Source organism: Paenibacillus sp. FSL W7-1279, from assembly GCF_037969845.1.
In the GTDB taxonomy this organism is placed as follows: domain Bacteria; phylum Bacillota; class Bacilli; order Paenibacillales; family Paenibacillaceae; genus Paenibacillus_AQ.
In genome coordinates, this window is the sequence record NZ_CP150215.1 from 5,476,054 (window position 1) to 5,533,724 (window position 57,671).

Below are 57,671 nucleotides of genomic sequence, written 5' to 3' on the forward strand. Positions count from 1 at the left end.
CCGAATTTATGGTAATAGTAGTCACACAACAGCTCGCCGGAGACCTTGCTGACACCATACATCGTTAACGGGCGCTGCAGCGTATCTTGCGGCGTTGCTCTTTTCGGGGTGTCCGCCCCGAATGCTGCGATAGAGCTCGGCGTAAAGAACTGGCAGGATAATGCCCGTGCCGTCTCGAGCCCGCTTAACAAACCGCCCATGTTCAGGTTCCACGCCAGTGCGGGATTGGATTCCGCCTTGGCGGACAACAGGGCTGCAAGATGGATAATCGTATCCGCGCGGTGTTCTTTAGCTGCTTCATGGAAAGCTTGGGGGTCGGTTACATCCAGTATTCGGAACGGTCCTGATTGCACCGTCTCATGATGGATTTGGCGAATGTCCGTTGCGAGAACAGCTTCTTCGCCGTAAACTTGCCGCAATTTCGCCACCAGGTCCGAACCAATCTGCCCGAGCGCACCGGTTACCATAATTCGTTTCATCACTTGTGCCCCCTTATTTAGATCAGACCCAGTTCGCGTCCGATGGTTTCATATGCGGAAAGTGCGCGATCCAGCATCTCCTTCGTATGCATGGCGGTAGGCATGTTCCGAACTCTTCCCGTGCCTTTTGGCACGGTAGGGAATACGATCGATTTGGCATACACGCCTTCTTCGTACAATCTGGTGCTGAATTTCTGGGTGGTTGCTTCATCTCCAATAATGCAAGGCGTAATCGGCGTTTCCGTACGGCCGACGGAATAGCCAAGATGCTTAAGTCCTTCCTGCAGATAACGGGTGTTCTCCCACAGCTTCATTTGCAGGTCTTTGCTGTTCTGCAGGATGTCGATAGCGGTAATGCAAGCGGCTACGGTACCTGGAGGCAGCGCCGTGGAGAACAGGAACGGCCGGCTGCGGACCTTAAGCCAATCGACCAGATCCCGTGATCCGGCAACATACCCGCCGACAACGCCAACCGCTTTGGACAGCGTGCCGATCTGGATATCCACTCGCTCCGACAATCCGAAATGCTTCACGGTACCTGCTCCTCCGCCAAGAACACCTGAGCCATGCGCATCGTCCACATAAGTGATCAGATCATAGGTCTCGGCGATCTCCACGATTTCGGGGAGCTTCGCAATATCGCCGTCCATCGAGAACACGCCGTCAGTAATGACCATAATTTTGTTATATAAACCGGATTCTCTCGCTTCTTGCGCTTTCGAACGCAAATCGTCCATGTCCGAATGGTTAAAACGGATAACCTTCGCCTTGGTCAATCGGCAGCCGTCAATAATGGACGCATGGTTCAGCTCATCCGACAAAATCGCATCCCCGGCACCCATCACCGCCGAGATCGCCGCCATATTGCAATTGAAACCGGACTGATACGTCAGCACCGCTTCGGTTCCCTTGAACTGCGCAAGCTTTTCCTCAAGCTCAACATGAAGCATGAGCGTTCCGTTAATGGAGCGAACGGCGCCGCTTCCGGTTCCGAAATCGGTCGTAGCCCGGATGGCCGCTTCTTTCAATCGCTCATCATTCGCCAGTCCCAGATAGTTGTTGGAAGATAAATTCACGAATTCACGACCCTGAATGGTAATAAGCGGACCATTCGGACTTTCAAGAGGCTGGATCGTATTATAGAGTCCTTGCTGCTTGAGTTCTGTTAGATTATCCTGTAAGAAAGCGCTTAACGTTTGACTGGACATATGAAATTCCTCCCGTGGATCCGAAGTATCTTAACGTACATATCATTTACTCATTTCATTGTATGCAAAAAGTCACTTGTATGCAATATCATGTACAAAAATATGTTATATTGCATAACAGATATAAAGAAGCCAGCCTTCCTCAACCGGAGGAAACCTGGCTTTTTCATGTTTACTCTCTTAACGTCCATATTTCGGTTTGCGGCTCAGGCAAATTCAATGAGGCAATCCTTCCTTTTCCGTCTTCCGTCAGACCTATTGCCCATTTGTCGAAAAATTCAGTCAGGTCCTCCCCCGCCGTTTGAGAAGCTATGACGGCAAAAGTATCCACCGTACCTAGTATTTCGTCTCGGGATAATTCGCGGTAGCTCTCGAATATTCGGGTATAGAATTCCCAGCCGTAAGCAAGCTGAAGCTGCTTGAACATCACCAGTCTTTCATAATTGCCGATTTGGCCGTATTTTTTGGCCGGGTCATTGTTCTCTACGAATGCGATCCCCCGATCATAGTAATCCTTGCCGTCATTTCCGACTTTCAGCAGTTCGGAGGTATTGCCGTACTTCTCTTGGGTGTATAGAGAGAACAGGTTTACGGTGACTTCCCCGACATCGCCCCACGTCCATGTCCGCTGCTGGTATTCGTGCCCAAGTTCATGCCAGAAGCCCCAAGCACTTGTTTTAATATAATCGACATCCAGCAGGTTGGCCGCATAACTGAACGGCATCATGATGGGATATCCCGCATGCATCGCCCCGGAAGAGATCTGTCCGTCAGCGACGTAACGGCGGTTCAATTGATGGGCAGTATGAGGCATCGCCCTGTCCGGATCAAGTCCGACCAGTTTATCATAACTGTCGTAGATTTCATCCCAGGTCCGCATCAATTCTTCCGGGTCGGTCACTTGGCGGATCAAATCCGAGGGAACCGTCAGGATAATACGTTCTCCCTGAAACTCGGCAAAAGGAACGGCAACCGGTCCCGTTCGAATCCTCTCCCACTCCTCGAGCGTAGTCTTGCCGAGTACATAATACGGGGCTTCCGCCGCTCCGCTGATTTTGACGGTTGCCCGGAAATTCTCCTTCGCCTTTAGCGGAATGAGATATATCAAGCCTCCGTAAGGACTATTGACTTGATGGATGCCCGGGGTCAGTTTCTGGTGGTTTACGATAAGCGGAACTCGTCCCCACTTGCCGGATCCCCTCAAATCGTCGTCATGCGAACCGATTTGAACCGTTAAATGCTCAACGCCTTCCGGCACTTCAAGCGTAATGACTTTACCGGGGGGCGCATACAATCCGGTGCTTATCCAGTTTTTTGATGGAAGCGCATGCGTGTACATCGTATTTGGAAAATCAAAGTCGACCTCGATTTCCCGGTCATTGACGATGGTCGCTTCCTCTCCAACCATTCCCGGAAATGCGTCGGCATAAGGAGATTTCTCGTTGGCGGGATCCAAGGTAAAATGACTAAAGCGGAAGTTATGCAGCGCATTCGTATAGGGCTGCTGGAATTTTTGAATCGGGAACACGGCAGGCGACAGACTTTCGGCCTCCGATTCTGCCCAAGCATACAACGGGGATTCGCTGGTTAACGTTTCGATTGTCTCGTTTAGTATATTGTAGAGCCGCTCCTGCTTTTTGTTCGCTGGTGTACCCGGCGGACCAATCTCGATTTGATCATAAGTGAGCGTCCCTTTTTCCACTTCCTTACCTTGCGTGAGCCGTGCCCTGATATGATGATCGTCGGCTTGGTCATAGGTCAATGCCGATTCGCCGACACTTGACTCAGAGCCTCTGTTCATCAACGTCAACCCTGCCCGATTAAGCAGCTTTTGAATCGCAAAATCGCGGCTGAGTCTAGCTCCCCTCAAATTGCCGACCTGAAGCACGGTTTCCTCGGGAGTATCGCGCGTTATTCCCTCAATACCGCTCAGGTTATCCGCCACGATGATGCCGCCCCCTAACCGTAAATATTGACCCAGCGCTTCGAGATCCTTATCCTTCATCGTCTGGTCTACATGGGCTACCGCATATTTTTGCGGATTCAGGTTTACGGAATCCCAGCTGTCGATTTTCACAAGCTCAATAGGCAAATCCGGATTAACCGTGAGCTCGTCGGAGGTCGTTATCAGTCTAATCTTCTTTCCCGGCTGCTCTAATGCATCTTCATAGCGATTCGTACGGTCATTGCCTTGGCCTTGATTTGTGGAGGCATCGTCCGTCAGCCAACATAAAATATTCCGGGCCAGCTTACCCGCAGCATCACCCGCCGACTCGGACAGATTGAAATACTCCTTGCTCCCGGCGACAACGATGCGCCCTTTGCCATAACGGGCTGCCGAGATGGCTGGAATATAATAATCGGGCACATTGATACTGAATGCAGCATCCCCTATTGCAGCAACGCCGCCGCCAGCGAAATATGGAATCGCTTGCAAATCCTTATAAAATATGCTGAAATCGTTCTTAAGCACGTCCAACGGCGTTCCGGCCGACCAGGGAGCATCAGCCAATGCGGATGATTGAAGTTCGGTCGGTCCGGTAGCATTTGCCATTGCAGGATCTTTTGCCGTCCGTTTACTGATCTCCGCAGGTTCGGCAGCTGCAATGGATGCGGTCATTAATAATACCGCTGACCCGATTACTGCGAAATTATTAATCCGTTTCATCATCTTCATTCCTTAACGATTCCTCCTCGATTTCCTTTGATATCCTGATGGAATGGCAGATCAGTCCTAAGCTTTGATGTCATTACCTCCCCCTTGATATGTCATTGAATGGGATTTCTCATTTAGCTTAATGAATACCACTCGGATTTGAAATGCATAAAAAACACATCAATGTATCCAAAATACACAACCGGTAGGGGGTAGCCAATGGATATAAACCACCTGAAATTGATTCAAAATTACCTGGCTAACGCGAATCTTCGCTTATCCATTGCCAAGGTTGATAAAGTGTCCCAGAACTGGCGCTTTTTTAATATGAGACCGTCCTATAACGCTCTATATTTTATACGGGAAGGGGAGGGCTGGATTAAGATCGACGAACAAGAATATCATCCCTCCCCCGGGCAAATCGTTCTCATGCCAGCTGGATCGCTTCATTCCATCTCTGTCGTGGGCGATAACACCTACAGGAAGTTCTGGTGCCATTTTACCGCCAAGGTGGACACGCTGAACTTGTTTCAGCTAATTCATCTTCCCCACGTGCTGGATGTGCCGGACGAGTCATATATGGAGCAGTTATTCAAGGAATTGATCGATGCATATGGGAGCAGCGCTTGGACCGCCCCGCTGCAAAGGAACGAAATATTGATGAAGCTTGTCCGACATTATCTTGACATCGTTCCCGATCGTCAACTCTCGCTGTCCATGCTGCCCGATATGCAGAAACTGAACACGGTATTCCAGTATATTGAGGAGCATATCAACGATAACGTCAGCGTGGAACAGCTGGCGGGACTTATCCATTATAATCCCAACTATTTCATCCGCTTCTTCAAATCCAAAATGAAGATGACACCTGTGCAGTATATTATTAAGGTCAGGATCGAGAAAACAAAGGGTCTATTGATGACCACCGATTTGACCCTGGAGGAAATCGGGAGAAAGGTCGGAATGGAAGTCCATTATTTATGCCGGGTATTCAGGCAATTCACCAACATGTCGCCGGGGGAATTCCGTAACCAGATCATGTCCAACCGCTAATAAAAATCCCCTGGGAGGTATCGGAATCCTTTTCCGATACCTCCCAGGGGATATATGAAGAGCGATTATTTGATTACGAATTCCAAATCGTCCGCATCCGCCGGATGATGCCCATGTCGAATGATAGTTGCAAGTGGCGTACGTGAGTCGTAATAATGAGATCCTCCGGGAATCCCTTCACCGTTTTCCCATCAAAATCAAGTGGATATCGCCTCATGCAGCGCTTCGACATAAGCTGCCGCAAGCTTGGACAGAGTCGCATTCTTATGACTGATCCATCCGACATTAATCGTCTCATCGCATGCGAGTGGAACCGGAATAATCTCATTCCCGTTCAGGTCAGCGCTCAGCACCCCGGTCGAAATGGTATAGCCATTCAAGCCGATGAGCAGATTGAACAGGGTCGCGCGATCATTGACCCGGATGCTTTTTTTATGGGATAACGTGCTGAGGATTTCCTCCGAGAAGTGGAATGAATTGTATTCCCCTTGCTCGAATGACAAATACGGATAATTCTGAAGCTCGTCAATGGTCACGATCGACTGCTTGGCCAGCGGATTTTTGATGCTGATAAAAATATGCGGCCTCGCCGTAAACAAGCTGGTAAACTGAAGCCCTGCATCCTTCAGCAGCTTGTTGATCACCTTGGCATTGAATTCGTTCAGGTATAGAATGCCGATCTCGCTGCGCAAGGTTTTGACGTCCTGGATGATTTCGTAGGTTTTCGTCTCTCTCAGCGCCAATTCGTATTCATCCTGCCCGTATTCCTGAACCAGCTTCACGAAGGCATTGACCGCAAAGGCGTAGTGCTGCGTGGATACCGAAAAATGCTGCGGGGAAGGCTTTGCGTTCAGATAACGCCCCTCCAGAAGCTCAGCCTGCTCGACCACCTGCCGTGCATATCCTAGAAACTCCGCGCCTTCTTTGGACAAGGAAATTCCTTTGTTGGTTCGTTCGAATATCGTAATGCGAAGCTCTTCCTCCAGATCCTTGATCGCATTGGACAGACTGGGCTGGGAAATAAATAACCGTTTGGCCGCCTCATTCATGGAACCACGGTTGGCTACTTCGATGGCGTACTTTAATTGTTGTAAGGTCAAAGTGATTCCCCCTTTTTATATCTACAAGAATAACATTCGCACGTTAATTTTTACCGCTATCATGGCTCCAGGGAAGGATTACCGTAAATTCCGTCCCCTTGCCAAGCTCGCTTTCTACTTGGATGTAGCCACCGTGAGCCGCTGCAATCTGCTTCGCAATCGAAAGCCCCAGACCGGTGCCTCCTGTCGACCTGCCTCTTCCGCTATCCACCCGGTAGAAACGGTCGAATACATGAGGAAGCGCATCAGCAGGTATGCCCGTGCCCGTGTCCGTTATGCTAATCGCAACCTGTCCGGACAGGTCCCTAGCATCGATTCGAACCGAAATGCTGCCCCCTTCCGGCGTATGCCGCAGCGCATTGGTTAACAAGTTAAGTAATACCTGCTTCAGCCGTTTCGGATCGACCCGGGCCCATGCTGAATCCCGATATTCAGGCCCCTTTAACGTAACCCCGCAAGCATCCGCCTCCGGCTCTATGAGCTCCATGAGATTGCCCAATAGCAAGTTCAGATCGGTCTTCTCTTTATGTAAGACTAACTGCCCCGCTTCCGCCGTATTCAGAAGATGAAGCTCATCCACCAAATGCACCAGGCGCAGCACCTCGTCGTGAAGGGGAAGCAAAACTTCCGGCTTCACATTGGTTGGGGACTGCTGAATCAACTCCAGCTTGGATTGAACGATGGATAACGGCGTCCTTAATTCATGCGCTATATCTTCGACAAGTCTTTTTCGGAGGTCCATGGCCTCTCGTAATTGGTGCGTCATGGAATTGAACGCCTCCCCAACCTGACCATACTCGTCCTTTCGCTTGATCGGCACTTCCGTTGTCAAATCTCCATCGGCTACTTTTCGCATGACCGCGATCAGTTTATGGAGCGGATGAATGATTAGACCTGAAAGCCAATAACCCAAAATGACCACAGCGCATGCAACAAACAACGTCACCATAAGAGCTTTCATCTTCATTTCGCCAAGCACATAGTTGCTTAACTCCTCGAGACGGTCCCCTCCCAGGCCACCCCCGCTTCCCTCGGGAACATACCGGGCAAACAGGCTTCCCAAGTAGCCTTGCGTTGTGCCGATATACGCGGCCGTTACAAGCATGACCAGGACGCCCATCGCCATGAATATTTTGCCGCGCACCGTCATCTCGGCTCACCGAATCGATATCCAAACCCATACACAGTTTGAATGTATTTCATATGGTTAGGATCAGGCTCAAGCTTCTTACGCAGTTTACTGACATGAGAGTCCAAGGTACGTTCATAATTCATGAAATCTTCGTCCATAGCTGCCTTCATAAGCTGCAATCGACTGAACACAACCCCCGGCCTGTTGGCCAGTGTCAGCAAGATCTTGAACTCGGTCGGGGTCAGCGGGATGAGCTCCCCGTTTCGCGTAACCTGGCATTTGGTTTCCGATATCAACAGATCCCCACGCTGCAAGGGCGACGCCTCAAGCTGGATTGGAGCCGTTCGTCTGAGAACCGAGCGAATGCGGGAAGTCAGTTCCCGCAAACTGAACGGTTTGGTTATGTAGTCATCCGCACCAAGCTCCAGGCCAATAATTTTGTCCGTTTCCTCTGATTTCGCCGTTACCATGATGATTCCACAAGCACTGGATTGCCTCAGCTCCTTGCACACTTCGATTCCGCTCTTTCCAGGCAGCATCCAATCCAGCACCACAAGCGAAGGTTGCTCTCTTCGGGCGCACTCAAGCGCATCTTGACCATTGGTCACAGCAAGAACCCGGAACCCTTCGCCCTCTAAATAAAGCTTCATCGTTTCCAGCATCGCCACTTCGTCTTCCACAAGCAACAGCGTCATCTCCATTGCGAATAACCCTCTCACTTTTTAGAACCATTATAACCCGTTTCCAGCATAAGAAGTGATCCTACACAGAATGAAAAGATCATCTCCAACAGTTCTACACATTTGATCTGTACACTGAATGCAAAACCAATGTAAAGGGGCGTACACAATGGTGAGAAGCTGGCTCATGTTTGAATACGTATTAACGTTTTTAAATTTTTTTATATGGTGGGTCGTCGATTACAGGGCAAAAAAAACATGCCTGCCGCAACCAAAGGAAGTCCTGCTTAAGCATCTAAACAAACTTCGCTTCTGGTTGTGGCCCGCCATGATCATGACAGGGCTCAAATTCGCTGCGGGTGCGGTGCTGTGGAATGCCGATTGGACGTTTGTCGAAGACAAGGTGTTCATCCAGTGGCCGCTTTATGCGCTCTCGATTTCCGCCATCTTTATCTTCTCACTGCCCGTATTAACGAGTCGCAAATTAAAAGTCCTTCATGAAAAGTTAAACGACGGTTCAAGCGGTTACCTGAACAACCGCATCCTTACGGCGCCTTTTTCGGCAGCGTTCTTCGCAGCAGCATGCTCCTGCTTATACATGTTGTTTCTCTCGCAATCTCCACTCCGATTCAGCAGTTTTATAACCGTCTGGATTGCATTCGGTATTCTGATGGGCATGGCGTGGGTTACCCGCAGAAGACAACTCAAGGAATTGCAGCATTCATTGAACATGGATCACCATGTAACCTACAAGCAGAGACTTATCCGATTCTCATGGAAGAGCCTGCTCGTCATTGCCATCACCTCCATAATGGTTTCCGCCGGCTTGATCTCGTCCCGGCTGCCGGACCGAATGAGCATGATGGAGCATGGCCGTCATGACAGCAGCGGAAGCCCCGGGAACCATAGCCATCATGGAAGTCACGCGGAAGCATCAAGCATATCTGCAGAGAATATAGAATCGATCAGTGTAGCCAGCTTGCGCGGACCGCAGACCTCAACGCCTGACCGCACATTCGAATTAAGCGCACAGAAAAAGCTGCTCACCATGCCCTCAGGCGAAACCGAAGAGGTATGGGCTTTTAACGGCCTCGTTCCCGGTCCGGAACTCCGTATTCAGGAAGGCGAACTGGTCGAAGTTACCCTGGTCAATATTGATGTAGAGGATGGCGTTACGATCCATTGGCATGGACTAAATGTTCCGAACGGAGAAGATGGCGTGGCAGGATTAACGCAGAATGCCGTCATGCCTGGAGAACAGTTTATCTACCGGTTCTTCGCGGAACAGACGGGCACATACTGGTATCATTCCCATCAGCAATCCTCGGTCCAGGTTGCCAAAGGGCTGTATGGCACGCTTGTCATCGAACCGGATGACGCTACCGTTTTGGAAGACGTCGATATAACCGTGATGGCTCATCCGAAAGGAACGAGCAATGGAACAACGATCACCTTAGGGGCCACGGGAAAGCTCCAGCGACAGACCGTAAAGCCGGGCAAAACCGTGAGGTTAAGATTAATCAATGCACATAACATGCCTAAAATGTTCTATTTGTCAGGAGCATCCTTCAAAGTAACATCCATTGACGGCATGGATCTCAACGGTCCCGAGTGGATACAAAATCAAAAGATGCTGCTGGCTGCCGGCGGACGCTACGATATTTCCTTTGCCATGCCGGATCATGCGGTATCCCTGGCGCACACTGCCGATGCGATCAACGAACGGAGCGAGGCGATTGTTATTGCCGGCAATGATCGGGACATGCCGCTTTCTGGCCAGGAGGGCCCGGTATTCAATCCGGCCAAATACGGCACGCCGTCCTCGGTTCCTTTTGACGCTCATACCGTCTATGACCGTAACTTTACGCTTGTTCTCGACAACCGCGTGGGCTTCTATAACGGCATGATGACCAATGTGCAGACCATCAACGGTTATGTCTTTCCGAATACGCCGTCTCTCATGGTACGTGAAGGGGATATCGTAAAAATGAAGTTTGTGAATCGGGGCTTCATGGATCATCCGATGCATCTGCATGGTCACCATATTCTCGTCTTGAAGCGTAATGGAAAACCTGTCGAAGGAAGTCCCTGGTGGACGGATACGCTAAATGTAGCGCCCGGCGAGACGTATGAAGCTGCGTTTGAAGCCGACAACCCGGGGCTTTGGATGGATCACTGCCACAATTTGGACCATGCCGCGGCCGGGATGTCGATGCATCTCATGTATGAGGGGGTTTACACGCCTTACGAAATCGGGAGTGCCACCGTAAATAAACACGAATGAACAAAAAACAAGCGCCGATCACCAGGCTTCCCGAGCCAGCGGTAATCGAGCGCTTGTTTGCAATTGTTAACACTAGCTAAGCCTCTAAATATTCACCTTATACCCTAAAGCCAGTTCATCGCCGGGAAGCCCCCGGATTCCCCAGTTGTGCTGCGGCGTTTCGAATATCGTAATCTCCACATCCTGGGAAGAGATATGCAGCGAGTGCTCGAGCCGTTCGAACAACAATCGAATCAGCTGTTTCTTGGCCTCCACGGCCGGCCTTCAAATATGCTGATCTCGATCACCGTGTAACGATCCGTTCTCCCGTCAGGAAAGAAGAAATCCTCGCGACGCATGGGGAAAAAACGATGGAATTTCTTATCCGCCGGAAGCTGAAAAACGTCTACCACGCATGAATGTATCACTTCCGACAGCTGTTCCTTCACCGGGTTCAGCCGCTCCCGGACGCCATAAATTTTGATTTGCGCCATGCTCTGCTCATCTCCTCTACTCTCCACCCTACTCATCTATGCCAAGGTTTACGCTACCAATTATTTCTATTCGACCTTGGTCGAAACAAAACCTCTTGCCCTAATAACACATGTTGAACAAGGTATGCGAAACGTTGTGCCGATCACTGTTGTTCCCCGGTTCAATCCCCCCATGTGCCCCTATTCCCCGATCTGGAACTGCTTCTTCGCCCACTCCACGTAGGACGGATGGCTTCGAATCAATTCTTCATGCGTCCCGCTTCCCGTAATGTGCCCCTTCTCCAGGACAATAATCTGATCCGCCTCGACCACGGTGGATAACCGGTGGGCGATGACCACGGTCGTTCGTTCCACCATCAGATTGTTCAGCGCTTTCTGCACTTCATGCTCGGAGTCGCTGTCGAGGCTTGCCGTCGCTTCATCCAGAAGCAGGATGTCCGGCTTCCGCAGCAAAGCCCTTGCAATCGCCACGCGTTGGCGCTGACCTCCCGATAACTGGATGCCTCGCTCCCCAACCTCCGTGTCATATCCTCGCGGCAGTGCCTCGATAAATCCCTCCGCATAGGCCAGTCTCGCCGCTTCAGCAATTTCCTCGTCGGACACCGGCTCCTCCCGTCCATAGACGATATTGTCCCGGATCGTTCCGGTCATGAGCGGGCTGTCCTGGGACACATACCCGAGCTTACGCCGCCACGACTCCAAAGTATAATCGCGGATCGCTTCGGAGCCAAAGTAAATCTCCCCGCCGGATGGCGCGTAGAACCGCTCAATCAAGGAGAACACCGTGGTTTTGCCGCTGCCGCTGGGTCCTACCAAAGCGGTGACCTTCTTGGCAGGGATCGAAAAGGATACCTCGGACAGAATGGTCTCGCCTTCATGATAAGCAAACGCCACCTCTTTAAATTTAACATCCCGATGCCCATCCGGTGCAGTACGCACCGCACGATTGTCGCTCTCCGGCTCATATTCGAGAATCAGCCGCAATCTCTCGGTGGCCGCCATCACCTTCTGGAGTTGGGAATAGAATGTAGCAAACTGGCTGAAAGGAAACATGATCTGGAACAGCAGCAGGATAAACGATACCAGCTCGCCTGCGCTAAGAGCGCCGGAAGAGACGCGAACGCCGCCGTATCCGATGATGACCACCAGCAGGACGACCATGACCATCGACATCAACGGAATCAGGACCGAGTTGATTTTGGCTTCCTTCATGCCGAATCGGTACAGGCTGTCCATATCGTCATACCCGCTTTTCTCCTCCCTTCGCTCTGCATTGGAGGCTTTTACCAGCCGAATCTCGCCGATCACCTGGGTCAGCATGGCGGACAGCTGGGCCAGCTGTCCATACATGCTGATGGAGATTTTATACATCTTTCCGCCGATGGGCATTAATATGCCGAACCCGACCGGAACGGCAATCAGGATGATGAGGGTCATCCGCCAATCCAAGTAAAACAAGATTGCAACGGCCCCCAAAACGGTCAATAGATTCGAGCAAAAGGCAATCAAATGATCCGTGATCAGGGTCTTTACTTCATTCGTATCGTTGGTCACCCGGCTCATCGTTTCTGCCGAGCGGTGCTTGTCAAAGAACGGGACCGGCAATGCCAGCACCTTGGTCCAGAGCCGTTTACGAATTTTGTTCACCGTCTGGTTCCCGACATAGGCAAGCATATAGTAGGAAAGTCCGCTCGCCACGGCTTCCAGCAGGAACAGAACGGCCAGAAAGCCGACCGTGCGAATATTAAATGAATCTGTAGCAAAATTATCGATTAATTGGCCGGTGATGAGCGGGACGACCAGTCCCGTCACCGCACCAACCAAACTGAGCACGATGGCCAGAAACAGCACTAACTTCGGAATACCCGAAGAGCGCAGCAGCTTAATAAAATACCGAATCGTTGTTTTTGTAACCTTACCCTTCTCTTCTACGGTTTGCTCCATATGGAATTCCTCCCTTTTTGCATCCAGCCGTCACATATAGATTTCTTTGATAAAACGGCCGGTGAACGAGACTTCCACAGCCGCTACTTCCTCAGGTGTTCCTGTCGCCACGATAGACCCGCCGGCAGCTCCTCCGCCAGGCCCGATATCGATGAGCCAATCCGAATGCCAGATCAGGTCCAAATTGTGTTCAACCAAAATCACGGTGTTCCCCGCGTCCACCAAGCGGTTCAACAGAACGAGCAGCTGCTGGACATCTCCGGGGTGAAGCCCGGTTGAAGGCTCATCCAGCAAATACAGCGTGTGGTTTTTGGTCTTTTTGCTCAGTTCCTTGGCCAATTTAATCCGCTGTCCCTCACCGCCGGATAAGGTGCTCACCGATTGCCCCCACTTCAAATACCCAAGCCCGACATCGCAGAGCAGCCGGGTCAATTCCATGATTTTCGGCCGATCCTCCAGAATCGACAGACTTTCCTCAATCGTCATATCCAAAATGTCGGAGATGGTGTAGCCGTTATAGGTCACGCGCAGAACCTCTTCCTTAAACCGCTTGCCCTTGCAATCCGGACAACGTACCTCCAGTTCCGGAAGGAAGTGCATATGCACCGACACAACGCCAAGTCCTTGGCATGTCTCGCAGCGACCGCCTTGTGTATTAAAGGAAAAGTGCTTGGCCGTCAATTGACTCTCCTTCGCTTCCGGCAAGCTGGCGTACCAGTTTCTGATATGGGTGTAAACATCGGTATACGTAGCAATGTTGGAGCGCTGCATTCGGGATACCGGTGATTGGTCAACCGTAATCAGCTGCCCTACCGATTCCCAACCCGTGATGGCCTTGCAGCCGATTGGAGTTGATTGATCGCTTCCGGATTCCGCCAGAAGATCAAATAAAAGCGTGGATTTCCCAGATCCCGATACGCCTGTCACCGATATGAGACAGCCGAGCGGGAAAGAGGTCGTGATATGTTTCAAATTTCTTAAATGTGCATCCTCGATCGTCAGCAGGCTTCCGTTCCCAGCCCTGCGCCGATTCGGTGCCGTAAGCATCATGTTCTCCCGGAAGTAGGATCCTGTCACGGATGTGGGATGATGAATAAGCTCCTCCAGCGTTCCTTGACCGACAACCGTACCGCCCATCGTTCCCGCGCCCGGTCCGATATCAATGATATGGTCAGCGGCCCGCATCACTTCTTCGTCATGCTCGATGACGAGCACCGTGTTGCCCAGATCCCTCAGTTGTTTCAGAACCTGGATCAGTCCCCTGGTATCTTTGGGATGCAGTCCCGTTGTCGGTTCGTCCAAAATGTACAGTACCCCTGTCAGGCCTGATCCCAGAATCGATGCGAGTCGAAGCCTCTGGGCTTCTCCGCCTGACATCGTGACGACCTGCCTCTCCATGGACATGTAACCCAGCCCGACATCCATAATGCGTTTTAGTCTGACGACGGAATCATGAATGAGCGGTTCCACAATCGTTAATTGGTCCTCCGTCAGCTTCCTCAGCAGCGCCTCCATCCAATTTAAGGCTTCCCCGATCGACCAGGCGTTGACTTCGTTAATGGAGACTCCATCCACCCGGACGCGGCGGCTGTCCTCCTTCAGCTTCGTTCCGTGACAATCCGGACAAAGGTGCTCATGAAACAGGGACGCTTCACCGGACTCGCTTCCCTTCTCCCGGTACCTTCTCCATATCCCGGTGACTACACCCTCATACTTGCCTTGTCCTACGGACTTCGGCGGTTTGACGTCAGGAAAATGCCGGCTGAACTGCTCGCTCTCTACGCCGTAATACAGGAGATCACGCTGAACCTCGTCATAGTCCCGAAGCGGCATGAACTCATCGAATGCGAACCCGTAATACTTGGCTGCCGCTTTCAGAATGGTGATGTTATAATCGGTAAGAGCGCTGTACCACGTTGCCACCCCGCCGTCCCTTAAACTTAATTCCGGACGAAACACAGCCTCCATGTTCAGACTGACCGTTTGACCGAGTCCGCTGCATGTTTCGCATGCGCCTTCCGGCTTGTTAAAGGAAAAATGCGACATCGTCAATTTTTCGAGACCATGGCCGCATCGCCTACAACGAACCGTCTCGTGAGAATCGCTGATCTCTTCCTCCTCAGCCAGACCGTGATAGGCTTCTCCCTCCACGTGAGGTATCACCGTATCGCCACAGGACGGACAAGTCCGTTCACCAAGCTTAGAAAACAGAATTCGAAGCAGTGTGTAGATATCCGTCACCGTTCCGATGGTGGATCTTGGGTTCCGGTTCGTAATGTGCTGTCCCACGCTGATTGACGGAGATAGTCCTTCAATCGAATCCACCTTCGGCTTGCTGACCGAGTCCGACACCATGCCCATGGATTCCATGTACTGCCGCTGGCACTCCCGCTGCAGCGTATCCATCGCGAGCGTGGACTTGCCCGAGCCGGACGGACCTGTCATGACAACCAGTTTGTACTTCGGGATTTCAAGCGAGACATTCTTCAGGTTGTTCTCCCGGGCACCGCGAATCTTAATCGTTCCTTCCATATATCCGAACCTCCTAAAAGTTTTGTGGAGCTTAGCTTCATTGAGAAACTTCACAATAAAACTCGCTTCGCAAGCGCAAGCATACTGTTTCGTTTTGGAAGCCTGGCTCCAATCCTTCAATTTACAAACCCATCTTACAACATTGATGCAAGTACAAAATTCCAAACGGAAAAAGGTTGATCTATCGCCGTTTTCGAGATCAAAAGCCGTCACGGAGCTTTAAGGTTTATGTATAACGTTTGATGCCGTTCCATTTGTATAAACACAGCATTGACTATATAATGGGCTACAAATAATACTTATCGTATGTTTTGAGGAGAGCGGTAACCATGCCGAAAAAAATCGCACCCGAATTTTATTTTATTGGCAACCATCCCATGCTGGATTTCGTGAATACCAAGATTGCGGTTGATGGACAACCTCTGGATTTGCTTGATACATTCGATTCTTTATTGGATTGGATGGTGAAGGCGAACCTGCTGTCCGAGGTCGAGCGTAACCTGCGCAAGGCGGTATATAACGGCTCCGAGGAAGAAGCCGGAATTGTGGAAGCCGCCCGGTTGCTCCGCGGCCACCTCTTTAATCTGATTCAGCCGGGCAGCGTGAACGAGACCTCTACGGAAGTTAGCCTGCAATATGTCAATGGGCTGCTGAAGGAGCAAATCCTTCGCACAACGCTGGTGGCAGAAGGGAACGCGTACAGCCGCAAAAGCCGGATGCTTTTTCGCAAGCCGCTGGATCTGTTGACACCGGTCGCCGCATCTGCCGTTGATTTTTTAACTACCCATGACCTGAAATTGGTGAAAAAATGCGAAAATCCGGCGTGCGTGCTTCGCTTTTACGACAATAGCAAAAATAGCACAAGGCGCTGGTGCAGCCCCAAAACATGCGGGAACCGCATGAAGGTCGCTGCCTATCTGGAGCGTCAGAAACAGCAGCAAACGAAGGAATCTTAGATAAATCATCTAAGATTCCTTTTTTAATACCCAAAATAACTCTTTACAGGTTAATAATCAAGGTATATAATCCCCTTAATCATATTTAGATGGTTAATAAATTAAATGAGGTGGTGTTTTTCTTCTTATCATTACGACCATTCAAAAAGCTCTACATAACAATTGCATCATAAAAATTCGTAGATAATTCAAGGAGGCATTTATCAGATGAATCATCAAATCCAGTATCGCACGGCTCAAATCGAAGGCTTGGATATTTTTTACCGTGAAGCGGGGGCTCCCGGCTCGCCTGTTGTCCTGCTGCTGCATGGTTTCCCGACTTCCAGTCAAATGTATCGTCAATTGATCCCGGCTCTTGCCGATCAGTACCACGTGATTGCACCGGATTATCCTGGTTTTGGTTACAGCAGTGCGCCTGACCATGATCAATTCCAGTACAGCTTTGACCATTTCAGTCAGCTCATCGAGAAATTGCTCGACCAATTAAATATCCAGAGCTTCTACGTCTACCTTATGGATTACGGCGCACCCGTTGGTTTCCGAATTGCAGCACGCCATCCCGAGCGGGTTCGGGGGCTGATCATACAGAATGGGAATGCCTATGAGGAGGGGCTCGAGGAATTCTGGAATCCCATTAAAGCGTACTGGGAAGATCCCGCGAATCCGGATAAACGCGAGGCCCTGCGCTGGTTAACCAGCATCGAGGCAACCAAATGGCAATATACCCATGGCGTCCGTGATACGTCCCTCATCAGCCCCGACACCTACACGCTGGATCAAGCGCTGCTGGATCGGCCCGGGAACCAGGAAATACAACTGGATTTGTTCCTGGATTACGGATCAAATCCTCCCTTATATCCGGCTTGGCAGCAGTATTTCCGCGATGCGCAGCCGCCGACCCTTATCGTGTGGGGGCAAGGCGACCATATCTTCCCTGAGAACGGGGCCCATCCGTATCTGCGCGATCTGCCCGATGCCGAGCTTCACATCCTGAAGGATGCCGGGCATTTTGCGTTGGAGTCACATGGACCGGAAATCATGGATTACATCCTGGAACGTCAATCTTCATAATATGAGCATGACAATGATATAAGCTATTCCCCGGCAGGCTTTTCATTGGGCCGTTCTTCATGATACAATCCCCCAGAAAAAAAGTATTCAAACAGATCCTTGCATGAGGTAAGGGGGACCGTCATGGGTATCAGACCGATTGATATAGCCAAGAAACTGGGGATTACCACAAGTGCGCTCAAGCATTATGAAAAATGGGGCATTGTCCCTCCTGCAAAGCGTGCCCCGAACGGATACCGGGTGTATACGGAGGAGCATGCCGCATACTTCGAATGCATAAGAGCCATGTTTCCCGGCTTCGGCGTAGACGTTACGAAGCAAGTGATGATCAAGCTGCAGGAGAACGAGCTGGATGAAGCGCTCTGGATTGTAAACGAGGTGCAGGCCAATCTGCAGCAGGATAAAGTCCTCGCGGAGCGGACCATCCGCATTCTGGATACCGAGCAGCTTGACGTTGTCGATGCCCGTGGGCGGAAAAGAAAGCTGACCATCGGGGAGGTTGCGGCCGAAACCGGCGTTCCGACCTCGGCTATCCGCCACTGGGAGAAGGAAGGCGTCCTGATTCTGCCTCGGGATCGGGAAAACGGCTATCGGAAGTTCGAAGGCGCCCAGATCCGGCAGATCATGATCATTCGGATTCTCCGCTCGGCCAATTACCCGCTGGAAGTCATCAAAGACGTACTGCATGAACTTGAGCATCATCAAGTCGATAATGCCAGACGGGTGCTCAAGGACACGCTTGTATACCTCAACTACCGCAACCATAACCAGATACGCGGCGTGCACTATCTATATCAGCTGTGCCAAGTGCTGAAATTAATGTAAAGCCCACTCCCTATGTACATTGTTGTTTAACATAAAAAAAACAATCAAGGACGAACTACATCCATGATTGTTTTTTTGTGTTTATCGATCCTTGATCCCCTCATCATGTGCCGATTATGGATTAACTTTAATGGAACCGACGGAGGTCGTCAGGGATATTTTCGCTCCCCCGCCGTTTACTTCGCTCTGCCCCCGGCTTGCTCCAGTAATCTGTCCAAGCTCGGTTTCGGTATCCAGCGTGTATTTCATGGACGGCGCAAACGTGGCCGTGATGCTGCCTGCCGATGTGTTGGCCGTCAGCATGCTGTCCTTATCGATCTGCTCAAGATCCAGCTTCACGCTGCCCGCCTCGGATACGATCTTGGAATTGCCCGCGATTTCCGTTTTGGCCAGCTGAATTTCCCCGGCTCCCAACTGGAGTTCAAAAGCGCCCTTCAATTCGTTCACTCGAATCTTCCCTACATCATTCTTAATGCGGATATTCCGCATGTCTTCCGGCACTTCGATTACATAATCTATCATGAATCCGGAGTCGCCAAATTGCTTCTGCGACCAATCCCATAAACTCTTGCTGGAGTCCTCCCTAGGGTGCGTTCTTAATTCCAGGATGTCGTCCTTGAGCGTAAAGGAAGTAGCAGCCTGCTCCGTAATCTGGGTACGAATGTTGTCATTCTTGAAGAAGCTTTCATTAAACCACACGGTGGTTTTTACTTTAATCTCATGACCGGGTACAGCGATGAGTTCAATATTCCCTACCGCATGATCGATGGCCAATCCCTCGGCTGCTCCGGCTTCCTGAGCCGTCGTCAACTCGAACTCTTTCCCTTCACGCTTTACTTGATCACTGATAGCCAGCGCTGAATCGCCGGCCAAATTCCCGACTTGTGCCAATTGATCAAGCTCCCGCTTTACTGTTTCCTCCGCATTATTGGCGGCATCGCATCCTACCAGGACAGCAAATATCAACAGCGATGAGATTTTCACTGCCATCGTACTCTGTTTCTTCATAAAATCCTCCATGTCCATTCCTCTTTATGTATATGTTCATTATATCGTGAAGGAAAAAGTTGACACGCTGCCACGGACCAGTTTCTTCCTGGACCTTAGTCTGGGACGCCCCCTCCGTCTTTTGTATGACGCCGCGCATTCGAATCACGCCTCCCATCGCTGCTGCCCCCAAATGTCTATCGTTGTTTTGTAACGGCTGAAATTCGGGGACAAAGGCGATGACTTTCATCTCATGGCTGGTCTATCCGCAGAACGACCTTCCCCCGAACGTGGCCGGACTCCACAGTGCGATGCGCTTCTGCTGCTTCGCTCAGCGAAAACGTCCGGGACACATGGATCAGCAGTTTGCCTTGTTCATATAACTGAACCAGGTCGGCCAATCGATCCTTGGATCGCTGACTGCGGATCGCGAGAACCCCCAGCTCTTCTACCCGATCGAAGGCTACAATCGTGCCGATGCGGCTCCGGTCTCCGACAAGCTCCAACGAGGCCAGCAGCGCTTCTTCGCCAGCGGCATCCAGCGCGGCACTGACGCCCTCTGGGGCGGCGGCATTGACCCGGTCTACAAGGCCTGGGCCATAGACAACAGGGACAGCACCCAGTGAACGAAGATAATCATGATTTCGCTCGCTTGCCGTTCCGATGACCCGGACTCCCCAGGCACGAGCGATCTGGACGGCAAAAGAACCGACGCCACCTGCTGCCGCATGGATCAGAACGGTATCGCCTTCACCGATTCCTAACGCCTGAAGAGCCGTATGGGCCGTTTGCCCGGATGCAGTTAGCACGCCCGCTTCTTCCCACGGCATCGAATCCGGTTTACGAACCACTTGATCGGCGCTAACCACGACATACTCCGCGTAACAGGCGAGTAAAGACCAGCCAATGACGTCCTCACCAACCTCAAAGCCTCTGACCCCCTCACCTACCTGATCTATCGTTCCGGCGAACTCATTGCCCAGGATTTGCGGCATCCGCAATGTCACATTAGGGGGCGCCCAGCCGCTTCCCCTTATCCCGCAGTCGGCTGGCTGTACGCCAGCTGCCTTGATTTTAACTCTGATCTGACCGTTACCGGCCTGAGGATCTTCAAATTCCATGACATGCAGGACATCCGGCGGTCCAATCGTACTAAACGCCACGGCTTTCATATCGATCATCCTTTCATGAATCTCTTGATCTTGTTTCTGAGATCATTTTATAATCATCGATAGATAATAAAAAATACAAAAATGTCCATGTATACATATACTGGAGTATATAAGCAAGGACGGTGAACCGGAATGGAAATGTTACAGCTGAAGTATTTTGTAACCGTAGCAAGACTTGAACATATGACCAAAGCCGCAGAGGAGCTCCATATTGCTCAGCCGGCGCTCAGCAAGACCATTGCCAGACTTGAGGAGGATCTTGGCGCTCCGTTATTCGAACGCCAAGGCCGGCAGATCCGCCTCAATCCGTATGGCAAAGCATTTTTGGCAAAAGCCAAAGCAGCCCTAAAGCTGCTGGAGGAGGGACGGCGTGAAGTCGAGGATCTGGCGGGGCTGGAGCATGGGCGTATTCATTTGGCCTTATCCAACATGGAGCAGCTCCGCGAGCCCTTAAGATTGTTTCTAAGCAAATATCCGAAGGTCAACTTTCATATCATCCAGTCTTCGATGGAGGATATGGTTCAGACGATTGAACATAACGAGGTTGATTTCTTTCTCACCTCCATGCCCATCCGGCACCCGGATATACGCAGCTTTCCTTTGCTCGTCGAAGAGGTGTTCTTGGCCGTTCCCCCCACCCACCGCTTAGCTGGAAAAAATCAAATTCACTTAAGCGAGGCTGCAGGTGAATCGTTTGTCGGATATAAAGAAGGTCATCCGTATCAGAAGATGAATAATGAGTTTTGCAAACAAGCCGGTTTTCTGCCGAAAGTTGTCTGCGAGGTGGAGGACCCCGGAACCATAGCCGATCTGGTACGTTCCGGATTTGGTGTGGCTTTAATCGGGGAATGCAGAAGCGGCGAAGAATTAAAGCTGACGAAGCTGAACATTCGCGAGCCTCAGGCCCGCCGCATATTCCAAATAGCATGGCTGGAATCCAGGTACTTGTCCAAGGCCGCGATTTCTTTCCGTGATTTCCTCGTGGAATACTACGCGGAATCACGGTAAGACAACCGCAAGGGGCTGTCCCAAAAGATCTAAGATCTTGCCGGAGGCCCTCTTCTTGCTGTTAGAAGACGCTCCGTGTACCAATCGTTCCTCCCATCGCGCTGACGCTTGTCCGGAATCGATTTGTCCTCTCCGCTACTTGCCCAGGAGGATTACGTCAAAGACGGAAATGGCGATACAGGGCTGACCTCCCTGTAACCGCCATTCTTTTATTTTTTGCTGTTTTTTCATCCATTAAGCCGTCTCATCAAGTAAGCAGACTATTTTATGGGACGGCCCCTAAAGTACCGGAAACAACGTAAACTCTTGGATGTTTACGTTATATCCGAATGCCAAAGCAACCGGATTGGCAGTCAAATCCTACACTCGAATTCCCTCATCCCCGTCTCTGGTCGTCATCTTATTCAAGCCAACTTGCTACCGCATTTTAACGTCATCGCCATATTGCGCACTGTCCGCTCCATATTGGCGGCGGCTTGACTTATTGCATCGTCCAGGCTGCATACGCCGGGCACGATCGTGAACACCATATCGATACCATGCTCAAGCACCGCTTCATGCCCATCAGCAAGCGAGCCTGCGATGCCGATGACCGGCACTTCGTACCGCTTAGCCGTCTTGGCCACGCCCATCGGCGTTTTGCCGTAAATCGTCTGGCCGTCGATGCGGCCTTCTCCCGTAATGACGAGATCCGCATCCTTCACATGCGAAGCCAGCCCCGTCGCTTCGATAACAATATCCACGCCCCGCTTCAACTCAGCGGCCAAAAATGCGAGCATACCGGCGCCAAGCCCTCCGGCTGCGCCAGCGCCGGGAATCCGGGCCACGTCGCGGCCCAAGCATGCCTGAATCATCGCCGCATAATGTGCGAGATTGCCGTCAAGCTGCTGTACCATGGCCGGATCGGCACCTTTTTGGGGGCCAAATACGGCCGAGGCGCCGCGCTCTCCGGTCAGCGGATTGTCCACATCGCACGCGGCCACGAAGGCAACCTGCTTCAGCCGTGGATCGGCTCCCCCCGTATCGATGCGGGCAATGCGATGCAACTCTCCGCCGCCATGGCCAATTTCCGAGCCATCGGCGTCAAGCAGCCGCACCCCGATCGCCTGCGCCATGCCAGCGCCGCCGTCGTTCGTGGCGCTGCCGCCCAAGCCTAGAATAATCGTGCTGACACCTTCGTTCAGCGCCGACGTAATAAGCTCGCCGGTCCCGCGCGTCGTCGTCGCGAGCGGATTGCGCTGCTCCAGCGGCACAAGCGCTAGTCCCGAGGCGGCCGCCATTTCAATAATCGCGGTCTTCCCGTCACCAAGTATGCCGTAGAACGCGGTCACGGGGGTGCCAAGCGGTCCCGTCACTTCGGTGTGAACCAATCGTCCACCTGTCGCATCCACCAAAGACTGCACCGTGCCCTCCCCGCCGTCAGCCATCGGCACCTTGACGATATCCGCTTCGGGATACACGGCGCGCATTCCCTTCTCTATGGCATGACATGCCTCTAATGCGGATAAACTCTCTTTAAATGAGTCTGGAGCAATTACAACCTTCATTCTCTCCACTCCCTCTCCATCAGTCTTAACCAACTGCCTGAACAATCATTTTGCCGGAGATTACAAGAACCAGCCGAACACGCCGAACACCAATGTCGATACGACGGCCAGGACGAGACCGATTGCGGTCTCATACGGAATAAGACGCAGCCGCTCCTTCATCGCCATATTGACGCTTCCGCCCGTTGCGTGGAAGAAGCTGCCGTGCGGCATATGGTCGAAGACGGTCGCCCCGGCGTGAATCATCGCCGCAGCACCCAGGGAGGCAACGCCAAGCCCCATAATCGTCGAGCCGAACACCGAGCTGGCGACCGCGGTACCTGCTGTCGTCGAAGCGGTGGCCAAGGACATGAACGCGCCGCTTATCGGCGCAAGCAAGTAAGCCGGCAAGCCGGAGGAGGCCAGACTGTCGATGATGACATCCTTCAATTGCGAATTCGATATAATGCCGGCCAACGTCCCCGTGCCGAGCAGCATGACAGCCACGCCCGACATTTTGCCCAAGCCCGATACCGCAAATTGATTGATCTGCTTGATGCGGCCCATGCACAAGGCCCCAACGAGGCCGCCGACCGGCAGCGCGATCACCGGATCGATGACGATGTCGGCCAGCGGGCGCAGTGCCAACAGCACAATCGCCGTGATCGGAGCCATCATCGCCGCCAGGAAGCTCGGAAGCTGCTCAGCGCCGTCGTCTACGCTTTCCTGGCCCGTGATCTTCGTTCCCTTTTTGGACAGGCGCTTCGCGATCAGATAAGTGGCAAAAAGCCCAAAGAAAGCAGGTATGATTCCTGCCATCATCATCGATGTCAGTGGAACATGGAATGCGTCCGCTGCCGAGATGGCGTTCGGATTCGGCGACATAATGTTGCCGGCCTTCCCACCGCCGATCATGGCAAGCAATATCGCCATGCGGGACAAGTCGGCGCGCTGCGCAATCGCGATCGCAATCGGCGCCACCGTAATGACCGCGACGTCGATAAATACCCCGACGGCCGTCAGTACCATCGTCGCGAACGCCAGCGCAAACAACGCACGCGTCTCGCCGACCTTGCGGACCAACGTTTCGGCAATCGTCTTTGCGCCGCCCGATTCAATCAGGACGCCGGCAAGCACGCCGGCTGCCAGGATGCGCAGCACGGCCGGAATCATGCCCTTTGCGCCATCCATCATCAAATTCACCGAATCAACCAGTCCGATTCCGCCGACGATTCCCCCGGCAAGTGCCCCAATCATCATGCCATAGGCCGGAGGGACTTTACGCAATATAAGCACAATCGCCACAACCAATGCCGTCAAAGCACCAAGTACAGTTACAGATACGTCCATAGTCAAGACCCCCTAATGTGTTGTCTCAATTCGTTATACTGTTACTGTACCTGTAACCTGAAAGCGCTTCATCATGCATAAAAATGAAATAAAGCGCTTTATAGAACATGTTTTTTGTTCAAATGCACAAATCATGCATGTTCTTTCCAGACGCCCTCACTCTCCGGCTTCCTCTCTTCCAGCGCGCTTAGCCAGCGGGCCGTCATCAGCGTATATAAATCGCGAAAATGCTTCGGATCTTTGCCTGTCGCCTCATGAATGCGCTGCAGCCGGTAGCGAAGCGTATTCCGGTGAATCGACAGCCGCTCGGCGATGCGCTGCTGCTCGCCGTTCTCATCGTAATAGGCCTCCAGTGTCTGCTGCAGTTCCCCGCTCTTATCCTCCTGCGCGAATCGCCACCATAGCCGCTTCAGCTCTTCCGCCACCCACGAGGGCATAACGTTGGCTGCCACGGTCTCATTCGGCATATCTTCGCCGTAGTATACCGTCTGCTCCGGGAATATCGCCTGGCCTGCCCGCATCGTATCTTGCGCGGAACGGTAAGACGCGATTAAACCTTCGATGCCGGAATACGCCTTGCCAACCGCAATGCGGAGCGGCGCAATCCTCTTCTCTTCCAGCAGTCTACGAATGTGACGGATGCCTTCGCATATATCGGCATTCGGCTCCCGCGGATGGAGATGGGGCTTATACAACACGATTTGGCGCGTATTGTGAATGGCGATCAGGTCGATGGCGGGCCGACCCTCCAATATTTCGACCACCTGCTTGAGCGTAGACAATGAATTCGCGTCCTGCGCACCGGTCAGCTCCATAATGCATGCAACCCGCGCCTTATCCGGATGGAAGCCAATTCGTTCCGCCTGGAGGCGCAGCATGGCATTATCCTTGCCGTCCGCATGAATGACGGACAGAAGGAAATCCTCCTTCATCCGCTTGTCCCATTGGGCTTTTTCCAGCAGATCTGCTTGTTCCAAGTACATTTCCGCCGTCATTTTCACCAGCTCCCCGTACTTGGTCACTTCGTTCGGATCGCCGGTAATGCCGATGACCCCAACAACTTCGCCCTGGAAGTGAATGGCCAGATTCGTTCCGGGCAGCACCCCTTGCAGCTTGCGCGCGCTTTCCTCGTCAATCTCGAAGCGCCCCTTCCTCTCAATCGCAATGAGCGCCCCTTCATGCTTCTGATATAAGCGCGAGCGGTCGCCAGAACCGATAATCCGCCCCCGTTCATCCATGACGTTCACATTATAATGAATCACTTGCATCGTCCGTGTTACAATTTCTTGCGCCAATTCCTTTGTCAATCTGCTCATCTTGTCTATCCCCTGTCTATGTTCGCCACGATATGAAAAAACGCCCTCCATCCGATAAGCGCGATTAATCGCATTCTTGCCGGGATAGGGGCATTCAGCTTGGAATAACGTTATATACGCCCTAAATGTGAGTGTTAACACGAGGAAGGGTATTTCCTTGCGAAGTAGCTGTTATTCGGTGAGGTACTATAATTGACGGTTATTTTGTCTGAGTATACGCTTTCGCGTTTCTTTTGTAAACTCATACACCAGCAGTATGGCCTCAAGAGAACGCAGGTAATCATGATTCCGTCGCTTGCGGTTGAGGTGGATTTCTTTCTAAGAATGTATCGCTTAGGCGAAACTGCCGGTGAATCGTTTGTTGGCTGAGCATTTCATACTGCGAACCAACAATCCGATCCTGATGGATCGGATTGTTACTCCCTGTCTATCCTGAGTTTGAGGTTCCCCATCTATGCTATTTCACAGTACGGTTATAATCCTGGATTTTGGTCGTAATTTCTTTTGCTGCGTCATCCAGTGCCTGCTGCGGTGACTTTTTGTTGTTCAGCACTTCTTCAATCGCACCTTCCACAATCTGTCTTGCCTCGGTAAATACGCCCATCACAGCACCTTGGGTCGCTTTAACCAGCTTCGTCTGGTGCAGCTGATCAATGGCCGTCTGGAATGATTCGGTTGATGGTAGCAGTATAAACATTGTAATATTGAGTAAACACTCAGTTTTCTGAGATTCGTCATTAATGATAAAGGAAGCCATTTGTCTATGACTACAACCAATCGAAATACCAAGAAGGAACGGATATTGAATGCTGCTCTGAAGCTGTTCTCCCATCAGGGATATCATGCGACGACAACCAAAGAAATTGCAGCCGAAAGCGGCGTTGCCGAAGGGCTGATCTTCTACCACTTCGGAGATAAGCGGAAGCTGCTGCTCTACCTTGTAAACAATTTTTCCTTTGTTACACAGCTTCAAGCGGAGGCGGGGGAACTGTCGAAGCTGCCTGCGGAGGAGGCCCTGTTTCAATTCGGCTTGGCATACCTTGGGTTCCTCAGGACAAACATGGATTATCTAATGCTCATTTGGTCACCGGAACTCATAAAGGATGCCGAGGTATCGAATGAGGTTTCACAGCTGATCGGAGGTATGGGGTCAGCAGGTAGCAGCATACTCAAACAGGCGGCGGGATCTAAGCATCAACCAGAACATACGATTCAGACCGCGATGATGATGATGACCTCCTCCATCCTGGTCTATTGCATGCTCCATACCCGCTTCGGGCAGGAAACGCTCCCGCTTGGGGACGAATCGTATATTCGTGAGCTCGTCCGGCTGCTGATGCATGGTATGACTGAAGAATCCTAAGCCGCCGGTGTTCATCACAGGAAGGATTGAGTAGAAAAGCTGATCGCAGAACAGAAACAGCATCTCTGCATCAGCTTCTTTTATCCTTTGAATTTGAGTATACACACAGTTTATATAGATATCGAAAACATTGTTACATTGAAGGGAGAAATGAAGATCATGCTGTCATTCATGTCAGATTGGAGTATCGTCATGATATTGTGGCTGCTGCCGGTTGTATTTTTCATTCACGATGGAGAAGAGATTGCCACGATGGAATGGTGGCTCAGGAAGAACAAGAATAACCCTGTGCTATCCAAAATCTCGCCTGTCTCCACTCCGTGGGATAAAAATATCACCCTGCAATTCACCTTTGCCGTTCTGCTGATTGGCTTTATTCTCACCGGCGTAACGCTCCTTACGTCTCTTAACTTCGAAATCAGCAGTCCATTCAATGCGCTGTTCGCGGGATTTGTCACGGTGTTCCTGCTGGATGGCGTGAAACATGTGGGCGCGTCGATCGCCCTGTGGGCATACACCCCGGGTGTCATTACAGCCGCCCTCCTTGAAATTCCTTACGGGATTTATGCGCTCTATCGCCTCCTCCATGCAGACATCGTAGATATGACTTCCCTCACTCTCGGAACCATCATCGCCCTGCCGATCACCCTGCTGCTGGTATGGACGGGTCTGACGCTTGGAAAACGTATTGCACCACCTCGCATAAATAATATGTAGGCTCCGACAAGCGATATGTAGAAGAAAAGCGGCTACTCAACGTTGGCGCATCATATTGAATCAAAAAAGAATGCTTCCGGATCATCCGGAAGCATTCTTCTCAACTCTTTCGCAATCCCTACAAACTCCAATTGCGTCTAGGCTTATAACCCGCCTTCTCCAGAAATTCCCGCTCCGTCTCCGGTCCAAGACCCTGAATCCCCACCTTAGCGCTCATCGAAGTAATCAGCATGCGGCTGGCCATCTCCAGCGTTTGTAAGGCCATTCGCGCTTCGCGAATGGACGTGTCATAAATAACCACACCGTGGTTCTCGAGGAGCAGCACATTGGCGAGTTTTGCCTTTTCCCGGACGCCCTGGCCCAGCGCGTCACTGCCCGGGTGATAGTAAGGCACACGTTCGATTCGCTCAAGATAATACATCGTCTCGACGAACATATTGGACGGAAGCTCCAGGTCGGAACAGGCAATCAGCGTAGTATAGAACGGAGAAGCATGGAGCACCGCTCCGATCTCCGGACGGCTTTCGTAAATCGCCCGATGCATGGGTGTTTCTTTGGACGGTTTGCGCCCTTCTGCCCCATACACGTTCCCGGACAGATCACATTCGATCAAGTCTGCTTCCTCCAGTTCGCCAAGGAAAGTCCCGCTGGCCGTCACCACATAACGGTCCCCTTCCGTTCTGGCGGAGATATTCCCCGCATTGCCCCACGCGAGGTCGTATTGCATCATATATTTACCGGTGTGCTGCAGTTCTTTTCTAATCGTTTCTACACTAGCCATGACATCTACCTCCTGTAATATAGTCTGGATACTTCTCCATAAATCGCTTGCTAGATGAACATCAACTAACGTACTTCCTATTTACCGCCTAACAGATTCGGCAGGAACATCGACAATTGCGGAAGATACGTGATCAGCATCAGGTCAATGATCAACACAATATAGAACGGCACCATGCCTTTTGCGATCTGATCCAGCCGGATCTTTGCGATCTGGGCCGATATGAACAGATTGATGCCGAGCGGCGGCGTGCACATCCCGATCGCAAGGTTGACGATCATAATAATCCCGAAATGCGTCGGATCGATCCCGAATTCGGCCGCTACCGGCGCCAGCAGCGGTGCCAGAATAATGATCGATGCATTGGATTCCATAAACATGCCCACGATCAGCAAGAACACGTTGACCAGTAACAGGAACACGATCGGGTTATCGGATATGTTCACGAAGAAACCTGCAACCGCCTGGGGAATTCCTTCACGCGTCATGATCCAGCTAAACAACCCCGCGCTTGCAATGATGAACATAATCACGGATGTCGTAATCGTGGATTGCGTTAGAATATTTATCAGCTTGGAGAATTTAATCTCCTTATACACAAATACACCGACAATGAATGCATACGCAACGGCAACGCCCGCGGCTTCGGTCGGCGTAAAGATTCCGCCGTAAATTCCGCCAAGAATGATGATCGGCATAAGGACGGCCCAGAAGGATTCCTTGAAGGCCTGCCATACTTCTGCCGGCGTCTTTCTCTTCTCGCGCGCATAACCTTTTCGTTTCGCAATAATATAAACGGCAATCATCAGCGATAAACCAATCATGATTCCCGGAATGAGACCCGCCATAAACAGATCGCCGATGGAAGTTTCGGCAGCTACTCCGTATAGAATCAACGGAATGCTTGGCGGAATGATAACCCCCAACTCACCGGACGTCGCTTGAAGAGCCCCCGTAAAGTTCTTATGATAACCCCGGGAGATCATGGCCGGAATCAGGATGCTGCCCAGCGCCGCGGTTGCCGCCGCGGAGGAACCGGATATGGCGGCAAAGAACATCGAGGTTACAATTGTAACGAGTCCAAGTCCGCCCGGCAAATGGCCTGTAAGTGCATTCGCCAGATTCACCAATCGTCTGGAAATCCCGCCAAACTCCATCAAGGTACCCGCGAACACGAAGAAGGGAATCGCCATCAGCGGGAATGAATCCGTAGACGTGAACGAACGCTGGACCAGTACAAGCAGCGGCGTACCGCCTTCCCACCAGATTGCTACAGCCGACGCCATCCCCATCGAAACGGCAATCGGAACACTGATGGCGAAGAACAGGATCAGACATCCAAACAGAACGATAGGCATTATAATCCTTCCTCCTTTGCTTGCGGTACGGTATCGGACACGATCGTTTCCAGAATGACCGCTACCGCATTCATGATGAGCAGCACCGCTCCAATCGGAATGGCTGCATAAGGAATCGACATGCTAAGCCCCATCGCTGCCGACGATTGCACGGAGACCCGGCCCAGAATGTCGATGCCCTGGACCAGCAATAGAATGAAAAACACGATGCATATCGCCATGACCGTGATTCGAATCACCTTTCGGTTGACTTCACTCACCAGCTCCGGCAGCAGCTCGATCGCTACCAGCCGATGATGACGCAGCGCCAGCGAGGAACCCAGAAATACAAGATAAACCATCAAGTATCTGGCAAGCTCCTCGGACCAGTGAAGCGGATACCCGACAATCCGGTAAATAATCTGCATGATAATCAGGATGGACATGACACCCAGGATCATGGCCACTGCGATGCCCACGAGTTTGTTGAGCGTATCGATTGCTTTTAATGTCTGCCGCATGGCTTATCCCCCCTCTTGAAGAAAAAATGGTTATGGCGTATTGATGATTTTGTCATACAGCTCTCTTCCGTACATGTTGGCAAAGCGTTCATGCACCGATTTAGCTGCCGCCTCGAACGGCCCCTTATCCACTTCCACGAACTCCGTACCGAATTCTTTAAGCTCATTGATAATCTGCTCTTCTTGTTCAAAGACCAGCTGATTCTCGTATTCCGTCGCTTCTTTGGCCGCTTCTTCAATAGCTTGACGCTGAAACTCATTCAAGCGTTGATACGTCACTTCACTCATCGCGAGCATCACGTAACCGTATACATGATCGGTCATCATCATATACTTCTGGACTTCTTGAATCTTGGAGCTGGCTGTAAAAGCAACCGGATTCTCCTGTGCGTCAATAACCCCGGTTTGCAGCGATGAATAGACTTCGCCAAAGGCCATTGGCGTCGGCGTCGCCCCCATTGCTTCCCAAGCCGCAATGGAAGCCGGAATCTCCGGCACGCGGATTTTCAAGCCGCGCAGATCGTTTGGCGTTTCAATCTTTTTGTTGGCAGTCAACTCGCGTGGGGTTCTCATCCAGAACTCCAGACCGCGGACCTCGGCATTATCCAGCAAGCTCTGCTTCAGTTCGTTACCGACATCCCCATAGAGCACGTTCTCCAAATGCTGCTTGTCCCGGAACAAATACGGCAGCTCCAAAATGGCATAAGGGCTGTAGAAATTCGATAATACGCCCGCCGGCAGGGCAAAATCCACCGATCCGATCTGCATCCCTTCGATCAGGTCTCGATCATTCCCGAGCATCGAGCTGGCATACACCTCTACCTCGATCTCACCGCCCGTTTTCTCCTTCACCAATTCCGCAAATTTAAGCGCGCCCAGATGCCACGGATCGGATTCGCCCGTTATGTGACCGAGCCTCAGCTTGATCGGGCCCTCATCCGTATTCGGCTTCGTTATAAATAAAGCGCTTACAATGAGTAGTGCAGCCACCATGACAACTGCGAGTCTTTTCCACATTTGTCGTTCCCCCAATCTGATATGAAGTTCCTGCAGCCTCCGCCACTAGAAGCAGAAGCTGCGGGGAAATGTTGATAATTAAAAGGTGACGATGACCTTCAAGGAAGCGTCTTCCTTCTTGTCTACCAGGCGGAATCCTTCCGCGGCATCTTCATAAGACAGTCGATGGGATATGACGGCTTTGACGTCCACCGCTCCGCTTGCTAACAAATCGATGGCGGAAATGGTATCCTCACGCGTGTACGTCATGCAGCCGACAATTTCCTTCTCGGTCTGCTGCAGATTCACGATATCGAAGGTTTGCGTGCCATGGAACATGGCTATCGTTACGCAGCGGCCGCCTTTGCGAAGCAAGGCAAGGGCATCATCCACGATCCCGGGGACCCCGGCTGCAATCAGTACCTTATCGAATTCGCCGGCAATTTCCACCTTCGCTTCCTCGGTCCAGCCTCCCTTGCCGCGAATGTTCAAAGTGTGGGTAGCCCCCATCTCTTTGGCGGATTCAAGCGCATAATCCATGACGTCGGTCACCATGAGCGTTGTAGCACCGGCAGCCTTCGCAGCCGTCATGGCGAGCAGCCCGATCGGTCCGGCACCGAGAATAGCGACCTTGTCTCCTACTTCGATCCCGGCCTTGCGTACCGCATGGACCCCTACCGCGAAGGGCTCAACCAGCACACCCAGCTCATGATCCAGCTGATCCGGCAGTTTGAATACGCATGCTTCCGGCGCAGCAAAGTACTCGGCCATCGAGCCATACCAGCCCTTCAAGCCCGGCGCTCCCCGCTCGGCGCAATAATTCGTTCTGCCCGTCAAGCAGTAATCGCATTTGCCGCAGCCGACCTGAGGCTCCACGGTTACCCGATCACCAATCTGAAAGGATATGACGTCCTTACCCACCTTCACGATTTCGCCGGACACTTCGTGGCCGATAATGACGGGCGGCTTCCGAAACAAGTGCAGTCCCTTGTAGGTATGAATATCCGATCCGCAAATGCCGGCGGCTTTGACCCGGATCAGAACCTCCCCTGCCCCGATCTCCGGTACGTCCACGTCTTTAACGACAACTTTGTACGCATCCTCCACATATACAGCCTTCATTGTCTCTCCCCCTTGTAGTCATTCAAGATGGCGGTCTGCTCCCGTATCTCTCTGTTATATAAAAAGCGCTTGCTTCGATTCCTGCAAATGCTTGCGCATCACCTCGGCGCTGCTCTCCTTGCCGGTCTTGAGCGCCTCATAGATCTTCCAGTGATCCTCCAGGAACTTCTCCATCCGGTGCGGATCCTTCCGCAAATGCCGGCGGGTGATTCGCTGCAGATGATCATGGTAGTTCAGCAGCACCCGGTGTATTTCCTGGTTGCCCGTACATTCGCAAATGATCAAGTGGAAATCATGGTCGGCTTGAGCGAAATTTTTGACATCAAGCCGGCTGACGATGTCGGCAGTTTCGGCAAGATTGCCCTCCAGCTCCTTCTCCTGCTCAGGCGTGAGTCTGGATTCGATCTGCTGGCAGTTGAACGTCTCCAGCGCAATCCGCAGATCGTATATGTCTACAATCCGGTTTACGGATAGATCATTGATGATGATGCCCTGCTTCGAGGAAACGGTGACAAAGCCCTCTGTCTCCAGCCGCGTCAACGCCGCTTTGATCGGCGTCTTGCTCATTCCCAGCAGCTCAATCAATTCTCGCTCGGACAAGAATCGACCCGGCTCGAATTTCTCGTTCAGAATGCTTTCCTTAATCTCGTTATAGGCCACATCTTTTAACAGAAGAGAAGAAGCTGCCCCTTTGCTTTTATCCATCGTCATTCGTGTATTCTCCTATCTTGGCTATTGATCCGGTTCAGGAAAACCGGCATCCCGCACTTTGATAAAATAATCCGGCGATCCCAGCTGTCCGCCCTTAAGAGCCAATTCCAGACCGTCCATGCTTGCGTCGTCCGAATATACCTTGCACAGCGGAGCCCCCGGGGATACGTCCCATATCATCTCCAACCCGTAAGCACCCATCTCGCTGGTGACAAAACCGGAGGTGTCTCCCCCAGCAATGACAATTCGGCGCAGCCCGGCTTGATCCATGACATGCTTGGTTAATTTCCCGAGGCTTCTGCCGATGTACTCGCCCGCTTCCGCTCCGGATAGTCCCATGGTCTTCAACCGCGTTCGTGTCTCACCGATCGCTTCATCCTCTGGGCCCAGCGCCGTATAAAGCACCACGCTTTGTCCTTCTTGGAGCTTATCCACCGCTTGCTGGACAAGCCCCAGCCGGGCAGCATCATCTGTACCCCCGATCATGGCCGGCGTAATACGCATGCCGTGATACCCTTCGGCTATCGCACGCTCAATCTGAAGCTGACTGACCGGTGAAGCACTCCCGGACACTACCAGAATGGCATCGGTTGGCCGAATGGTCGCATCAGATTTGTTATTCTCCGACGAAGGAGAAGCAAGTCCGAGCTCATCCCAATGGGCAGCCAAAGCGTATTCGACGCCGGACGACCCGACAACAAATGTCCCCGCCCCTTCGGGTTTGTCCTGAATCAGCTGGCCGCACCGCTTAAGCCTGTCCTCATCCAAGGCATCAAACAGCAGAATTCCCGGCTTCTCCCCCAGTTTATCACGATATCGGCGAAGAACCGTATCCTTGTCTCCATCCAGTTCTACAATATCCATTAAAGTTATGGAATCCGCCGTCTGCTGTGCAAGATGAAGACGCAAATCCGCCTCATGCATCGGCGTGGAAGGGTGCTGCGACATGACGGGATGCCGATCCAGACGGTACACCGTATCATGCATTTTCGCAAAATGCTGGCCGAACAGCGTATAACGTCCAAGGCGGGGCGCGCCGACCAGCAGCGGAACCGTCACCTGATCTGGAAAATAGTCTCTTGCCACCCCAATCGCGTGGCCGACACTGCCAACCTCAGGCGAAGAGTCGAAGGTGGAGCATGTCTTATAGTGGACGAGCGGCGCGCCGCTCATGGACAGCTTCTCAAATACCGGCCGGAGCTCGGCCTCCATATCCTCCGGAGATTTGGCTCGGCTTGTACCTGCCACCCCGATGCAACGGATGCCTTCAAACTTCTTCAGCCGATCAAGCGAAGGAGCTTCCAGAAACAACACCGTGCGGTAACCGCTTCGGGCCAGCGCCTCCATCGCATCCGTTGAACCTGTAAAGTCATCGCCATAAAAAGCAAGCAGCAGATCATTGTGGTTCATGCTTGTCCCTCCTGAATCTATGATAGATCTATCATAGATCTATTTGAGACCTATTGTATTTGCAGCGCTTTCAAATGTCAACCACCTTTTCGTTTTGACGTGAGAAATATCATTGCGAAAACCGTCTTTGACTGACCTCGCATTCCTCAACATATTAGCCAAGCAATGGCTCATAACCATTATGGATAGCCGTTTAACCGGATAAGTTACGCAAAAAAACTTGAGAGGGAGATATCGATTCATGGGAGATCAGAACCGGAACAAAGGAAATGACAACCGCGTACCCCAACCGATACGCAGCGACGGAGCAGGCGGGCCGGACTATGGCCCGCGGGATGTGATGAGGGATATCGAGAATCCCGACATGCTTGTGCCCCCGGCCACGGATGCGGGCTTGATGCCCAATCTGAAAATGTCGTTCTCCGACACGCATATGCAGCTAAATCATGGCGGCTGGTCGCGGGAAATTACGGTACGGGACCTCCCGATTGCAACCACGCTGGCTGGCGTGAATATGAGCCTTACGCCCGGCGGCGTCCGGGAGCTTCATTGGCATCAGCAGGCGGAGTGGGCCTATATGATCTGGGGCAGCGCCAGAATTACGGCCATGGATGCAAGCGGCCGAAATTTCATCGCGGATGTGGGGCCTGGCGATCTGTGGTATTTTCCGGCCGGTCTCCCCCACTCGATCCAGGGACTCGAGGAAGGCTGTGAATTCCTGCTGGTGTTCGATGACGGCCACTTCTCAGACCTGAATACCCTATCGATCTCCGACTGGTTTGCCCACACGCCAAAGGATGTGCTGTCCGCCAACTTCGGCGTTCCGGAGAACGCGTTTAGCCGTATCCCGAAGGAACAGGTTTATATTTTTCAGGATCAGGTGCCAGGTTCGCTCGAGAGCCAAGAGGTCCAGTCTCCTTACGGGAAGGTGCCGCTGAGTTTCAAGCATCGGCTGCTGGCGCAAGAGCCGATCATAACTCCCGGCGGAAGCGTAAGAATCGTGGATTCCAGCAATTTTCCGATCTCCAAAACCGTAGCGGCCGCGCTTGTCGAGATCAAACCGGGCGCCATGCGGGAGCTTCACTGGCATCCGAATCAGGATGAGTGGCAGTATTACTTGACCGGACAAGGACGAATGACCGTATTCGCCGGCAATGGAGCGGCACGGACCTTCGATTACAGAGCCGGCGATGTCGGTTATGTCCCATTTGCCTTCGGCCACTACATACAGAACACGGGTACGGAAACTCTGTGGTTTCTGGAGATGTTCAGAAGCGACCGGTTCGAGGATATCTCCTTGAATCAGTGGATGGCCTTGACCCCTCGGGATCTGGTCCAGGATAACCTGAAAGTCGGAAACGAAGTCACCGATGCTTTGCGCAAAGAAAAGTGGCCCGTCGTGAAATACCCGGGATATTCGTATTACCCGAGATAAGTTCCCGCCTCCCCGCTTGGTCGAGGACATTGATCTGTAGAATTAACGTCATACAGACCTGCCCAGAGAATTTTATTCCAAGGCGGTCTGAATGTGCCGTCATGCGGATATTGACTTTTCTTTCCTTCTGCCATATAGTTCATTAATGAAACTATTTCACACGTGAACTATTTGAGAGGAGAACTATCATTGAACGACAAGGCAAAGCAGTGGATCGACCGGTATGTCGATGTCTATCTGCTTGTATCGAGGCGGATCAACGCCCAGATTCGAGAGCAGCTCGGCGAGGATCTGACCAGTGACCAGTTTCAAGTGGTACGCTTGATCAACGGCACGGATCACTGTACTTCATCCTATCTGGCGGAAGCTCTCGCGGTTGGCAAAAGCTCGGTTACGGCTATCGTCAACCGTCTCGTGGATGCCGGCATTATCGACAGAACCCGGGACGAAGCAGATCGCAGGCTGGTGTATCTGACTTTGACGGAATACGGACATACGATTTTTGAATCTGCCCAGGAACAGATGAGGGAGATCGTCTCCCCTTACCTGCATCATTTTGAAGAAAAAGATATCGAAATGTTTATCTCGATGTTCGAGAAACTGGGGCAATTGATGTTTGAATCAGGGGGGAGAAAGAATTGAAAGCCATACTGAAAGCAAGATGGGCCATTATCGTTCTGTGGCTGGCTGCCGCAGTTATGCTGTTTTTGTTCGCGCCGTCCATGTCGGATCTGGTGCGGGAGAAAGGGCAATTATCCGTACCGGACGGTTATACCTCTTCGCGTGCGGCGGAAATTCTCAAGGAGGCCTCCGGCGGCGAGGAAGGGGAAACCCTGCATCAGGTTGCGCTCGTCTTCAATAAACCCGATGGGTTAAGCGAATCGGATAAGGAGAGCATCCGGGAGGGTGTTCAAGCTTTAAACGATAATAAAGAAAGCCTCCATATCGATTCCATAAATGAACCGTTCACACAGACGGAGCTGGAAGATACGCTCATCGCCAAAGACGGCAAGACCATCATGGTCGCGCTTCAGGTCAGCGGCGGCCAGGAAGCCGTCAAAGAGCTGCCACAGAAGGTTAATCAGGTGCTGGAAGGCGTTCAAGCCGATCATTACCTGACAAGCGAAGGCCTCATTAATGAAGACACCATCGTCAGCTCCGAGGAAGGCCTGAAGAAAACGGAATACATTACAGTTGTCTTTATTCTCCTCATTCTGTTCGTTGTATTCCGTTCCTTCGTGGCACCGTTCGTCCCGTTGTTGACCGTAGGGCTCAGTTATATCGTGTCGCAGTCGGTCGTTTCTTTTCTTGTGGACCAGTTCAACTTCCCGATATCGACCTTCACTCAGATCTTTATGGTAGCCGTCATGTTCGGGATCGGGACCGACTACTGTATCCTGCTGATCAGCCGGTTTAAGGAAGAACTCACCACGTCGGAGGATACCAAGACGGCGATCATCGAGACTTACCGAAAAGCAGGCGGCACCGTGATCTATTCCGGGCTTGCCGTATTTGTCGGCTTTGCAGCCATCGGGTTATCCAAATTCATTCTGTACAAATCCGCGGTTGCGGTTGCAATCGGCATCGCCGTTATGCTCCTGGCATTGGTTACCGTCGTTCCATTCTTCATGGCGGTGCTGGGCAAGAAGCTTTTCTGGCCGTCACGCGGCAAGCTGGAGCATAGCGAAAACAAGCTTTGGGGGGCGGCAGGTTCCTTCTCGCTTAAGCGCCCTTGGGCTGCATTGCTTGTCGTAGCCGTTATCGTTGCCCCTTTCCTGGCTACATACAGCGGCAAGCTGTCGTTTAACAGCCTGGAGGAAATCGGGCCAAGTTACGCTTCGGTCAAGGGCTTTAACATTATTTCGGACAGCTTCGGCCCCGGACAATCGCTGCCATCCACCATCGTGATCAAGAACGATGACCGCATGGATACGGCGGAATACATGGGACTCGCGGAAAAAATCAGCCGGGAAGTGGAAAAGGTTGATGGCGTGTCCAGCGTACGCGGGCTCTCCCGGCCAACCGGCGAGCAAATCAACGATTTCCTCATTCCGACTCAAGTGAAAACGTTAAATGAAGGATTGGGAGAGTCCAAAGACGGACTGACCCAGATTCAGAATGGACTATCCGAAGCAGGCAAGCAGCTCAGCGAGAATACGCCGAAGCTGAATGAAGCCGCAGCGGGAGCCAAGGAGCTGACCAAGGGAACCGCCGACCTCAAGGACGGCATCACGGAGCTTGGCCAAGGCCTCAGCGCCATCCAAAAAGGAATCCAGAGCGGCAGCGCAGGCGCAGGCGAACTCAAAGCAGGGCTTGCCCAGGCTGCGAAAAGCGCGAAAGAGTTAGCTGCAGCTCATGCCCAGCTACTCCAAGGTTATAAACAGCTTGATACCGGATTAGCAGCTCTTGAAGGCGGCGTTGCCGGACTTAAAGAACAGCTGGGCGGCGTTGCGGCTGCACTGAGCGGACTTGAAGGCTCCTTCACGGGACTGGAGAGCAACCACCCGGAACTCATTCAGGATGCCGACTATCAAACCATCAAAGGTACCGTTACGCAAACAGCCGCAGGCACAGCCGAGCTGGCAGCAGGGTTAGGACAAATCTCCGAGCAGCTTAAAGGCGCGTCAGCCGGCTTATCGGAAGCCAACGCCGGCTACGCCAAGGCAGCCGCCGGTCAAACGGCGCTTGCCAACGGTCTTCAGCAGCTTGTGTCCGGTATCGCCGAGCTTCAATCCGGCCTTTCACAGGCAGCTAACGGGCAAGGACAGATCGTGAGCCAAATCCCTTCCATTACAGGCGGTCTGGACCAGCTGCAAGGCGGACAGAAGCAGCTTGCCGACGGCTTTGGCGATCTAACCGGCCAGATCGGAGAACTAACGGAAGGCCTGAACGCCAGCGCGGACGGATTGAAGCAAATTTCGGACGGACTGCATTCCGCACAGGATTATCTGCAGCAGATCCAGGACGTTCAGGATGAAGAGCTCAGCGGGTTCTTCATTCCGCAGGAAGCCCTTGAGAATGAAGAGTTCCAGACGGTATTCGATACCTATCTCAGCGATGACCGCAAAGTAATGACGCTGGATGTGGTTCTGGCAACCAATCCGTACAGCGAAGAGGCGCTGGGCAGCGTCGAACAGATTCAATCCGCTGTAGATCGCGCAGTAAAAGATACGAAATTGGAGAATGCCGAGGTTGCCATCAGCGGCATTACCAGCACGAACAACGATTTGCAGAACATATCGAATGAAGACTACACGCGAACCGTGATTCTCATGCTGAGCGGAATCTTCATTATCCTGGTCGTGCTGCTGCGCTCCATCGTGATGCCGATCTATCTGATTGTTTCACTGGTCATCACATACTTTACCGCTGTCGGCGTTACGGAGATGATATTCGTTCACGGCTTCGGGTATTCCGGCATTACCTGGGCCACGCCGTTCTTCAGCTTTGTCATGCTGATTGCGCTTGGGGTGGATTACAGCATCTTCCTAATGGCGCGTTTCAACGAGAACAAGTCCTGGAATGTTCAGGATGCCATTCTGCATGCCATGCGCAACATGGGTACTGTGATCCTGTCCGCAGTAGTCATTCTTGGCGGTACCTTTGCGGCGATGTATCCGTCCGGCGTACTGTCCATGATGCAGATCGCAACGGTTGTCCTGGTTGGACTTGTGCTATACGCACTCCTGTTCCTTCCATTCTTCGTACCGGTGATGGTCCGTATCTTCGGCCGGGCTAACTGGTGGCCGTTCACCCCGAAGGAGCAGGATGCAAAGAGCCCTTCCGGACATGACGTAGGAATGTAGCCATTACAAGGGTGACCCCAATCTAACAATGATCACCATAACCGTCTTTTTCCTGATTCATGACAGGTAAAAAGGCGGTTATTTTCTATGCCATTTCAATAAAAGTGAACGGAAACCTTAACCGTGAGTACTTGGGACTACTACCAAAGAACCGAACGAATGCTTTTTGTTGGAGAATAGCTATACGATCGTCACATTTTCTCGTATATTAAGAAGAAGAATTCTCGGATTTCAAACCATACCAAAACTAAAAGGGAACGTGAACAGTGCCAACACGATCTGCAAACCATACCTATCGCATTCAAACTAAAAAGATTCTACAGTATATATTGGCCGTTGCTGTTTTTCTGTCCGTGCTCCTCAGCCTTCGGTGGTATTGGATCGAGGCCTTCGTTCCTCCCCACCATCCGAAAGCTTCCCAAGGGCTGCTCGACTTACGCAGCTGGGACCTCACTCATTCCAAATCCATTACATTGGATGGAGAATGGGAGTTCTATCCTGACATGCTTGCCACAAAACAAGAACTGGAGCAAACCAATCCGCAGCATCGCTATGTGCATGTACCGGGAAATTGGCGGGGGAGCCAAACGGAGGAATCCGGATCTGCCTATGGTACCGGAACCTATCGGCTTCGTATTCTGGTCGATCCATCCTTAACCGCTCCCCTTTCGTTCTGGATCCAGCAGATCCAGGCTTCGGCGAGTGTCGAGATAAACGGCCTTAAGATGGGAGAGATGGGCAACACCGGAGAGGACGGCAAAGACAACTATTCACCGGCTCGAAGTCCCTTCGTTGTCGATTACGCTCCCGCCAAACACACGCAAGACATCGATTTGATTATACGCGTGGCCAACCATGAGCATCCACGCCAAGGCGGAATTGTAAATTCCATCAAGCTGGGATCCAGCCAAGCCATCCATGGTGAACGCGGACTTTCCATCGATCTTCAGCTCATTACATTCGTTGTGCTCATCCTTCACAGTCTGTATTCCTGCATCCTGTTCTTATTCAATCCGCGGGAATGGACGCTTCTTGATTTTTTTCTGCTGCTTCTCACCGCATCTGTGACGATTGGAGTGTCAGATGACGATTTACTGCTGAAATGGCTGTCCATCAATTACGATTGGGATCTTAAAATCTCCATATTGTCTTATTCCTGGCTATCTTTTTTCATATTGAAGATGACCAGAAGTTTCACCATAAAGACCCGCAGCCGATGGTTTACCGCATATGGCGTTTCCCTGCTTCTATATTCCGGATTTATTGCAATCGCGCCTGCTTCGCTTGTTTTCTGGACGGTGGAGTATAAAGTTTTTACCGTTTTTTATATATTGCCGATCATCATCACGATCTATATGTTCGGGCGAATGGTGGCTGCAAGCCGGGATGACGCAATCTTTCTGCTCTTGGCAGCCAGCGGCGTTTTCTCCAGTGTTATTTGGGGAGCACTCATCAAATATCAGGAACTTCCAAAAGTGTATTACCCCGTTGATGTCATCGCGGCCATCATCGGTTTCTCTGCCTATTGGTTTAAGCGTTATTTCCGCAACGTCGATAAAATCAGCAAGCTTAACCGCGAATTGCAGAAAGCGGACAAAATGAAAGACCGGTTTCTGGCCCAGACCTCACACGAGCTGCGAACGCCGCTGCACGGGATCATGAATATCGCCCAGAGCGTCTCAGACAGGGAACAGCATAATATGGACAATCGAAGCGCGGAGGATATGAAGCTCCTTGTTAAGGTTGGACGTCAGATGTCGCATTTGCTGAATGATCTGCTGGACGCCGTAAGGCTGAGGGAAAAGCGAATCGTACTGCATGCCGAGCCGCTATCCCTTCCCTCTATCGTAAATGGCGTTATCGATATCCTGAAGTATTTGCTCGAAGGAAAAACCGTGCAGTTGAAAATGGATATAGACACATCCGAAGCCCTCCCTCTCGTTATGGCTGATGAAAAGAGGCTGGTGCAAATCCTTATGAATTTATTGCATAATGCCATCAAACATACCGAGGAAGGAATCATTGTCGTAACGGCCAACGCCAAGAACGGGCAAATGTTCATCAAGGTAACGGATACGGGAACGGGAATGGATCAGGAAACCCAGCAGCGGGTATTTCTGCCATACGAACAAGGGGATCCCGGATACGGCGACACCAACGGCATAGGTTTGGGTCTTAGTATCAGCAGAGAATTGGTGGAGCTTCATGGCGGCTGGATGACGGTTCACTCCGAAATCGGAAAGGGTTCGACGTTTACATTCACGCTGCCTTTGGCGGATTCGACTGACGTAGAGATGGCCCCGAACCTATCGGCCGTTCGGCTCGAGGCCTATGAAGAAATAGCGGCAAGCCGGAACGACCTGAATGACCAGCCGCTTCTAACCGCAGAAGTCCCGTTTGTGGAAGAGCAGATGAACATTTTAGCCGTTGACGATAATTTTGTGAATTTGAGAGTGCTTGCAAATATATTGATGACTGAACCTTACCACCTGCAATTAGCAGCATCGGCCGGGGAAGCGCTGGAATTGCTCGGAACGAAAGCATGGGATTTAGTAATTGCAGACGTGATGATGCCGCAGATTTCTGGTTACGAGCTGACACGGAAGATAAGAGAACGTTATTCCCCTTCCGAACTCCCTGTGCTTCTGTTGACGGCGCGAAGCGAGCCCTCCGACATGTATGCGGGGTTTCGAGCGGGTGCCAACGATTATGTCACGAAACCAGTGGATCCGATGGAGCTTAAATACCGTATCCAGTCATTGATTACGTTAAAGCAGTCCGTGAACGAGCGTCTGCGTATGGAAGCTGCCTATCTGCAAGCTCAAATCCACCCGCATTTTTTGTTCAACACCTTGAATTCAATCCACGCATTGAGTGAAATTGATGTGGAAAGAATGCGAAAACTTAACGAGGCCTTTAGTTCATACCTGCAAATTAGTTTTCAATATCAAAACTCCGGCAAATTTGTCTCGCTATCGGAAGAACTCGAACTTGTACGCGCATATTTGTACGTTGAGAAGGAACGACATGGCAACAGGCTCCATGTCATATGGAACGTGGATCAGGACATTCACCTCCTGCTCCCTCCATTAACGATTCAGCCTCTGGTTGAGAATGCCGTACAGCACGGTATTATGCCAATCGCTAAGGGCGGAACCGTACACATTCGCATTGAACGTCAGGAGCTTTCCACGCTGATTCAGGTCAAGGATAACGGCATGGGAATGAGCACAGAAAAGGTACAGGGGTTGCTGGATGCTCCGCGAGAGGACAAGAGAGGAATTGGCCTGTACAATACGAATCGCAGATTGATTCAGACGTATGGGAGCGGTCTTTCCATTCAAAGCGAGGTCCGTGAAGGGACAAGCGTATCTTTTGTCATTCCCGATTCGGAGCATTAGCGTTTCTTAACCGGTAATAGGAGGGTATCCCGCCAGATCTAAGATCTTGGGACACCCTCCTTTTTTTCAAATACAGACGGATCCGATTGCTGCGTGTTCTTATTCCTTCTGCCATTAACCGATACAGATCGCCGTAAATGGAACGATGCTCCAGTCTAGCAGCTTACGATACAACTCCGATATAAAACCCGTCGTACCCCTTACTTCCCACCGTTTGAATTGCCGTGCCGGAAATCGCGGAGTGGGCGGACAGCATATCCATGAATTTGCGGATACCGTGCACCCGAGGGTCTGTGCTGTGATGATCGATCACTTCTCCATTCCGGATCACATTATCGCTAATAATGATCGTGCCCGGCCGTGAGAACTGTAACGCCCACTTCAAATAATTCGGATTGTTGGGTTTATCGGCATCAATGAAGATCAGATCGAACGGCTCCACCTTCTCCTTGGCCAGCTGCTCCAGCTGCAGCACAGCATCGCCTACCCGGATTTCCACCCTATCCTCCAGTCCGGCCAACGCAATATTGGATGTGGCAATCTCGGCATGATGCGGATCGAGCTCCAGTGAAATCAGCCGCCCCCCATCCCCAAGTGCTCTAGCCATCCAGATCGTACTGTAACCTCCCAGCGTACCAATCTCCAAAATTCGTTTCGCACCCTTGATCTGAACGATGAGGTTCAGCAGCTTCCCTTGAGCCTTGGATACATCAATCTCCGGCAATCCGGCCTCCCGATTTGCAGCTAAGACCCTCTCCAAAACCTCATCATAAGGAATCAAATGTTCTGTGATGTAATCGTCTACTTTATCCCAAGTCGCAGCTGTATCATCCTTCTTGCTCATGCCCGCTTCCTCCCTTATTCTCCATATGGATCTTACAAAATCATTGTATGTGATTTATTGTTATAGATATAATATATATTTAAAGGACTTATATAACTTAAATATATGAATGAATGGGAGTGCGGCACTCATGAATTTACACGCATTACGGCTCTTTCACGTTATCGCCACAACGGGCAGTGTTACCCGTGCTGCTGAATTGTTGAATATAAGCCAACCCGCCATAACAGCCCAGATTAAAAAATTCGAGAAGGAACTCTCCCTTACTCTGTTCAAGCCGCAGGGCAGGGGCATCGGGTTGACTTCGGCCGGAGCCGAGCTCGTTCCGCTTGCCAAAAGACTCTTCTCCGTCGAGCAGCAGATTGAACAATTCTGCCTGGATTACCGCAGCGGTTCGAGGGGACAGATCCGCATGGCGGCTACCTATCTTCCTTCCCATTTTCTGCTGCCGGCCTGGCTTGCGAAATACAAGCAGCGGTACGAAGAAGTTGAAATGAGCATAACCACCACAAATTCAAGCGATGCACTTAAGCAACTGTTACATATGAATGTCGACCTTGCGATCTACGGCGGTCTGCCAGAGGAATCTCCGAATACGATACAGATCGAGGAGCTGTTCCGGGATGAGTTATGGTTTGTCGTATCCCCCGATCACCGCTATGCCAATCAGCGTATCTCCCTGGAAGAGATGATGAGAGAGCCATTTGTTATGCGGGAGGAAGGCAGTTCAACGCGAGAACGTTTATTTGCCTTATGCCGTACCCATAGCGCGCCTTCCCCGCGGATCACGCTGCAATTCAACGGTCTGCACGAAGCGATTATGGCCGTCATTGCCGGATACGGTGCAAACTTTGTGTCCTCACTCGTTGTACGAGAGTATGTCGAGCGCGGCGAACTGAGCCGGGTCTATGTCGATGGAATCGAGCTTCAAAATATCATAGCGGTCTGCGCCCGCAAGCATGAGCCGTTATCTGCTGCCGCCATGAACTTCGTGGATATGATCCGGAATCAGTCATAAGTACCCGTTACATTTGATTACCATATTAATGTGAAGGATAACCAAAACATTCCAATCAAGACGTTAACAATCTGTTTAGTACCGACCTCATGGCAGCCTCACTGCCGTCATGTTCCACGACTTGCGCAAACGCGGCACGCAATGCCTCCGCCAGAATGATGCCCAATTCTTCGCCAGCCTCTTCTCCTGATGCTGCGGCCAGTTGACCGAGATAACGGGCAACGGGATTGTCTCCTTTACGGGGATCGGGCTCAGACAGCAATCGCCCCGTTTTAAGGCGAATCATGCTGTCGTAAGCGGTCAATATAGCCGATTTCAGGCGCTGATCGGGAGGGGCTGCATCGGCAACAGCTTCCATGCGATCCAATATTCGAAGTGTTACATCATCCCGAAGCAAGCCGTAAAATTTCTTTTTGGATTTGTAATGATGATAAAGAGCTCCCACGGTCACTCCGGCATCGGCAGCAATGTCGTCAACTTCCGCTTTGTGGTATCCCATCTCGGCAAAACGCTTCAATCCTGCCTGTATGAGTTTGTGCTGCGTGGTACCCGGTATTGGTATATGACTCATGTAACTCCCTCCGAAACGTTCATGCAAAGATATCTAAATTCTAACATAGCAACTCTTTAAGAGATATAATCTTGATAGCTGTGAATAGCCATTTCTAAAAAAACAGCTTGATTATACAACATAACTCAATTATGTTAACTATAACCCAATTATCTTACATCACGAAACTATACTTTATTTCGAGGTGAGAACATGGAAGGAAACGTTATTTTTTATTTTGTTCCGGTCAAAGATATCAAGACAGGCAAGACCCTCTATCGCGACACGCTTGGTTTGGAAGAATCATGGCGCGAAGGAGATTACACAGTCGCCTTCAAGCTTCCCGGTACCGACGTTGAATTGATGGTTGAACAAGTCTCGGAAGGAGGCCCGGATGCAGCCGGACCTGTTTTTCTCGTGCCATCTGTTCGGGAAATATACGAGAACAATCCCGGCAAGCTGCAATTTATCGGCGAACCGGGTGAAACACCGGACGGCCTCTGGTTGAGTGCCAAGGATGATTCCGGCAACGGAATCTACTTCACGGATGAAAGCCTCCATGAATCCTGATCCCATTTGCGCCCACTGGCCCCCTGCCCTCTAGGGAGTGACGGCGGCAAACGCCAATATCCATCGGCTTCAAATGCTGCAGTAACAACAAGAACAAACAAGTAGGGACGTCCCGTCAGATCCTGGATCTTTCGGGACTGTCCCTTTTTTTGTCTACTCCTCTGAAGCTTGATTAGTAAATTTACCGAACGTGTTAACCTTTAATGGAGCCGATCATGACGCCTTTCTCGAAATATTTTTGCATAAACGGATAAATGAGCAGAATCGGAAGCGTCGATACAATAATGACCCCGTACTTGATCTGGTCGGCATAACGCTGCGCATACCCCCCTGCATCCCCTCCTGTTCCGGCACCGCTAGAGAACACCTGGTTTGACAGCAGAATATCCCGCAGAACGATTTGCAGCGGCTGAAGCTTCGTGTCCCGGATATAGATCAGCGCGGTGAAGAAGTCATTCCAGTGCCCCACCAAATAATAGAGTCCGATGACGGATACCAACGCTTTGGACAGCGGCAAGGCCACTTTAAAGAAAAAGGTAAAATGGGAGCAGCCGTCCATGACAGCCGCCTCATGCAGCTCCTGCGGCAGCGAGTTCTCAAAAAAGGTCCGAGCAATGATCAAATAAAACACATTCACGGAGAAGGGGAGAATAAACACCCAGATGGTGTTCGTCAGACTAAGCCCCTTCATCAACAAATAGGTGGGAATCAGCCCGCCGTTGAAAAACATCGTGATCACGAAAATAAACATAATGAGCCGTCTAGCGCGGAATTCCTTTCTGGATAGCACATAAGCTGCCGGAAGCGTGAACAGCATGTTAACCAAGGTGCCGAACACCGTATAAAACAGCGTATTCCGATATCCGGTCCAAATCCGCATATCTTTGAAAATCTCCTGGTAACCGAAAAAACTGATATTTTTGGGGATAAACAGGACCTTCCCCGTCGATACGAGCGTTGAGTCGCTGAACGATGCAATGATGATAAAGTACAGCGGATAGGCGATCAGCAGAAAAATCATACTGCACAGAAAACCCAATGTGATCTTAAACGCTAACTCCTTGCCGTTTAAACGCGTTCTCGTATGTTCATGTTCCACAACCGTTTCTCCTTCCCCGATCATTAGAATAGGCTCGTTTCCGACATTCTCTTCGAGATCGTGTTCATCGCATACAAGAATACGAAATTGATGAGCGTGTTAAACAAACCGATGGCCGAAGCCAAGCTGAATTGATTGGAGATGATGCCGATTTTATAGACGTAGGTGGCAATGACCTCCGAGACGGGAAGGTTCAGCGAATTCTGCATCAGAAATATTTTCTCGAAGCCGGTCCCAAGGATATTCCCCATGCTGAGGATAAACAGGATGATGATGGTCGGGATGAGGGCGGGAATATCTACATACCGGATCGTCTGCCATCGGCTGGCCCCATCGATTTTGGCGGCATCATACAGCTGGGGATCCACGGTGGACAAGGCTGCAAGATAGATAATGCTGTTCCAGCCGCAGTGCTGCCATATGTCGGAAAGCACATACACCGGGATAAACGTCGAGGTGGATGCCAACAGATTGATATGTCCCAGCCCCACCGCCTTCATGAAGTGACCGACAACTCCGGTTTCGGAGGACAGCAGCACGTTCAGCATCCCAACCAGCACGATAATGGATATGAAATGGGGCAGGTATACGGTAGTCTGCATCAGCTGCTTCATTCTTTTTCTGCGGATCTGGTTAAGGATGAGGGCCAATATAATTGGAGCCGGAAAGCCAAGCACGATCGTGGCCAGACTGATCAGAAACGTGTTCCGCATTAGATCCGTGAACAGGTAACTGTCGATGAATTGCTGAAAGTAAGCAAGCCCTCGCCACTCGCCGCCGGTCAAGCCTTTGCTGAAATCGTAGTCCCGAAAAGCAAGCTGGATGCCGTACATCGGGATATAGTTAAACAACAGGATGACGATAATAGCCGGAAAAATCATAATCCACAGCTGATAGTCTCGTCTGAAGGTGTTCTGTCTTTTACGGGGTTCCATATCCTCCCTCCTAGTTTTGATTCATGTACTCGTCGTAATATTTTTGCATAATCTCTAGATTCTGCTTCAGGCCTGCCTTCTCGCTTTCCTTGATGTACGTGTCCCATTCGGCTTCCACGCCGCCCTTGGTCACCCATTTGGCAAAGCTGGATTCCGCCAGATTCATCACGTTCGTGTTGTTCAGGCTCATGGCGTTGTTGTCCATGGTGGAATACTTGATGAACATGCCGGGGAACACGTCTTTATCGGGATCCACGTCCAAGGCCGCCTCCAGCGGCTCCGATTGTCCCAGCACCTCCTGCATATCCGTGCCAAGCGTCAACTCTAAGGTATCGGGGATATAAAATGCGCCGTTGTCCGCCATCGTCGAGGTCCATTTCCATGTGCCTGGATCCATCTTGGCATCGGCCGGAGGCAGAACGGCATATGTACCGTCTCCGTTATCTTTAATATTCGGTCCGAGGGATCCGAACAGCACCTGCATGCCCACCTCGGGCGCATAGAGCTCGTTGATGAATTTCATGGCCGCTTCCTTGTTCTTGGTCTTGGCGGACATCACGATATGGTTGGGTCCATAGTTCAGAGAGTAATGATCGTAGCTCCAGGACAGCTTCCCTGCATAATCTGCCGACACCTTCATCGGCGGCATGGAAGCATACTGCGGTGCCAGCTGCTCGCCGAACCGGTCGGACGCCACCCATCCCCAGGTAAAGCCGACCTTGGCCGTATCCCCTTCCCCGCGGGCGATGGATTGAAATTTCGTATAATCATGCGTGAACACTTCCGGGTTAATCAGACCCGCCTTGTACAATTTATTTAGAAACGCGACCATCGTTTTGTACCGTTCATCCGTCAGGAAATTCTTCACTTGACCGTCTTCCACGAAATAGCCCTGTCCGCTGCCGTCCGTCAGCGTAATGCCCATGCTGCCCAGGAGCACCGCCGGGTTAAAATATCCGCCGATGCCTCCCGGCCAATCCATCGGAATCTCGTCATTCGGATCGCCATTGCCGTTGGCATCCTTCTCTTTGAAGGCCACCAGGACTTCATACAGCTCATCCCATGTGGTCGGCATGCTCAGGCCCAGTTGTTCCAACCACTGCTGGTTAATGAACTGCCTGCTGGCGGTAGCGGGCCAGAACCGCTGATATTTCGGGAGACCGTAGATTTTGCCGTCCGACTGCGTGGCAATCACTTTCGTATCCGGCTTTTCATTAAACATGTTCTGTACGTTGGGCGCCTGATCCAGCATGCCGGACAGATCCTGGAATAAACCCTGGAATTGCGCAAAGTCCGCATCCGTAATGACGTTCGGCCCGATGAACAGATCCGGAATATCGCCGCTGGCCAGCATCGTCCCTTTCTTCTGTCCCCAATCCGCGGTAATCTCCTGCCATTCGATGTCCACGCCCGCCGTCTCCTCAACCTTTTGCAGCCATTCCATTTCAGCCAGCGGCTTCGTGAGCGGATGCTTGGTAATGATGGCGGTGAGCTTTACTTTTTTGCCTGTTTGATCCCCGGGTGTTTCGGCTGACTCGTTCGTGTCACCTCCGGACCCGCTGCATCCTGTTAACAACATGGCTGTGATGGCGACGAGCGAGATGAAAACGTTTACCCTTTTCTTCATTCCATTACCTCCTGGTTTCGTTTGTTGGTCTGGTCCATGAGGGTATGCGGCCATATATTGGCCTTGCCTTGGGACACATTTCACTCTAAACGGAGGGGAAGAGCCCCGTAAACGGACAATTTTTTAAGCATCTTCATTTTTTGAAAGCGCTTATAATAAAATGAATGAAAGCGCAACCAATCTGGATCGACACAGGGAATTCAAATATTGTATACGTTCAAAAAATGAAGCTGCTCAGCTTCACGAAAGCGCCCGCACAAGAAGCTTATAACCAAAAGGTTCGACAAAAGACCGCTGTAAGCTGCCTTATCCAGCATCAGCGGTCTTCGTTTATGCTTTATGCGTATTTCGATATTGTCCGGGTGTCGTACCCACCATCTTTTTGAAGGAACGGATAAAACTCGAGGTGTTGGTGTATCCGACCTGTTGGGAAATGGATTCAAGGGTCTCCTCGCTATCCCGTAAAAGCTGAATGGATTTCTGGATGCGAAGCTGATCGATATACTCTTTGAAATTTTGCCCCATCGTTTTCTTGAAGTGATGACTGAAGTTGGAGACCGACATATCAAAATAATCGGCCATCATCTGCAGCGAGCAGTTTGGATCCATTCCTTTCTCCGCTATGAGGGACAGAATCTCCTCCTGCGTTGCCGTACGGGACACGGGGAGCGTTTCGCTGATCATCTCGCATAGCTTGGCATAACTCTCCCTGATAATCCCGATCATCTGCTCCAGCGTATAACGGTGGTTAAATGCCGCCTCGGTGAGCCGAAGCAGGCTCTGGTCGTCATGACGGAACCGTTGGAGGCCGTTGAAGATGACGGTAACCGTATTGAGATACACGCTCCGTATCATATGCGGCGGCAGGCTGTCACTGCTTAAGTAACCGATCATTCGCTCCGCCAAAGAGGCCAGCATGGCCGCATCGTTCTTAAGGATCGCAAGTTCGAGGGATTGCAGGATTTCGGCAAAATAGGAGACGGCTCCGGTTTGGGGGATCTCGAGGTTATCAAAGGTCAGCACGGTCCCGATCTTCCGGATGCGCAGAAACTCCGCTGTGCGGAGCGCCTGCAGGTAGGAGAGATGGAGGTCCACCGGCGATTGGGCAGCGCTAGACTTGCCGATGCCAATCGCCGTCTGTTGGCCCGTACGCTCCAATATTTCATCCTGAAGCCGCTCTACGCAAGATTTGATAGGGAAATCGGCTGTATGGGAGCACACCAGAATCAATTCCTGCTGATAGATGCTCTTGAAGAAGTAGCCTTGGGCATCATCAGGCAGCAGTCCCTCGTAATCCCGGCAGCAAGCCAATATCTTGTCCAGCCCTGCTCCATCCGCTTCGCAGCACAACACGGCAACCGTGTAGTTATCATGATGAAACCGGATGCCGACCCTGCGGGCTTCCTGTTCAAAGTTCTCCCAGTCAGGAATATGCCCACTCACCAGCTCAAACAGCAGGTTGTCCCGCATAATCGGCAACGATCCCCTCACATGCTCGTCCAGCTTGCTGTTAGCCTGCGAAAGCTCCTCCAACGTATACTTAATCGTATCAATCTCGTTCATCGGTTTTCGCTCCAGTGGTTCAAACACATGTACGGCGAGATCAACCAGACGGCGAATCGGCTGGTAGTTCTTCCGGATGGATACATAGATGATGAACACTTCAAGCAGCAGAATCAGCCCGACCAGGATAGCCGTATTCAGCTGAATCGTCCGAATGCCCTGCAGGGACTTAGATACCGGCAGCAAACTCACATATTTCCAGCCATTCTTATCCGATACCGAGGACGATACCAAATAGTCCGATCCGCTGATGGTATGAATACCCGAAGAGGAAACTGACTCTTCCCCTAAACGATGCACAAGCTTCTTGAAATCATCGGAAGATTGGTAAGACGTATCATTGGAGGATACCAATCGCCTTCCCTGGCCGTCTAGCACAAAAAAATCGCCGCTGTAGGTTTCCGAAACGGATTTCATCATCCGGACAATCGTATCCTCCCTAACCATGATCATAACGGCCCCGGGGGAATTCGAGCCCCCTACCGGCAGCGGCTGCACGAAGGTCAGCATTCTGACCCGGTTATTGCCGGGCACGACCACATTCTCCACAGGCCTCACGACAGGAGAATGAAGATCATTCAGAGTCTGGATCATATCTTCGTGGGCCCAGTTTTCATAATAGTAACCAACACCCGGAATGGATAGGTCGTCCAGGCTGTATGCGCTTCCAGTTTTGGAAAACAAATAACCGATGTTCTTCACATACAGCAAGGTGTTGTAAATAAACGCATCGGTTGCATTGTATTTTTTCATCTCATTGGCAATAAGCACCCGCTGGTAGTCGCTTTCCTCCGCCTTATACATCTTGAATTCCCGGTTCTGCACCAGCTCAAACGGTAAATTGTACACATATCTTGTAAACGTATCCATCGATGTCATGAACTGCTCCGTAATATGCGCATTCCAGTCCATTTCCTTCTCTTTCACCACTTCTGCCGAATAAGGATAGTAATAGCACAGGATGACGATCACGGGAAACATCAGCACAAGCAAATAGGAAATCAACAATTTTGTCAGCAGGTTAACCTTATGGATTCGCAAGCGGTGACCACCTCCCTATCCTTCGAACCAAATCTGAAAATGTTATCTATAAGAATACGTAATTTTCAAAAAAAAGAAAACTCATTTCCTGTTATACACTTTCGGAAATGAGTTTCTGATATGTGTACTATAGTTGTTGCAGCAGTCATGAGGATTGTTCCACTCCCCATTTTTCGGCCCACTTCTCCATCTCCTTCAAAGAATCCAGGAAGTCCAATCCCTTGTCGGTCAATGAATATTCCACGGAGACCGGAACGGTAGGAAATACCTCGCGTCTTACGATCCCGCTGCCTTCCAAATGCCGCAGCACATCCGTTAAGGATTGCGTCTTGATGATGGCAGCATCCCGGTGAAGCTGATTAAAACGTTTCGGTCCTTGGGCTAATTGCGCGATGACTAGAAACGCCCATTTGGCTCCGAGAATTTGCAGCACTGAACAGATATGATTGAACGCCGGCGTTTCCTGCAGCTCTTCTCTAACAGGTTCCACGATCTCACCCCATCGCTAACTAATCGTAAGTTAGTCAAAATGATTGGATAATATCCAAATACTTTGCCTTCTTACATAATATATGCGCCTTACTTATAATACAAACACAAAGAGATTTCAAGTTATACCAACCCGCTTGCGGCATGTGCTAGCCATGATTGCAGAGGGTATTGATCATCTAACGAAGGGATGAATTGGATATGAATCGATTTACGATATATTTATTGGCGCTTGGGGTTTTTCTTACTGCCACCTCGGAACTGGTCGTCTCGGGTATTCTGTATGCGATCGCAGACGATCTTCATATTTCTTTGGCCTTTGCGGGCCAGCTGATTACCGCGTATTCGCTTGCTTTTGCGATCGGGACACCGTTTCTGGTCTCGCTCACCGCTCGGTTCAACCGTAAAAAAGTGCTGCTCGGCTCTCTTCTGCTGTTCATTGCCGGCAGTCTCGTTTCCTATTTCAGCACCGAAGTCTGGATGCTCATGGGCTCCCGCGTCATCCTGGGGGTAAGCTCAGGGGTGTATCTCGTGGCCGCAATGGGTACAGCAGCCAAGCTGGTACCCCCGGATAAGTTAGGCCGTGCCATCGGTACCATCGTGCTGGGTTTTAGCAGCGCCATGGTGCTCGGCGTTCCGATCGGTATATGGATCACGAATCTACTGAACTGGCAATCGATCTTTCTGCTGCTGGCTCTGCTCAGTCTGCTGGTCGCCTTTGTCCTGACCAGACTCCTGCCGGATGTTGAAGGGGACGCTCCTGTTCCCTTTTACCAACAATTCAAAGTGCTGGGGAGTGTCTTAATCGTGAGCGCGCTGCTGCTTACGTTCTTCCGGGAATCCGGCAACTCGGTACTGTTTACGTATGTTACGCCATTTATCCAGGATATTTTCCATATCGCTCCATCTGGAATCAGTATCATAATGCTTGGCTTTGGACTTTTTGGAGCGATCGGCTCGAGGCTCGGCGGGTATGGGGTCGACCGGTTTGGCCCAGCGAAAGTGATTACGCTCAGCACGCTCATTCATATCGCGGTATTCGCACTTCTTCCGCTGCTCGCCGGTCAATCGTTCATAGGACTCGTGCTGATGGGAATCATGGTGCTGTCCATGTTTGCGGCGGGTCCGGCCGTTCAGAGTTATTTTATCCAGCAAGCACCGGGCTCTTCCAATCTGATCCTCAGCTTAAACACCTCCATTGTCCATCTCGGGTTAGCCGCAGGCGCGGGCGCAGGAGGCTTCATGGTCAATACGACATCCACGCTTCAATATCATCCATGGCTCGGTGGATTCGTGCTCGCGCTTGGCCTGGCCGCAGGACTGGTCAGCTTCTCTGCCGGACGGAAGTCGCCGGTTACCATCCCGAAATCGGCCTGACCTCGCCTGCTCCATCATATGAAATTTGCCCAAGCCACCCTGCCAAGGGTGGCTTCCATGCTACTGGTTCCAAAAATGGGCTCACGCATGCTTGCCTATGGGAATACCGTATTTTATGGGTCAAACGCCTATTACATTATGAAGGGCAGGAATCACAGTGGCAGTCTCTTATATAGATTTCACCTCTCCATCTGTTCGTTATACTTATGATCTGAGAAACAATCAAACATTCAAGAAAGACAATCAGAATTTCATCTATTCTCTCTCCGTAAAAGAATTGAACACGCTCGGAAACGCCTCCCTGCTGGATATTCACCTCAGCACAGGCAATGTGGTGGAGCCGCATATCCACCAGAATGCATCCGAGCTGGTGTATGTCATTACCGGCGCAGCCATCGTCTCCTTGGTCAACCCGTTCACGAAGGAGCTGCTGAACTTCAAGGTAACGCCCGGTCAAGTAGCCCTCGTCCCCCAGGGCTGGTGGCATTATGAAATGGCGACGGTTGACAACACGCACCTGATCGCGGTCTTTGACGCACCGGTGCCTGAATTCATTGCAGGTTCCGATCTCTTGCGATTGACGCCAGCCAGCGTGTTCGCGCACACGTACTGCCTGGATGAAGACAAAGTCAAAGACACCCTGGCCCCGATTACCGATACGGTTGTCATCGGTCCGCCAAAAAACTGCCCGCAGCAGGGGCAAGTGCAAGGGCAGATGAAGCATCAACAGCCTGCGTCACATCATAATCAGCACTATTACCATCAAGAAACCTCTGGTAATCGGGACTATGAGCTTCTTCAACAGCAGCAACAGCAATTCCAGCAACAGCAGCTGCAATTTCAGCAGCAACAACAGCAACAGCTGTTCCAGCAGCAATTTCAAGCCCAGGATCAACCCCAGCATGGAGCATATGCTGCTGAACCGCCGCTGACACCACCTCATTTGCAAGAGCAATTCCGTTCGCAACAACAAATACAAGAACAGCAGCGTCAGCAGTTCATTCAACAGCAGCGTCAGCTGCCATTTTTGCAGCGCCAGTTAATTGGAAACGGTTGGGATCAATTCTGATTAACCCTCTGGTGATTATAGCTCTTCGAATGGAATACGCAGCATCACTGGCCAGTGATGCTGCGTATTTCTTTTTATATGGAAATATATTATTTAGGAAGACCGGATCCTCCATTATTTCTAGCTTCCGGCTGGGGTATGGCATGATCGCAGAAGCGGCCATACAAGAAGAACTGGCAGAGGGGAAACTTCAAGCACGGCCTATTCCGTCCTGGCTGCCCGAACGTCAGATTTGTGCCGTTCGCCACTGCAATAAGCTGATTAGTCCGGCGCTGCGGATGTTCTGGAGAAACTTTTTGGACCATTTTGCATGACAGCGGCGGATGGGATTCCAAACAAGTTTCCGATTTGATCCGGCTAATATTTCGTATTCTCCGAAAAACGGTTAGAATAGTAAGATACGGCATCTTTTCGAATGCCAATGTAAATCGAAGGAGGAACCATATTCATGAGCGTTGATTATAAAGCGTATTTCGCTGAACACCGGGAAACCCATCTAAATGAGTTGAAGGAATGGTTGTCCATTCCGAGCATTTCGGCTCTGTCCGAGCACAAAGGCGATGTGGCAAAGGCTGCCGAGTGGCTCGCAGGCAAGCTGACCGAAGCAGGCCTTGAGCATGTGGAAGTTCATCAAACGGCTGGACATCCTATTATTACGGCAGACTATCTGCATGCCGAAGGCAAACCGACCGTGCTCGTCTACGGTCACTATGACGTACAGCCCGTAGACCCGCTTCATCTGTGGGAAACGCCGCCATTCGAGCCGGCTGTCCGCAACGGCAAATTGTACGCACGCGGAGCAACGGACGACAAAGGCCAGCTCTTCCTGCATGTCAAAGCCGTCGAAGCTATTTTGAAGCAGGAGAAGGAGCTGCCGGTCAACATCAAGTTCTGCATCGAAGGCGAAGAAGAGGTGTCCAGTCCGAACCTCCCGCTCTATCTTGACAACAACAAGGACAAGCTGGCTGCGGACGCGATCGTGATCTCGGATACGTCCCTGCTCGCACCTGGCAAACCGGCCATCTCCACAGGCCTTCGCGGATTGTGCTCCCTGGAGTTGTCTCTGGAAACGGCCAATACCGACCTTCATTCCGGTACATATGGCGGCGGCGTACCGAACGCCCTGCATTCGATGGTGTCCTTACTCTCTTCGCTTCATGACGAGCAGGGCCGTGTCGCCGTAAAAGGCTTCTATGACGGGGTGCTGGAGCTGTCCCCGGAAATGCGCGAGGAATTTGCCAAGCAGGAATTCGACGAGGATAAGCTGAAGCAGGATCTCGGCCTCGATTCCCTGTATGGTGAGGAAGGCTTCTCCTTCGTTGAACGCGTGGGAGCGCGTCCGACCCTTGAGCTGAACGGCGTATACGGCGGATTCCAGGGTGAAGGCAGCAAGACGGTCATTCCGAAGGAAGCCCATGCCAAAATTACGTGCCGTCTGGTAGCAGACCAAGATCCGCAAGCGGTACTTGACGCAATTGAAGCCCACTTGCATGCCCACACTCCAGTCGGTTCGAAGATTACGTTTAAACCGAAGGAAAAAGCATTCGCTTTCAACATCGATCCGTCCCATCCAATGCTGCAAAAAGCCGCAGACGCGTTCGAGCATGTCTACGGCACGCGTGCCCTCTTTACGAAGGATGGCGGGTCCATCCCGATCGTGGAGAAGCTGTCCAGCACGCTGAACGCTCCTGCCGTCATGATGGGCTTTGGCTTGCCGGACGAGAATCTGCATGCCCCGAACGAGCATTTTAATTTGGAAAATTTCGATAAAGGCTTGCTGACGATCGTTGAGTATTTGAAGCTCGTGTAAACTTTTGACGCCAACAGTCCGAAGAGTAACATAACAATCTTAAAAAAAGAACGCGTATGGCGGGATAACCGAATCCCTGCCAATACGCGTTCTTTTGCTTTATGAAAAGCCCTTATGTCATCTGTATACCGATCATTGACCTGCGGCTTCGTTTTATCGAAGAAATCGACCATGGGACGTCTTACAAAAACTGTTGGGATGCCGGAACAAGCGGCTGCTATCACCAACAGACGGTTGCTATCACCAACAGACGGCGGCTATCCCAAAACATGCGGATCCAAATACCAATTTACTGCTTCTATCGCCAACAGCGGCTAAGATCACGAA

At 51.3% G+C, this 57,671-nt stretch carries 45 protein-coding genes and 2 pseudogenes (1 of these 47 running past the window's edge); 18 read left to right on the top strand and 29 right to left on the bottom strand.

Going from position 1 to position 57,671, the window contains the following annotated elements:
• The 3 genes from MKY82_RS24765 to MKY82_RS24775 all read right to left on the bottom strand — a co-directional run.
• Positions 1–479: the beginning of an NAD-dependent epimerase/dehydratase family protein gene (locus tag MKY82_RS24765; protein ID WP_339294589.1), read on the bottom strand. The gene continues 490 nt to the left of window position 1, outside the view; 479 of the gene's 969 nt are visible here — the first part of the coding sequence; its start codon is at positions 477–479; its stop codon lies beyond the left edge, outside the window.
• 17 nt (positions 480–496) lie between these two features.
• A complete protein-coding gene (locus tag MKY82_RS24770) occupies positions 497–1,687 on the bottom strand; it encodes a glycine C-acetyltransferase (RefSeq protein ID WP_339294590.1) in 1,191 nt (396 codons plus the stop codon).
• Positions 1,688–1,859: 172 nt separating this feature from the next.
• Positions 1,860–4,364 carry a M60 family metallopeptidase gene (locus MKY82_RS24775; protein WP_339294591.1) on the bottom strand — a complete coding sequence of 835 codons (2,505 nt, stop codon included), beginning with the start codon at positions 4,362–4,364 and terminating at the stop codon, positions 1,860–1,862.
• Between the two features lie 198 nt (positions 4,365–4,562).
• On the opposite strand from MKY82_RS24775, the gene MKY82_RS24780 reads away from it, so the two are divergent.
• Positions 4,563–5,396 (top strand): AraC family transcriptional regulator, encoded by an 834-nt coding sequence (locus tag MKY82_RS24780; RefSeq protein ID WP_339294592.1) that lies wholly within the window; start codon positions 4,563–4,565, stop codon positions 5,394–5,396.
• 197 nt (positions 5,397–5,593) lie between these two features.
• On the opposite strand, the gene MKY82_RS24785 is transcribed toward MKY82_RS24780, so the two are convergent.
• Genes MKY82_RS24785 through MKY82_RS24795 form a run of 3 tightly spaced genes read right to left on the bottom strand, consistent with a single transcriptional unit; the run spans position 5,594 to position 8,329 of the window.
• Positions 5,594–6,496 (bottom strand): LysR family transcriptional regulator, encoded by a 903-nt coding sequence (locus tag MKY82_RS24785; RefSeq protein ID WP_119847051.1) that lies wholly within the window; start codon positions 6,494–6,496, stop codon positions 5,594–5,596.
• Positions 6,497–6,539: 43 nt separating this feature from the next.
• A complete protein-coding gene (locus tag MKY82_RS24790) occupies positions 6,540–7,646 on the bottom strand; it encodes a HAMP domain-containing sensor histidine kinase (RefSeq protein WP_194543954.1) in 1,107 nt (368 codons plus the stop codon).
• Positions 7,643–8,329: a response regulator transcription factor gene (locus tag MKY82_RS24795; protein ID WP_339294593.1), complete on the bottom strand. Its 687-nt coding sequence runs from the start codon at positions 8,327–8,329 to the stop codon at positions 7,643–7,645. Before MKY82_RS24795 ends, MKY82_RS24790 begins: the two co-directional genes overlap by 4 nt.
• Before the next feature lie 148 nt (positions 8,330–8,477).
• On the opposite strand from MKY82_RS24795, the gene MKY82_RS24800 reads away from it, so the two are divergent.
• Complete coding sequence (locus tag MKY82_RS24800; protein ID WP_339294594.1) at positions 8,478–10,592, top strand: multicopper oxidase family protein; 2,115 nt, start codon at positions 8,478–8,480, stop codon at positions 10,590–10,592.
• Positions 10,593–10,676: 84 nt separating this feature from the next.
• Here the strand turns inward: MKY82_RS24800 and MKY82_RS24805 are convergent.
• The 3 genes and pseudogenes from MKY82_RS24805 to uvrA form a co-directional block, all read right to left on the bottom strand.
• Positions 10,677–11,065, bottom strand: a pseudogene (locus tag MKY82_RS24805) (tautomerase family protein).
• A 180-nt stretch (positions 11,066–11,245) separates the two neighbouring features.
• Positions 11,246–13,009: an ABC transporter ATP-binding protein gene (locus tag MKY82_RS24810; RefSeq protein ID WP_339294595.1), complete on the bottom strand. Its 1,764-nt coding sequence runs from the start codon at positions 13,007–13,009 to the stop codon at positions 11,246–11,248.
• A 30-nt stretch (positions 13,010–13,039) separates the two neighbouring features.
• On the bottom strand, positions 13,040–15,541 hold the full coding sequence (gene uvrA, locus MKY82_RS24815; RefSeq protein ID WP_339294596.1) for an excinuclease ABC subunit UvrA: 2,502 nt from the start codon (positions 15,539–15,541) through the stop codon (positions 13,040–13,042).
• Positions 15,542–15,870: 329 nt separating this feature from the next.
• On the opposite strand from uvrA, the gene MKY82_RS24820 reads away from it, so the two are divergent.
• From MKY82_RS24820 to MKY82_RS24830, 3 genes are all read left to right on the top strand, one after another.
• Positions 15,871–16,497, top strand: a complete 627-nt coding sequence (locus MKY82_RS24820) for a CGNR zinc finger domain-containing protein (protein WP_216530278.1) — start codon at positions 15,871–15,873, stop codon at positions 16,495–16,497.
• Between the two features lie 207 nt (positions 16,498–16,704).
• Complete coding sequence (locus MKY82_RS24825) at positions 16,705–17,568, top strand: alpha/beta hydrolase (RefSeq protein WP_339294597.1); 864 nt, start codon at positions 16,705–16,707, stop codon at positions 17,566–17,568.
• Between the two features lie 123 nt (positions 17,569–17,691).
• Positions 17,692–18,393, top strand: a complete 702-nt coding sequence (locus MKY82_RS24830; protein ID WP_220684292.1) for a MerR family transcriptional regulator — start codon at positions 17,692–17,694, stop codon at positions 18,391–18,393.
• A gap of 114 nt (positions 18,394–18,507) precedes the next feature.
• Here MKY82_RS24830 and MKY82_RS24835 read toward each other — a convergent pair whose 3' ends face one another.
• On the bottom strand, positions 18,508–19,401 hold the full coding sequence (locus MKY82_RS24835) for a DUF4097 family beta strand repeat-containing protein (protein WP_339294598.1): 894 nt from the start codon (positions 19,399–19,401) through the stop codon (positions 18,508–18,510).
• Positions 19,402–19,631: 230 nt separating this feature from the next.
• Positions 19,632–20,552 carry an NADP-dependent oxidoreductase gene (locus MKY82_RS24840; protein WP_339296716.1) on the bottom strand — a complete coding sequence of 307 codons (921 nt, stop codon included), beginning with the start codon at positions 20,550–20,552 and terminating at the stop codon, positions 19,632–19,634.
• Between the two features lie 132 nt (positions 20,553–20,684).
• On the opposite strand from MKY82_RS24840, the gene MKY82_RS24845 reads away from it, so the two are divergent.
• Positions 20,685–21,560 carry a LysR family transcriptional regulator gene (locus MKY82_RS24845; RefSeq protein ID WP_339294599.1) on the top strand — a complete coding sequence of 292 codons (876 nt, stop codon included), beginning with the start codon at positions 20,685–20,687 and terminating at the stop codon, positions 21,558–21,560.
• A gap of 404 nt (positions 21,561–21,964) precedes the next feature.
• On the opposite strand, the gene MKY82_RS24850 is transcribed toward MKY82_RS24845, so the two are convergent.
• From MKY82_RS24850 to MKY82_RS24865, 4 genes and pseudogenes are all read right to left on the bottom strand, one after another.
• Positions 21,965–23,107 carry a glycerate kinase gene (locus tag MKY82_RS24850; protein WP_339294601.1) on the bottom strand — a complete coding sequence of 381 codons (1,143 nt, stop codon included), beginning with the start codon at positions 23,105–23,107 and terminating at the stop codon, positions 21,965–21,967.
• A 60-nt stretch (positions 23,108–23,167) separates the two neighbouring features.
• Positions 23,168–24,436 (bottom strand): SLC13 family permease, encoded by a 1,269-nt coding sequence (locus MKY82_RS24855; protein WP_194543964.1) that lies wholly within the window; start codon positions 24,434–24,436, stop codon positions 23,168–23,170.
• Between the two features lie 131 nt (positions 24,437–24,567).
• Complete coding sequence (locus MKY82_RS24860; RefSeq protein WP_339218962.1) at positions 24,568–25,752, bottom strand: sugar diacid recognition domain-containing protein; 1,185 nt, start codon at positions 25,750–25,752, stop codon at positions 24,568–24,570.
• 457 nt (positions 25,753–26,209) lie between these two features.
• Positions 26,210–26,419 (bottom strand): annotated as a pseudogene (locus tag MKY82_RS24865) (ABC transporter substrate-binding protein); the annotation flags it as partial.
• 96 nt (positions 26,420–26,515) lie between these two features.
• Here MKY82_RS24865 and MKY82_RS24870 point away from each other — a divergent pair.
• Positions 26,516–27,115 (top strand): helix-turn-helix domain-containing protein, encoded by a 600-nt coding sequence (locus MKY82_RS24870; protein WP_339294602.1) that lies wholly within the window; start codon positions 26,516–26,518, stop codon positions 27,113–27,115.
• A 159-nt stretch (positions 27,116–27,274) separates the two neighbouring features.
• On the top strand, positions 27,275–27,832 hold the full coding sequence (locus MKY82_RS24875; protein ID WP_220684288.1) for an HXXEE domain-containing protein: 558 nt from the start codon (positions 27,275–27,277) through the stop codon (positions 27,830–27,832).
• 118 nt (positions 27,833–27,950) lie between these two features.
• On the opposite strand, the gene MKY82_RS24880 is transcribed toward MKY82_RS24875, so the two are convergent.
• The 7 genes from MKY82_RS24880 to MKY82_RS24910 form a co-directional block, all read right to left on the bottom strand.
• Positions 27,951–28,613, bottom strand: coding sequence for a class II aldolase/adducin family protein (locus tag MKY82_RS24880; RefSeq protein WP_339218964.1), 663 nt, complete (start codon positions 28,611–28,613; stop codon positions 27,951–27,953).
• Positions 28,614–28,690: 77 nt separating this feature from the next.
• Complete coding sequence (locus tag MKY82_RS24885; RefSeq protein ID WP_194543969.1) at positions 28,691–29,971, bottom strand: TRAP transporter large permease; 1,281 nt, start codon at positions 29,969–29,971, stop codon at positions 28,691–28,693.
• Positions 29,971–30,471 (bottom strand): TRAP transporter small permease, encoded by a 501-nt coding sequence (locus MKY82_RS24890; RefSeq protein ID WP_339218966.1) that lies wholly within the window; start codon positions 30,469–30,471, stop codon positions 29,971–29,973. Before MKY82_RS24890 ends, MKY82_RS24885 begins: the two co-directional genes overlap by 1 nt.
• A 30-nt stretch (positions 30,472–30,501) precedes the next feature.
• Positions 30,502–31,488, bottom strand: a complete 987-nt coding sequence (locus tag MKY82_RS24895) for a TRAP transporter substrate-binding protein (RefSeq protein WP_194543971.1) — start codon at positions 31,486–31,488, stop codon at positions 30,502–30,504.
• 78 nt (positions 31,489–31,566) lie between these two features.
• Positions 31,567–32,589 carry an alcohol dehydrogenase catalytic domain-containing protein gene (locus tag MKY82_RS24900; protein WP_194543972.1) on the bottom strand — a complete coding sequence of 341 codons (1,023 nt, stop codon included), beginning with the start codon at positions 32,587–32,589 and terminating at the stop codon, positions 31,567–31,569.
• Positions 32,590–32,643: 54 nt separating this feature from the next.
• Complete coding sequence (locus tag MKY82_RS24905; RefSeq protein ID WP_071223211.1) at positions 32,644–33,300, bottom strand: GntR family transcriptional regulator; 657 nt, start codon at positions 33,298–33,300, stop codon at positions 32,644–32,646.
• Between the two features lie 21 nt (positions 33,301–33,321).
• Complete coding sequence (locus MKY82_RS24910; protein ID WP_339218967.1) at positions 33,322–34,710, bottom strand: four-carbon acid sugar kinase family protein; 1,389 nt, start codon at positions 34,708–34,710, stop codon at positions 33,322–33,324.
• Between the two features lie 241 nt (positions 34,711–34,951).
• Between MKY82_RS24910 and MKY82_RS24915 the strand changes: the two genes are divergently transcribed.
• From MKY82_RS24915 to MKY82_RS24930, 4 genes are all read left to right on the top strand, one after another.
• Positions 34,952–36,145 (top strand): oxalate decarboxylase family bicupin, encoded by a 1,194-nt coding sequence (locus MKY82_RS24915; RefSeq protein WP_220684283.1) that lies wholly within the window; start codon positions 34,952–34,954, stop codon positions 36,143–36,145.
• 189 nt (positions 36,146–36,334) lie between these two features.
• Positions 36,335–36,787, top strand: a complete 453-nt coding sequence (locus MKY82_RS24920; protein ID WP_220684282.1) for a MarR family transcriptional regulator — start codon at positions 36,335–36,337, stop codon at positions 36,785–36,787.
• Positions 36,784–39,951 (top strand): MMPL family transporter, encoded by a 3,168-nt coding sequence (locus MKY82_RS24925; protein WP_339294603.1) that lies wholly within the window; start codon positions 36,784–36,786, stop codon positions 39,949–39,951. The genes MKY82_RS24920 and MKY82_RS24925 overlap by 4 nt, the downstream gene beginning before the upstream one ends.
• A 266-nt stretch (positions 39,952–40,217) precedes the next feature.
• Positions 40,218–43,352, top strand: coding sequence for an ATP-binding protein (locus MKY82_RS24930; protein ID WP_339294604.1), 3,135 nt, complete (start codon positions 40,218–40,220; stop codon positions 43,350–43,352).
• A gap of 163 nt (positions 43,353–43,515) precedes the next feature.
• Here the strand turns inward: MKY82_RS24930 and MKY82_RS24935 are convergent, their stop codons facing one another.
• Positions 43,516–44,196 carry an O-methyltransferase gene (locus tag MKY82_RS24935; RefSeq protein ID WP_339294605.1) on the bottom strand — a complete coding sequence of 227 codons (681 nt, stop codon included), beginning with the start codon at positions 44,194–44,196 and terminating at the stop codon, positions 43,516–43,518.
• 130 nt (positions 44,197–44,326) lie between these two features.
• On the opposite strand from MKY82_RS24935, the gene MKY82_RS24940 reads away from it, so the two are divergent.
• Complete coding sequence (locus MKY82_RS24940; protein ID WP_339294606.1) at positions 44,327–45,214, top strand: LysR family transcriptional regulator; 888 nt, start codon at positions 44,327–44,329, stop codon at positions 45,212–45,214.
• 55 nt (positions 45,215–45,269) lie between these two features.
• On the opposite strand, the gene MKY82_RS24945 is transcribed toward MKY82_RS24940, so the two are convergent.
• Complete coding sequence (locus MKY82_RS24945; protein WP_339294607.1) at positions 45,270–45,785, bottom strand: TetR/AcrR family transcriptional regulator; 516 nt, start codon at positions 45,783–45,785, stop codon at positions 45,270–45,272.
• Between the two features lie 192 nt (positions 45,786–45,977).
• On the opposite strand from MKY82_RS24945, the gene MKY82_RS24950 reads away from it, so the two are divergent.
• Positions 45,978–46,334, top strand: a complete 357-nt coding sequence (locus tag MKY82_RS24950; RefSeq protein ID WP_071223220.1) for a hypothetical protein — start codon at positions 45,978–45,980, stop codon at positions 46,332–46,334.
• Between the two features lie 193 nt (positions 46,335–46,527).
• Here the strand turns inward: MKY82_RS24950 and MKY82_RS24955 are convergent, their stop codons facing one another.
• The 5 genes from MKY82_RS24955 to MKY82_RS24975 form a co-directional block, all read right to left on the bottom strand.
• Positions 46,528–47,457 carry a carbohydrate ABC transporter permease gene (locus tag MKY82_RS24955; RefSeq protein WP_216530299.1) on the bottom strand — a complete coding sequence of 310 codons (930 nt, stop codon included), beginning with the start codon at positions 47,455–47,457 and terminating at the stop codon, positions 46,528–46,530.
• Positions 47,457–48,368 carry an ABC transporter permease subunit gene (locus MKY82_RS24960; protein ID WP_220684277.1) on the bottom strand — a complete coding sequence of 304 codons (912 nt, stop codon included), beginning with the start codon at positions 48,366–48,368 and terminating at the stop codon, positions 47,457–47,459. The genes MKY82_RS24955 and MKY82_RS24960 overlap by 1 nt, the downstream gene beginning before the upstream one ends.
• Positions 48,369–48,378: 10 nt before the next feature.
• Positions 48,379–49,995, bottom strand: coding sequence for an ABC transporter substrate-binding protein (locus MKY82_RS24965; RefSeq protein WP_194543984.1), 1,617 nt, complete (start codon positions 49,993–49,995; stop codon positions 48,379–48,381).
• A gap of 330 nt (positions 49,996–50,325) precedes the next feature.
• A complete protein-coding gene (locus tag MKY82_RS24970) occupies positions 50,326–52,599 on the bottom strand; it encodes a helix-turn-helix domain-containing protein (protein WP_339218981.1) in 2,274 nt (757 codons plus the stop codon).
• Between the two features lie 145 nt (positions 52,600–52,744).
• Entirely contained in the window at positions 52,745–53,089 is a 345-nt protein-coding gene (locus MKY82_RS24975) for a helix-turn-helix domain-containing protein (RefSeq protein WP_071223225.1), read from the bottom strand.
• 200 nt (positions 53,090–53,289) lie between these two features.
• On the opposite strand from MKY82_RS24975, the gene MKY82_RS24980 reads away from it, so the two are divergent.
• The 4 genes from MKY82_RS24980 to MKY82_RS24995 all read left to right on the top strand — a co-directional run bounded on the left by MKY82_RS24980 (position 53,290) and on the right by MKY82_RS24995 (position 57,344).
• Positions 53,290–54,465: an MFS transporter gene (locus tag MKY82_RS24980; RefSeq protein WP_194543986.1), complete on the top strand. Its 1,176-nt coding sequence runs from the start codon at positions 53,290–53,292 to the stop codon at positions 54,463–54,465.
• 157 nt (positions 54,466–54,622) lie between these two features.
• Positions 54,623–55,534 (top strand): cupin domain-containing protein, encoded by a 912-nt coding sequence (locus MKY82_RS24985; RefSeq protein ID WP_339294608.1) that lies wholly within the window; start codon positions 54,623–54,625, stop codon positions 55,532–55,534.
• A gap of 143 nt (positions 55,535–55,677) precedes the next feature.
• Positions 55,678–55,848 carry a LysR substrate-binding domain-containing protein gene (locus tag MKY82_RS24990; RefSeq protein WP_339294609.1) on the top strand — a complete coding sequence of 57 codons (171 nt, stop codon included), beginning with the start codon at positions 55,678–55,680 and terminating at the stop codon, positions 55,846–55,848.
• 134 nt (positions 55,849–55,982) lie between these two features.
• Positions 55,983–57,344 carry a dipeptidase gene (locus tag MKY82_RS24995; protein ID WP_220684273.1) on the top strand — a complete coding sequence of 454 codons (1,362 nt, stop codon included), beginning with the start codon at positions 55,983–55,985 and terminating at the stop codon, positions 57,342–57,344.
• Positions 57,345–57,671: the final 327 nt, after the last annotated feature.

What these genes read in the sequence shown, in the direction of transcription:
- MKY82_RS24995 (WP_220684273.1), top strand. Translation starts at nt 55,983, where the DNA reads ATGAGCGTTGATTATAAAGCGTATTTCGCTGAACACCGGGAAACCCAT.
- MKY82_RS24830 (WP_220684292.1), top strand. Translation starts at nt 17,692, where the DNA reads ATGGGTATCAGACCGATTGATATAGCCAAGAAACTGGGGATTACCACA.
- MKY82_RS24895 (WP_194543971.1), bottom strand. Translation starts at nt 31,488, where the DNA reads ATGTGGAAAAGACTCGCAGTTGTCATGGTGGCTGCACTACTCATTGTA.
- MKY82_RS24770 (WP_339294590.1), bottom strand. Translation starts at nt 1,687, where the DNA reads ATGTCCAGTCAAACGTTAAGCGCTTTCTTACAGGATAATCTAACAGAA.
- MKY82_RS24800 (WP_339294594.1), top strand. Translation starts at nt 8,478, where the DNA reads ATGGTGAGAAGCTGGCTCATGTTTGAATACGTATTAACGTTTTTAAAT.
- MKY82_RS24900 (WP_194543972.1), bottom strand. Translation starts at nt 32,589, where the DNA reads ATGAAGGCTGTATATGTGGAGGATGCGTACAAAGTTGTCGTTAAAGAC.
- MKY82_RS24870 (WP_339294602.1), top strand. Translation starts at nt 26,516, where the DNA reads ATGACTACAACCAATCGAAATACCAAGAAGGAACGGATATTGAATGCT.
- MKY82_RS24845 (WP_339294599.1), top strand. Translation starts at nt 20,685, where the DNA reads ATGGAAATGTTACAGCTGAAGTATTTTGTAACCGTAGCAAGACTTGAA.
- MKY82_RS24950 (WP_071223220.1), top strand. Translation starts at nt 45,978, where the DNA reads ATGGAAGGAAACGTTATTTTTTATTTTGTTCCGGTCAAAGATATCAAG.
- MKY82_RS24890 (WP_339218966.1), bottom strand. Translation starts at nt 30,471, where the DNA reads ATGCGGCAGACATTAAAAGCAATCGATACGCTCAACAAACTCGTGGGC.
- MKY82_RS24875 (WP_220684288.1), top strand. Translation starts at nt 27,275, where the DNA reads ATGCTGTCATTCATGTCAGATTGGAGTATCGTCATGATATTGTGGCTG.
- MKY82_RS24840 (WP_339296716.1), bottom strand. Translation starts at nt 20,552, where the DNA reads ATGAAAGCCGTGGCGTTTAGTACGATTGGACCGCCGGATGTCCTGCAT.
- MKY82_RS24855 (WP_194543964.1), bottom strand. Translation starts at nt 24,436, where the DNA reads ATGGACGTATCTGTAACTGTACTTGGTGCTTTGACGGCATTGGTTGTG.
- MKY82_RS24820 (WP_216530278.1), top strand. Translation starts at nt 15,871, where the DNA reads ATGCCGAAAAAAATCGCACCCGAATTTTATTTTATTGGCAACCATCCC.
- MKY82_RS24990 (WP_339294609.1), top strand. Translation starts at nt 55,678, where the DNA reads ATGATCGCAGAAGCGGCCATACAAGAAGAACTGGCAGAGGGGAAACTT.
- MKY82_RS24775 (WP_339294591.1), bottom strand. Translation starts at nt 4,364, where the DNA reads ATGAAGATGATGAAACGGATTAATAATTTCGCAGTAATCGGGTCAGCG.
- MKY82_RS24790 (WP_194543954.1), bottom strand. Translation starts at nt 7,646, where the DNA reads ATGACGGTGCGCGGCAAAATATTCATGGCGATGGGCGTCCTGGTCATG.
- MKY82_RS24825 (WP_339294597.1), top strand. Translation starts at nt 16,705, where the DNA reads ATGAATCATCAAATCCAGTATCGCACGGCTCAAATCGAAGGCTTGGAT.
- MKY82_RS24850 (WP_339294601.1), bottom strand. Translation starts at nt 23,107, where the DNA reads ATGAAGGTTGTAATTGCTCCAGACTCATTTAAAGAGAGTTTATCCGCA.
- MKY82_RS24835 (WP_339294598.1), bottom strand. Translation starts at nt 19,401, where the DNA reads ATGAAGAAACAGAGTACGATGGCAGTGAAAATCTCATCGCTGTTGATA.
- uvrA (WP_339294596.1), bottom strand. Translation starts at nt 15,541, where the DNA reads ATGGAAGGAACGATTAAGATTCGCGGTGCCCGGGAGAACAACCTGAAG.
- MKY82_RS24935 (WP_339294605.1), bottom strand. Translation starts at nt 44,196, where the DNA reads ATGAGCAAGAAGGATGATACAGCTGCGACTTGGGATAAAGTAGACGAT.
- MKY82_RS24880 (WP_339218964.1), bottom strand. Translation starts at nt 28,613, where the DNA reads ATGGCTAGTGTAGAAACGATTAGAAAAGAACTGCAGCACACCGGTAAA.
- MKY82_RS24860 (WP_339218962.1), bottom strand. Translation starts at nt 25,752, where the DNA reads ATGAGCAGATTGACAAAGGAATTGGCGCAAGAAATTGTAACACGGACG.
- MKY82_RS24780 (WP_339294592.1), top strand. Translation starts at nt 4,563, where the DNA reads ATGGATATAAACCACCTGAAATTGATTCAAAATTACCTGGCTAACGCG.
- MKY82_RS24910 (WP_339218967.1), bottom strand. Translation starts at nt 34,710, where the DNA reads ATGAACCACAATGATCTGCTGCTTGCTTTTTATGGCGATGACTTTACA.
- MKY82_RS24945 (WP_339294607.1), bottom strand. Translation starts at nt 45,785, where the DNA reads ATGAGTCATATACCAATACCGGGTACCACGCAGCACAAACTCATACAG.
- MKY82_RS24915 (WP_220684283.1), top strand. Translation starts at nt 34,952, where the DNA reads ATGGGAGATCAGAACCGGAACAAAGGAAATGACAACCGCGTACCCCAA.
- MKY82_RS24955 (WP_216530299.1), bottom strand. Translation starts at nt 47,457, where the DNA reads ATGATCGGGGAAGGAGAAACGGTTGTGGAACATGAACATACGAGAACG.
- MKY82_RS24960 (WP_220684277.1), bottom strand. Translation starts at nt 48,368, where the DNA reads ATGGAACCCCGTAAAAGACAGAACACCTTCAGACGAGACTATCAGCTG.
- MKY82_RS24795 (WP_339294593.1), bottom strand. Translation starts at nt 8,329, where the DNA reads ATGGAGATGACGCTGTTGCTTGTGGAAGACGAAGTGGCGATGCTGGAA.
- MKY82_RS24810 (WP_339294595.1), bottom strand. Translation starts at nt 13,009, where the DNA reads ATGGAGCAAACCGTAGAAGAGAAGGGTAAGGTTACAAAAACAACGATT.
- MKY82_RS24905 (WP_071223211.1), bottom strand. Translation starts at nt 33,300, where the DNA reads ATGACGATGGATAAAAGCAAAGGGGCAGCTTCTTCTCTTCTGTTAAAA.
- MKY82_RS24980 (WP_194543986.1), top strand. Translation starts at nt 53,290, where the DNA reads ATGAATCGATTTACGATATATTTATTGGCGCTTGGGGTTTTTCTTACT.
- MKY82_RS24885 (WP_194543969.1), bottom strand. Translation starts at nt 29,971, where the DNA reads ATGCCTATCGTTCTGTTTGGATGTCTGATCCTGTTCTTCGCCATCAGT.
- MKY82_RS24940 (WP_339294606.1), top strand. Translation starts at nt 44,327, where the DNA reads ATGAATTTACACGCATTACGGCTCTTTCACGTTATCGCCACAACGGGC.
- MKY82_RS24965 (WP_194543984.1), bottom strand. Translation starts at nt 49,995, where the DNA reads ATGAAGAAAAGGGTAAACGTTTTCATCTCGCTCGTCGCCATCACAGCC.